39 protein-coding genes, 1 tRNA gene and 2 pseudogenes are annotated in these 45,338 nt (G+C 60.8%); 22 read left to right on the top strand and 20 right to left on the bottom strand.

Annotated features, from left to right (window positions below):
• The 7 genes from ACIQ17_RS05100 to ACIQ17_RS05130 all read right to left on the bottom strand — a co-directional run.
• Positions 1–1,095: Ig-like domain-containing protein (locus ACIQ17_RS05100; RefSeq protein ID WP_398466069.1), on the bottom strand; the 1,095-nt coding region annotated here is incomplete at its 3' end.
• Positions 1,096–1,139: 44 nt separating this feature from the next.
• The gene (locus ACIQ17_RS05105) at positions 1,140–2,381 is read right to left on the bottom strand and encodes an O-antigen ligase family protein (protein ID WP_398466071.1); all 1,242 of its coding nucleotides are present in this window, start codon (positions 2,379–2,381) and stop codon (positions 1,140–1,142) included.
• 184 nt (positions 2,382–2,565) lie between these two features.
• The gene (locus ACIQ17_RS05110; protein WP_398466073.1) at positions 2,566–3,486 is read right to left on the bottom strand and encodes a glycosyltransferase family 2 protein; all 921 of its coding nucleotides are present in this window, start codon (positions 3,484–3,486) and stop codon (positions 2,566–2,568) included.
• Between the two features lie 112 nt (positions 3,487–3,598).
• Positions 3,599–4,852: a lipopolysaccharide biosynthesis protein gene (locus tag ACIQ17_RS05115; RefSeq protein WP_398466075.1), complete on the bottom strand. Its 1,254-nt coding sequence runs from the start codon at positions 4,850–4,852 to the stop codon at positions 3,599–3,601.
• Between the two features lie 240 nt (positions 4,853–5,092).
• Positions 5,093–6,121 carry a glycosyltransferase family 2 protein gene (locus ACIQ17_RS05120; RefSeq protein WP_398466140.1) on the bottom strand — a complete coding sequence of 343 codons (1,029 nt, stop codon included), beginning with the start codon at positions 6,119–6,121 and terminating at the stop codon, positions 5,093–5,095.
• A gap of 359 nt (positions 6,122–6,480) precedes the next feature.
• Complete coding sequence (locus ACIQ17_RS05125) at positions 6,481–8,487, bottom strand: Ig-like domain-containing protein (RefSeq protein ID WP_398466077.1); 2,007 nt, start codon at positions 8,485–8,487, stop codon at positions 6,481–6,483.
• 470 nt (positions 8,488–8,957) lie between these two features.
• A complete protein-coding gene (locus ACIQ17_RS05130; protein WP_398466079.1) occupies positions 8,958–10,493 on the bottom strand; it encodes a hypothetical protein in 1,536 nt (511 codons plus the stop codon).
• 295 nt (positions 10,494–10,788) lie between these two features.
• Between ACIQ17_RS05130 and galE the strand changes: the two are divergent.
• The 5 genes and pseudogenes from galE to ACIQ17_RS05155 form a co-directional block, all read left to right on the top strand.
• A pseudogene (gene galE, locus ACIQ17_RS05135) lies at positions 10,789–11,793 on the top strand (UDP-glucose 4-epimerase GalE); the annotation flags it as partial.
• Between the two features lie 762 nt (positions 11,794–12,555).
• Entirely contained in the window at positions 12,556–13,035 is a 480-nt protein-coding gene (locus ACIQ17_RS05140) for a hypothetical protein (protein ID WP_398466081.1), read from the top strand.
• A gap of 68 nt (positions 13,036–13,103) precedes the next feature.
• Entirely contained in the window at positions 13,104–13,394 is a 291-nt protein-coding gene (locus ACIQ17_RS05145) for a hypothetical protein (protein ID WP_398466083.1), read from the top strand.
• Between the two features lie 303 nt (positions 13,395–13,697).
• A complete protein-coding gene (locus ACIQ17_RS05150) occupies positions 13,698–13,997 on the top strand; it encodes a hypothetical protein (protein ID WP_398466085.1) in 300 nt (99 codons plus the stop codon).
• A gap of 109 nt (positions 13,998–14,106) precedes the next feature.
• Positions 14,107–15,075: an NAD-dependent epimerase/dehydratase family protein gene (locus tag ACIQ17_RS05155; protein WP_398466087.1), complete on the top strand. Its 969-nt coding sequence runs from the start codon at positions 14,107–14,109 to the stop codon at positions 15,073–15,075.
• Between the two features lie 237 nt (positions 15,076–15,312).
• Here the strand turns inward: ACIQ17_RS05155 and ACIQ17_RS05160 are convergent, their stop codons facing one another.
• The 5 genes from ACIQ17_RS05160 to ACIQ17_RS05180 all read right to left on the bottom strand — a co-directional run bounded on the left by ACIQ17_RS05160 (position 15,313) and on the right by ACIQ17_RS05180 (position 20,531).
• Complete coding sequence (locus ACIQ17_RS05160) at positions 15,313–15,699, bottom strand: hypothetical protein (RefSeq protein ID WP_398466089.1); 387 nt, start codon at positions 15,697–15,699, stop codon at positions 15,313–15,315.
• Between the two features lie 658 nt (positions 15,700–16,357).
• Positions 16,358–16,447: transfer RNA gene (locus ACIQ17_RS05165), tRNA-Ser, on the bottom strand.
• A gap of 147 nt (positions 16,448–16,594) precedes the next feature.
• A complete protein-coding gene (locus ACIQ17_RS05170) occupies positions 16,595–18,070 on the bottom strand; it encodes a trehalose-6-phosphate synthase (protein WP_398466091.1) in 1,476 nt (491 codons plus the stop codon).
• Between the two features lie 159 nt (positions 18,071–18,229).
• Positions 18,230–19,054, bottom strand: coding sequence for a trehalose-phosphatase (gene otsB / locus ACIQ17_RS05175; RefSeq protein ID WP_398466093.1), 825 nt, complete (start codon positions 19,052–19,054; stop codon positions 18,230–18,232).
• Positions 19,055–19,058: 4 nt separating this feature from the next.
• Complete coding sequence (locus ACIQ17_RS05180; RefSeq protein ID WP_398466095.1) at positions 19,059–20,531, bottom strand: MFS transporter; 1,473 nt, start codon at positions 20,529–20,531, stop codon at positions 19,059–19,061.
• Between the two features lie 220 nt (positions 20,532–20,751).
• Here ACIQ17_RS05180 and ACIQ17_RS05185 point away from each other — a divergent pair, with 220 nt between their 5' ends.
• Complete coding sequence (locus ACIQ17_RS05185) at positions 20,752–21,111, top strand: DUF3175 domain-containing protein (protein WP_398466142.1); 360 nt, start codon at positions 20,752–20,754, stop codon at positions 21,109–21,111.
• A gap of 7 nt (positions 21,112–21,118) precedes the next feature.
• Here ACIQ17_RS05185 and hpxZ read toward each other — a convergent pair whose 3' ends face one another.
• Positions 21,119–21,517: an oxalurate catabolism protein HpxZ gene (gene hpxZ, locus ACIQ17_RS05190; protein ID WP_398466144.1), complete on the bottom strand. Its 399-nt coding sequence runs from the start codon at positions 21,515–21,517 to the stop codon at positions 21,119–21,121.
• Positions 21,518–21,685: 168 nt separating this feature from the next.
• Between hpxZ and ACIQ17_RS05195 the strand changes: the two genes are divergently transcribed.
• From ACIQ17_RS05195 to ACIQ17_RS05210, 4 genes are all read left to right on the top strand, one after another.
• Positions 21,686–23,761 (top strand): TonB-dependent receptor, encoded by a 2,076-nt coding sequence (locus ACIQ17_RS05195; RefSeq protein ID WP_398466097.1) that lies wholly within the window; start codon positions 21,686–21,688, stop codon positions 23,759–23,761.
• 142 nt (positions 23,762–23,903) lie between these two features.
• Positions 23,904–24,680: a tonB-system energizer ExbB gene (gene exbB, locus ACIQ17_RS05200; protein ID WP_398466099.1), complete on the top strand. Its 777-nt coding sequence runs from the start codon at positions 23,904–23,906 to the stop codon at positions 24,678–24,680.
• A 17-nt stretch (positions 24,681–24,697) separates the two neighbouring features.
• On the top strand, positions 24,698–25,135 hold the full coding sequence (gene exbD, locus ACIQ17_RS05205; RefSeq protein WP_398466101.1) for a TonB system transport protein ExbD: 438 nt from the start codon (positions 24,698–24,700) through the stop codon (positions 25,133–25,135).
• Positions 25,132–25,977, top strand: coding sequence for a cell envelope integrity protein TolA (locus ACIQ17_RS05210; RefSeq protein ID WP_398466103.1), 846 nt, complete (start codon positions 25,132–25,134; stop codon positions 25,975–25,977). Before exbD ends, ACIQ17_RS05210 begins: the two co-directional genes overlap by 4 nt.
• Positions 25,978–26,080: 103 nt before the next feature.
• Here ACIQ17_RS05210 and ugpB read toward each other — a convergent pair whose 3' ends face one another.
• Positions 26,081–27,403, bottom strand: coding sequence for a sn-glycerol-3-phosphate ABC transporter substrate-binding protein UgpB (ugpB, locus tag ACIQ17_RS05215; RefSeq protein WP_398466105.1), 1,323 nt, complete (start codon positions 27,401–27,403; stop codon positions 26,081–26,083).
• Positions 27,404–27,763: 360 nt separating this feature from the next.
• Between ugpB and ACIQ17_RS05220 the strand changes: the two genes are divergently transcribed.
• The 6 genes from ACIQ17_RS05220 to ACIQ17_RS05245 all read left to right on the top strand — a co-directional run bounded on the left by ACIQ17_RS05220 (position 27,764) and on the right by ACIQ17_RS05245 (position 34,908).
• The gene (locus tag ACIQ17_RS05220; protein WP_398466146.1) at positions 27,764–29,749 is read left to right on the top strand and encodes an ATP-binding protein; all 1,986 of its coding nucleotides are present in this window, start codon (positions 27,764–27,766) and stop codon (positions 29,747–29,749) included.
• Complete coding sequence (locus tag ACIQ17_RS05225) at positions 29,719–31,473, top strand: DUF3369 domain-containing protein (protein WP_398466108.1); 1,755 nt, start codon at positions 29,719–29,721, stop codon at positions 31,471–31,473. The genes ACIQ17_RS05220 and ACIQ17_RS05225 overlap by 31 nt, the downstream gene beginning before the upstream one ends.
• Positions 31,470–32,204, top strand: a complete 735-nt coding sequence (locus ACIQ17_RS05230) for a response regulator (RefSeq protein WP_398466110.1) — start codon at positions 31,470–31,472, stop codon at positions 32,202–32,204. The genes ACIQ17_RS05225 and ACIQ17_RS05230 overlap by 4 nt, the downstream gene beginning before the upstream one ends.
• 197 nt (positions 32,205–32,401) lie before the next feature.
• Positions 32,402–33,013 (top strand): sigma-70 family RNA polymerase sigma factor, encoded by a 612-nt coding sequence (locus tag ACIQ17_RS05235; protein WP_398466112.1) that lies wholly within the window; start codon positions 32,402–32,404, stop codon positions 33,011–33,013.
• Between the two features lie 185 nt (positions 33,014–33,198).
• Positions 33,199–33,801, top strand: a complete 603-nt coding sequence (locus tag ACIQ17_RS05240) for a L,D-transpeptidase (RefSeq protein WP_398466114.1) — start codon at positions 33,199–33,201, stop codon at positions 33,799–33,801.
• Positions 33,802–33,867: 66 nt separating this feature from the next.
• On the top strand, positions 33,868–34,908 hold the full coding sequence (locus ACIQ17_RS05245) for an amino acid ABC transporter substrate-binding protein (RefSeq protein ID WP_398466148.1): 1,041 nt from the start codon (positions 33,868–33,870) through the stop codon (positions 34,906–34,908).
• A gap of 134 nt (positions 34,909–35,042) precedes the next feature.
• On the opposite strand, the gene ACIQ17_RS05250 is transcribed toward ACIQ17_RS05245, so the two are convergent.
• Together ACIQ17_RS05250 and ACIQ17_RS05255 are read right to left on the bottom strand one after the other, a co-directional pair.
• Positions 35,043–36,179: an acyl-CoA dehydrogenase family protein gene (locus tag ACIQ17_RS05250; protein ID WP_398466116.1), complete on the bottom strand. Its 1,137-nt coding sequence runs from the start codon at positions 36,177–36,179 to the stop codon at positions 35,043–35,045.
• Between the two features lie 132 nt (positions 36,180–36,311).
• Entirely contained in the window at positions 36,312–37,496 is a 1,185-nt protein-coding gene (locus ACIQ17_RS05255) for an acyl-CoA dehydrogenase family protein (RefSeq protein WP_398466119.1), read from the bottom strand.
• 156 nt (positions 37,497–37,652) lie between these two features.
• On the opposite strand from ACIQ17_RS05255, the gene ACIQ17_RS05260 reads away from it, so the two are divergent.
• Positions 37,653–38,198 carry a carboxymuconolactone decarboxylase family protein gene (locus ACIQ17_RS05260; RefSeq protein ID WP_398466122.1) on the top strand — a complete coding sequence of 182 codons (546 nt, stop codon included), beginning with the start codon at positions 37,653–37,655 and terminating at the stop codon, positions 38,196–38,198.
• Positions 38,199–38,394: 196 nt separating this feature from the next.
• Positions 38,395–38,892: a VOC family protein gene (locus ACIQ17_RS05265; protein ID WP_398466124.1), complete on the top strand. Its 498-nt coding sequence runs from the start codon at positions 38,395–38,397 to the stop codon at positions 38,890–38,892.
• 90 nt (positions 38,893–38,982) lie between these two features.
• Here the strand turns inward: ACIQ17_RS05265 and ACIQ17_RS05270 are convergent, their stop codons facing one another.
• Positions 38,983–40,215: an MFS transporter gene (locus tag ACIQ17_RS05270; protein WP_398466126.1), complete on the bottom strand. Its 1,233-nt coding sequence runs from the start codon at positions 40,213–40,215 to the stop codon at positions 38,983–38,985.
• A gap of 219 nt (positions 40,216–40,434) precedes the next feature.
• On the opposite strand from ACIQ17_RS05270, the gene ACIQ17_RS05275 reads away from it, so the two are divergent.
• The gene (locus ACIQ17_RS05275) at positions 40,435–40,989 is read left to right on the top strand and encodes an ActR/PrrA/RegA family redox response regulator transcription factor (protein WP_398466128.1); all 555 of its coding nucleotides are present in this window, start codon (positions 40,435–40,437) and stop codon (positions 40,987–40,989) included.
• 11 nt (positions 40,990–41,000) lie between these two features.
• Here ACIQ17_RS05275 and ACIQ17_RS05280 read toward each other — a convergent pair whose 3' ends face one another.
• On the bottom strand, positions 41,001–41,495 hold the full coding sequence (locus ACIQ17_RS05280; RefSeq protein ID WP_398466130.1) for an MmcB family DNA repair protein: 495 nt from the start codon (positions 41,493–41,495) through the stop codon (positions 41,001–41,003).
• A gap of 170 nt (positions 41,496–41,665) precedes the next feature.
• Here ACIQ17_RS05280 and ACIQ17_RS05285 point away from each other — a divergent pair, with 170 nt between their 5' ends.
• Positions 41,666–42,793 carry a VWA domain-containing protein gene (locus ACIQ17_RS05285; RefSeq protein ID WP_398466132.1) on the top strand — a complete coding sequence of 376 codons (1,128 nt, stop codon included), beginning with the start codon at positions 41,666–41,668 and terminating at the stop codon, positions 42,791–42,793.
• 188 nt (positions 42,794–42,981) lie between these two features.
• Complete coding sequence (locus tag ACIQ17_RS05290; protein ID WP_398466134.1) at positions 42,982–43,647, top strand: MBL fold metallo-hydrolase; 666 nt, start codon at positions 42,982–42,984, stop codon at positions 43,645–43,647.
• A 6-nt stretch (positions 43,648–43,653) separates the two neighbouring features.
• On the opposite strand, the gene ACIQ17_RS05295 is transcribed toward ACIQ17_RS05290, so the two are convergent.
• Together ACIQ17_RS05295 and ACIQ17_RS05300 are read right to left on the bottom strand one after the other, a co-directional pair.
• Positions 43,654–43,941: a hypothetical protein gene (locus ACIQ17_RS05295; protein WP_398466136.1), complete on the bottom strand. Its 288-nt coding sequence runs from the start codon at positions 43,939–43,941 to the stop codon at positions 43,654–43,656.
• A gap of 126 nt (positions 43,942–44,067) precedes the next feature.
• The gene (locus ACIQ17_RS05300) at positions 44,068–44,487 is read right to left on the bottom strand and encodes a DUF1236 domain-containing protein (protein WP_398466138.1); all 420 of its coding nucleotides are present in this window, start codon (positions 44,485–44,487) and stop codon (positions 44,068–44,070) included.
• A 271-nt stretch (positions 44,488–44,758) separates the two neighbouring features.
• Here ACIQ17_RS05300 and ACIQ17_RS05305 point away from each other — a divergent pair.
• A pseudogene (locus tag ACIQ17_RS05305) lies at positions 44,759–45,338 on the top strand (helix-turn-helix transcriptional regulator); the annotation flags it as partial.

Below are 45,338 nucleotides of genomic sequence, written 5' to 3' on the forward strand. Positions count from 1 at the left end.
GGGATATGAGACGCCGTCAAAGCTTCCCTTCACCATGGAGGAACGTTCGGATAACGGCCGATGCGGACGGCTCACATCTATCTTGACGGGCATTGAGTTCGAGACGATGTCAGCGCTGTTGTGGAAGCCGTCCTGCTTCACGACAAAGCTGTGCTTTCCGAGCTTCAAGCGCCCCGTCGCGAAGCTCCACACGCCATTGTCATTCGCAGTCGCCGTTCCGATCTGCTTCTCGCCATCGAAGACTCTGATGGCGCTCCCGGGGAACGCACTTCCGTTCAGCGTCAACGCGTTCGCCGATGTGATGCCGTCACCAATCGCCCCCGTATCGGGCGCAAATGAAACGATCGCCGGCGTGGTCACCAGTGTCGCATCCCTAGACACGGTCAGCGGCGTATTGCGCGCCGATACGGCCAGCGGCGGCGGCGGATCGATATGAACCTTGGCAGACTGCGAGGAGTAGAAGCCAATGGTCGACCATTCCGTCGAGAGCTTGATCCAATTGCTGCTTCCGGCCCCCGGATTGTTGCTGTGGTCCTGGAGATAAGGCGCTTTCGCGTCGATCCACCAGTCGGCGCCGACCATGGCGATCAGATCAAGGCGCGCATCAGTGACCCGGATATCCATCTGTACATAGACAGCATCAACGGAACCAGCGACATATGTTCCGCGCGCGCCGAACCAGAAGTGATCATTGTGATCGAGGGTCGGTGGATTGAAGCTGACACGTCCACCTTCCTGTGTCGCCATCATCATGGGATGGCCGGCATTATTCAGGAAGCTAGGGACGAAGTGACCGCCGACCAGTTGTGTCTTCGACTGGTCTTGAACCAAGGTCCAGCCACCCGCTTTCGCGCGCACATATGTCTTCGCATTTGCGACTTCAACCTGTGCAGCGGGATTCGAATACGGGGCGGCGCCAATCCTCTGATAGACCTGCCCCCAGCCTTCGACCGCCGTGAAATGACCCGGCGGAATCTTCTTGCCATCGTTGTTCCACCCCTTGAACCAGTTGTAGCTCTGGGGCACGCCAACGGGAAAACCTTCGCTCTTTCCGACCGTGTTCTGCGTCACGACCTGAGGAAACGAAACATCCATCAAACACCTCGCGTCGATACCACGCTTCGCCTATTTGGATCTCATCACCCTCGAGCAACCGAATATAGATACGGCTTACGAACAACGGGTTTGGCCGTGGCGCGTCCCGCATAGGCGAAGAAAAGCGCCATCGATGTGAAATTATCGACCAGATTCTCGGAGATGAAATAGATCAATAGAACGGTGAACAGGATCCGCGGCGCCTGCTGTTTCAGCGACGCAAGGATGCTGGCAACGAAAACGACAAAGATCACAAAGCTGAACAGGCCATATTCCGCCAGGATACGCAGATAGTCGTTATGAGGCGGCATCGGTGCACTGGCGATGTAGCCGGTCTGCCCCGATCCATATCCAAACAGGATCACGCCGATACCCTGCGACGTGTACAGGTCCCAGATATTCGACCAGTGAATGACACGAAAGAAGGCTGACAGATCGGTTGTCCCTGTCATGATGACAAGTTGCTTATATGACGTCCGCGCGATCGTGCTCGGACCCAGATTCCAGATCAACGCGATGCTATCGAGCCCCGTGATCAAACGATCCAATGCACCAGCAGCAAAGGCACCGATCCCTCCAATTGCAATCACGATGAAGGCGAGAACAACTTCCTTGCGCAACGGAAACACCGACCACACACCGATGGAAACGATGGTTGCAAGTGCTGGACCTACCCGATTCATCAACAAGGCGTTCATGAACTGCAGAACGAGGACCTTGTTGCCAAGCCACGGCGACAGAGCAAAGAACAGAGCCGAAAAATAGAGCGCGGCCGTGTTTGAATTGGGAAAATAGGCGACCACGTCCGGATATTCACGGCCGACATAGATCTTTGTGCTTCCTGTGAGCATAAACAGGAGCGGAAGGATGCCGAGAAGGTAGATGCATCGTTTCTCGCCAACTCCAATGCGTCCGGGGGACGCCTGACCGGCGAGATAGAACGTAAAGATCGAGATGTATTTCAACGTGTCGGGCACACTTGCCACCGACATATTCGCGAGAAAACTCAAGCCGGCAAACGCACAAGCCAGCGCAGCGAGAATCTTGTGAAAATGATTGTCGGCATCGGAGGCAAAGATCACGACGATCGAGTAACCGATCAACAACAGGCTACACATGTTGCTGACGCCGTTCAGCACACCGGAGCCAGTAGCGTGATATCCGAATGTGAGCACGTTCATGGCGACGAGCCCAACACACGTTGCCAGGAAAAATCTGTCAGCCGCGGTCTTCGATGCAGGGATGCTGCCCGACGGAAACGGCGCATCAACCATCAATTTCTGCACAGCATCCGCTCCCTCGCCTTCACCAATTGTCTGCTTACTCGTAACCGGCAAAGGCCAACGCCGCCCGCAGATCCGTCATGGCGCAAGCATCCGAGACATATTGCATTGCCCACTGCCCGATTTGATCATCGTCAATTCAGCGCAGGGCGATGCCGCCGCACGGGACGGATGTTGCAATGTTACGTTACTGGGCGCGGCGCCACTTCAGGATCGGCGAGACGATCGACTTTCCCAGTGGCGTGCGCTGCAATCCAGTCTTCAAGAGATCGATGGCCGGCGACGGAAGCGAGGGCATCAATTCATTGCGTATGATGACGCTGCCATCTCCCGTATCTCGGTCGCACTCGGCCGCTTTTCTCACACGGTCATGCCAGTCCGCGCTTTCATGAGATACATTCTTGAAGTACTGGGCTGACCAGTCCTTTCGCGCGCTGGTCGGCACCGTCAACGACTTATTGGCTTCATGCTTGAACAGCATGGGCTGCGCCTGCCTGATCGCCAGACGTCGCATGATCTGTTCGGGCGAACGATACGGAAAGTGCTTGAGACGTATCCGTGAATGTGATGTCAGCCCACGATTGTCTGGCCAGATCAGACCGCCCCAGATCAGACCTTCCCGGTGACGCACGAAGCGCGGCTCGCTCCAGTTATTTTGATAGAATGTAAGCCTCTCGCTGACCGGGCGCGCCGACCACGCTTCCGGGTTCTGCTCATAGGCCGCAAGATCGATATCCGTAAAATAATAATTGCAAGTCGCCGAGTAGACGAAGCCCGACTTGCGCCACAGATTGCCGAGAAACTGGCGCGGCTCGTCGATATAGATTTCATCGCCATCGAGCCGGCACCACCAGTCTCCGCATGTGGCGACCGATCGATAGGCCTCGAATATCTCTCCGCGCAATTCATCGGTAAATTTTCGATCATCGCGGCCGACGACGACGATCTTCGCGCTCCGCCTGGCCAGCGCCTGGATGGTTTCCCACGTCCCGTCGGTGCTGCCGTTATCGAATATGAAGATATTATCGCTCCACTTCAACGCGTGCTCGAGCGTTTCACCGATGATGTCATTCTCATCCCGTACACAACAGATGCTGAATATCTTCATGCATATCTCCGCGGCCATGTGATCCGGGTAGTGCGCAGTCGAGATTTAAGTGCTTCCGCGCATATTCTTGCGCCCCTGTTTGCAGCCCGTTGACTGATCTTCGTCACGCTCCTCAGGCTCCCAATGATGCAGCCGTGTCTGGATTGGCGTCCGAACGGGATCGTGCTGCCGAACCGAAAAGCGACCAGTATCGCCAGACAAGAACCCCCGTCGACGTGAGAAGGATCGCCGCTCCTGCGCCGTGCAGGCCAGCGGTCGGCAGTAGCACCAATTGGGCGCACACCAGTGCAATCACCGAGACGACATTGGTGATCGTCATCAGCCGATCCTCATGAGACGAGAACAGCGCCATGGCACCGAAATCGGCCATGTATCGCACTGCCATCCCGGTCACGATCAGCCAGAGCACCGGCAAATGGCCTGAAAGTGCGGCCTGGCCCAACCACGGCAAGGCAACCTGAAAGGCGGAGGTGATCGCGACGCTCAACGCAAGCGTTGCGACAGCCGAGATTTGCATGAATCGCCACGCCAATTGACGGTGCGCAGGCAGGCCACCTCTGGCAAAGGCCTGGATCAGCAACGGACGCTGTTTCTGCTGAAGAACGAGCCCAAGGAAGGTGGTCGTCGCGTTCGCCACCGTCCAGAACAGAAAATAGATGCCGGCTGCCTTGATTCCAAGGAATAGCGTCACGAGGTAACGATCGATATACTGGCTCGCAACAAAGCTGAGATCGCTGACATAGAACAGATATGACTTCCGTACTGTATCGATGACGAAGGACATCCGGAAGCGACCCGCAAACGCCTTCCAGGGCCAGGACCGGCAGAGCCAGGCAAACAGCATCATCGATACGACGCCGCCCATCAGCCACGCGGCGAACAGGCACGACAAAGTTCGCATATCGGGGAACGCGATTGCCAGCGGCATGTATATAGCGATCCATGCCGCTCCCCGTACGAAGGCGATCAAGTTCGCGGCCAGATGATGCTGGCGATTGGACAGCAGATAGAACACGTCATTGCCGACATGCTCAAGGTAGATGACAGCTACCAGAAGGATCCAGATCGATGCGACGCCGAACACGACTGCCGATACAGCGGCGATCGCGAGAAGCAGGATGTAGATCGCCGACACGAATGACCAGTACTGCCACAGGCTGTGGACCAGGTCCTGCAGGCCGGCGTTGACGGCAGTCCGCATCAGGAGATGGTTCATCCCGATATTGACGGACACAGGCACGATGGCAATCGCCCCCGTAGCCAGACCGTAGACCCCCAGCGAAGACAGATCGAGATAGTGCGCGATGAAGATCGCGAGCGCGAATTTTGAGCCCATCACGGCGGCTCGCATCGACATCACCATCATCACGGCGACTGCATTGCTGAGCGATATCGACACTGCCGCGACGTCTTTCTCCTGTGGCAGGCCCTCGTGGCCCAGGGGCCGTGGCATTCTGCGCCCGATTGAATCTCGAACTGGGCCAATCCGCCCATGATGGCGACCCGGACCGTAGCAACTCTCCTGACAGCAATTTGACGACCGTCATGATTGCTGCAAATTGGCGCCGCAAACGAACATGAATGTCAGGCGCGTACTGACAACACCTCACGCAAGGCGTGCGGGTGCTCCCTGTCGCTGCCGCAATTGTGCGGCCAGGAAATCGGGACAAAGCAATTTCGCGATGAAACGAAGGACGGCCGCACCATCGACTCCGGCAAATTCGCGCCGGCAGCGCCATACCGCCCCCGACAACTCCATCAGAGTTCCGCCGCTTCCGCGATGGTCGGACAGGACAATCAATGCCCGACGAGCAAAGAAGCGCCGTGCCTGACGCACGATCGCTCTCTGGTCATCGTCCGCACTCATATGGATGGCAGCGTACTGCCTCACCAGATCGACGATCCGGCTGCCATCCACCAGTAGAGCATCGATCTCCAGACGAGCGGTTTCCGATCTCTGGTGAAATGTGAATGCTGCGCAGGCTTCATTAATGAAGCCGGCCTTCCCGAGAAACAGAAGCTGCACCCAGGCGGCGATGTCGGACATATGCGGCATGTCGAGCGGCAGTCCGCCATTCGCCTGAAACAGCTCTGTGCGCATGACCACGCTGCACATGGTGACCGTGATCCGATCTGCAAATAACTCTCGCAGCACATCGGTGCCTGGGACGATCCCCGTCGCCAGCGCGCCGCTGACACATGCCGGCTTCGTGCGACCGAGCGAGGCATTATGGATATCGCTCAGGGCGATCACAACTGGCAGGTCGGGGTCTTGCCTGATGAGGCCAGCACAGCGCTCAAGAAACCATGGAGCCATCCTGTCGTCGTCAGAAACAAACAGGATGTATTCGCCCCGAGCGTTGGCGAGACATGCATTCCAGTTCGGCGCCAGGCCGATATTGGTCGCCTGCCTGACGACCCGCAATCGACTGTCCGCAAATCCAGCCAACATGGCCTGGGTATCATCGATCGATGCATTGTCGGAGACAACAATCTCGAAATTTGCATAAGTTTGCGCAAGCGCGGCTTTGATGCAGCCTTCGAGAAGTGCGGATCGGTTGAAAGTCGGAATAGCGATCGTGAAAAATGGATCGCCTTCACGGGAAGAACCAAGACCGCTCAAATCCGAAACCATCACGAAGATCTCCGATCGTCGGCGGTCGATGCTCTGCCTGACCACACCAAGCCGCATGCTTTATGCGCAACGCATCAGGATACTGCGATTTCCAGCGACCACATGCGCGCAACAGGCGTTGCACTCATCCATCAGGAATATCTGCCCGGCATCGGGCATCCCGGCTTTACGCAACCGAAATGTCTCAGCTTGCACGACCGGCAAATTGACGGCCGTCAAATCGGCTACGGTGGTGTTTTGCGGCAGGAACCTGTGTGAAAATAACGACGCGCGGCAGAAACAGTCTGCCCTGCCGCTACAGGCTAGAGTGGCAGGGCAGATTCAAGCGACGATGTTACGCACGGATTTACAGCGAGCGGTTAAACGGTGGATCTGGCAAGCACCTGGGAGAGCGACGACGTCGCCTCAGACGAAGGCAAGACGCCGATCGGTGCAGAGTTTGGCGAAACCGTAGCGGAATATTGCATCATCAGATCGAGCGCGGCAGCATTTTGGCTCGCCGTCGCCAGACTGGCAGAGGAGGCCCCCTGTACCGTGAGCCGCACATTATCGTAGAGTGCGCCAAGCCCGTCGCCGCCTTGGCCGGCTACCTCGCGGAAAGTCAAACGGTCCAATCCGCCCGTACCAGTTACCGTGAAATTATAGGTGCTCCAAGAATTCCCCGGCGGAACGGTCGCGATCAGCTGGTCGTTCCAGAGGACTTCCATGGAGCAGGTCGCCCCGCTGAAGCCAGGACGGGATCGGGCATCGAATGCAAGATTGTAAGTCTGGCCGACCGCGGTATTGACGTCCTGATACAGCCCGTCGCGCGCGCCGACATAATCGAGTTCGCCAAAATTCATGCCGTCAGTGGCCGTCACATTGTTGAGGTTATTCCAGAGCTCGATCGTGCCGCCCGAAATGGCGGTCCAGCCGGGAATGGACGAAAAGCCGGCCCAACGCCCCGCCGATACTGCTGAGTCCTCGAACGACCCGTTGACCAACAAGTTATCGCCAACGACCGGCGGCTTCGGCGGCGGCGTCGATGTATCCGGTGGCACCGACGGCCTCGTGACCGTGACATTCATCACGGCCGATGAAGCCCCCGTATTCCCTGCCACGTCAGTCGCGGTCGCGGTGAAGTTGTGAGCACCATAGGACAATTCGGCTGTCGCAAAACTCCATGAGCCGCTGCTGTTGACCGTGGCCGTGCCGATTGAGGCACCGCTATCAAATATCCGCACCGTGCTGCCTGCTTCTGCCGATCCGGATAGGGTCAGACGGCGCGCGCCGGTCGCACCATCCCCGATCGTGCCCTCATCCGGGCTGAACGCCACGACTTTCGGTGCCTGCGGCGCGATCGTATCGACTTGTACATTCAGAGCTGCGGAGGCCACACTGACATTGCCGGCGGCATCCGTCGCGCGCGCCGTAAAAGCATGAGTCCCGTTCTGCAATTGCGGTGTTGACAGACTCCATGCGCCATTGCCGCCAGCTCGCACCGAGCCGATCTGCGTCGCCCCATCAAAGATCCTGACGGTGCTATTTGCCTCTGCCGTGCCGGACAAAGTCAGCACGCTCGCGGAGGTAATCCTGTCGCCAGCCACACCGGTGTCCTGCGCGAAGCCGACAAGCTTAGGTGCATCTGGTGCAACGGTATCCGGCGGCACGACGACGGGTGGATTGCCCCCGGCACCAAGCAGAGGGGGTGGCAGGTCCGCCTGAAATTCTGCGGTACTCAATGAGTAGTAGCCCAGTGTCGTCCACTCGGTCGACAGAACGGACCAGTTGCTACTGCCGACACCCGGATTGTTGCTGTGGTCCTGCAGATAGGGAGCGCTCGCATCGCGCCACCAGTCAGCGCCGACACTCGCGACCAGATTCAGCTTCGGGTCAGTGACCCTCATATCCATCTGTACGTAAACAGCATCGATCGCGCCGGCCGCATATGTTCCACGCGAGCCGTACCAGAAATGATCGTTGTAGCCGGAGGGCGGCGCCGCAAACGCGGCCGCGCCATTGGACTGCGAATTGACCTTCATGGCGTAGCCGGCATTTCCGGAGAAATCGGTTACGAAATGGCCACCGGCAATCTGGCTGCGGGACTGGTCCTGCACCAGAACCCACTCCCCCGTTGCCTTCAGGCGAACATAGGTTTTTGCATTGGCGACTTCCACGGACGCATTTGCATTCACATAGGTCGCGGCACCGACCTTCTGATAAACTTGTCCCCACCCCTCGACCGCCGTGAAATAGGAAGGCGGCGTCTTCATACCGTCGTCATTCCAGCCTTTGTACCAATTGTAGCTCTGCGGCACACCGAGCGGGAAACCTTCACTCTTGCCCAGCGTGTTCTGCGCGATGATATCTGAAATCGATATTGCCATTCAGCTGTCCCCGTTGTTTCCAGATTGCGCGACAGTTGCCCGGACCCGCGCCGATAAAACGTCAAAACATGCCACGCCCACAGCGAGCGAATCGCCTATGATGCTCGCAGCGTATTTTGTCGTGAATGTGATTTGATACTTGCTGACGTGCCATGCGCGGCAATCCGACGCGCGCATTCTTTCTTGTTCTTATGTTCTGGCTTGGCCTTTTTATGCAAGGCCGAAGGGCACCGACGATTGGTCTAGTTTGCAACTAGACCAATCGATTGATGTATTATGCGCAACACCGGCCGTGCGTCATACACGGGGGACAATGTCTGCGTTACACAACTAGCTATCTTTTCTAATCGCTCGCTGCACCCGATATCGCTCGCAACAGTATCAGGCGATCTATCTGCCTTGCAGTGCCGCGGGAGTGCAAGATCGCCCCTCCGCGGCATCATCAATTCGAGCTAGTCCGTTCGGACTGGTTACTCGGCCGCCTGCATCTCGCGCAAATGATTCCGAACGGAGCGCCGGACCGCCTCGTTGAATCTGACCACGTCGTCGTCGCCATGACCAGATACTTCCGCTTGCCGTTGCTGGCGACGCAGGGCGGCAAGTTCAAGCAGGATCGCCATCGCCGCCCCCAGCAGGATACCAGCGACGAGCGCAATCATCACGATATGCATCAAACGCGGAAACACAGGAGAAATCGGCCGCTCTCCCTGCTGGATCACGCGAACACTGGAAAGCTGGGTCTTCTTCGCAATATCGAGATTGATCTGCTCCTCGATCACCCGGCTTCCGTAATGATCTGCGGCCGCGGACGCGCGCGTCAGGACACGCTTCAAGCGGTCATACTCAGCTTCCTTAGACGACAGCAGCGCTAGTTCGGAATTGATCTTTTCCAGCTCGATCACGAGCAGCTTCTCAACCCTGAGCAGGCCGTTCAGGTCGGTATTCACCTTCAGGAGGTTCGCCATGGCATCCTGATAGACCTTGACCAACAGAAGTGGCGGGGCTTCCTCATTCTGAGCTACGCCCACCGAATTCTCGGTTTCCTTGTAATCGCGTCCACGCAGGTTGCTGACGATGCCCGTGACGGTACGCGACTGATAGACCGGCCGCAGAATCCCCAGCTGATCCAGAATCGCCTGTTTCTGTCCTTTGCGATCCTCGATCTGTCCGCGGCTCGTTGCGATCGACGTATTGAGATCGTCGGCCCGCTTGAGCAGCAGTGTTCGCTGGTCGGCGACCGAATAGATCGACGCGGCCACGGAGAAGTTTCGCAGGTCTGTTCCCGCCTTTTCTGCCTCGGCCTCCAAACGCTTGTTCTGCTGCTCAAAGAAGATGTCCGCTCCGGGGACTTGAACGAGGTCCGCCTGGGTCAGAACCAGAGAGTTCGCGAGCTCGTTGACGAATTCGGCGGCTATGATCGGGTCACGATATCGAAACGTGATCCGCAGCAAGTCAGACCTGCCTTCGGCCCTCGCTGAGATCCGGTCGCGCAGCGCACCAATCGTGGCCAGCTTTTGCGCTGCCTCGGGATCAAGTATCTCCTCTTCGCCGACTTTGGTTTCCGAGCCCGGCGTAGACGCCGGCCTGAGAAACGAAAGCTGCTTAGGAATGAGTTGGAGATAATCGTAGCTGGTGACAAAGTTGATGAAGCGCGCCATTGCGCCGGGCGCCTCAGGTTTCTGAGACAGGCGATCGAAACCGACCCTGGATGCTGCCTGCCGAATGACGTGATCTGTGGTCACAATTCGCGCCAGCGAATCCACACGGCTGGACAGGTCCATTCCTTCGCTGAACGCCGCATTGACCGTGGACGATTGCTTGTCCTTGATGCCCTGTCCCACTCTCAGCAGCGCGTAGGATTCATAGCGCTCGCCGACCGCACTATAGAACATGTATGCGAGCCCCGACATCAGCGCGATCGCCAGATACGTCATGCGCCGACGCCGCCAGAGAGCCGGAATCAGGTTCGTAACCGTGTGGGAATAGCTGTGATTGACTTGCGACACGATCGGACACTCCGAGTTCGATTCGACGTCTGGACCGACTGAGCGCGCCTGTTGGCGCCCGTCTTATCGTCCATCAACGCAATAGTCGGTCGGTCGCAGGTTCCTTATTTGACCGCCGTCAACTCCGCGCATGCTTGTCCAACAAGAATGAAATCACGTCGCCGTCAGAAGTCCCCGCGAGCCATTTGAGTCCAGCGCGCGAGAACTTTGCGCGCCGGAGGATGACATCGCGTCGACACGCCGGGGCAGCGGTCACGCAAATAATCGTGTGTATTCAGTCGGATGGGCGGTTGCGATGACGATCATGGTCACTGGGGGCGCCGGGTACATTGGATCTCACACCTGTGTAGAGTTGATCCAACGCGGATATGCAGTCGTCATCTACGACAACTTTTCCAACAGCCATCCGGAAGTAATAAATCGTATTGCCACGATTTCGGGTATCGCTCCCGCTGCAGTCCGCGGGGATATCCGTGACCAGGACGCGCTCCAGACCGCGTTGCGTTCGCATCGCTGCGAGTCGGTGATCCATTTTGCGGGCGTGAAATCTGTTTCCGAATCGGTTGCGGATCCGGTGATGTATTACGACATCAATGTCACCGGCACGCTGTCGCTCATCAAGGCAATGCAACGCGTGGGCGTCGTCGAACTCGTCTTTTCGTCATCGGCCACGGTCTACGGAGAGCCGGATACTTTACCACTGAAGGAAGATCATCCTCTTGCTCCGTTCAGCCCTTATGGCCGCACAAAAAAGGTCGTCGAGGAATTTCTGCACGATGTTGCCGCTTCCACATCGCCAATCAGAACGGCGATCCTGCGATACTTCAACCCGGTAGGAGCGCATGAAAGCGGCCTGATCGGCGAAGATCCGCACGGACCGCCGAACAATCTGATGCCATTCGTCTCTCAAGTCGCTGTCGGTCGCCGGCCATTTCTCAACGTCTTCGGCAATGACTACGCGACGGTGGATGGAACGGGCGTCCGGGACTATGTTCATGTGATGGATCTCGCCGCAGGCCATGTGTGTGCGCTCGAATGTCTCAAGACGGATGAATTCATCACGGCCAATCTCGGCACCGGCCGTGGAAGCAGCGTGCTGGAGCTTGTCGATGCCTTCGCGAGGGCGAGCGGCAAACAAATCCCCATGAGATTCGCACCCCGGCGCGATGGTGATATCGCGAGCTATTACGCATCCCCTGACTTTGCGCAACGCGTGCTCGGCTGGCAAGCCAGGAGAAGTCTGGAAGACATGTGCAGAGATGCCTGGCGCTGGCAAAAACAGAACCCAAACGGTTATCGAACCGAGCAAAACCGGAATTTGCCTCGGCAACTGATCGGGCCGGAGCTCACTGGATACGCTGACCCATCAAGTGCTCGTATACCCGCCCAACTGCCCTAGGTCGGCTGAGCTATTTCGATTGACAAATGCCAGACGGGAATGCCCCGTCTTCGTGGTTGATTGCCCTTGCCCTGCCCGCACATCAACGCTTAAGTATTTACGATCAATTCATTCATTTATTGGTTGCGCGCTGATATTGAACAAGAAATGGCCATTCGCTTTCAAGGCAGGCGACCGCATTCGGTTTAGCGAACTCGGGCGACAACGGAATCCGCGATTGCGTGATCGCGTAGGCTCTGTACTCGCCGTCGGCGGCAAGATCCGAAGCAGTGATAGCCTGCTCGTCTTGCTCGACAACAGCGCCTCACCCATCAGACTGCATCGAAGCTATATCGAACCACTGCCCGATCGCGGGCCTTGCGCTTAACTTCGACAGCGCGGCTGGCAAACGCACACCCCACCGTTTCTTTGGCCTCCTCGGAGTGCGGCACACCGAGCGCAAGGTCTTGAAATAGGAACAGGCCGGATGTGACACGTTCTAGAACGACAGCCTATTCTTCGAAGAAAAGAATCAAGAATACGACGACGGTCAATTACCGCGCATCATTTTGCGCGTAGATCTATCGGAAGCCTAGGCCATTCGGTCTCGATCATTCCGTGGTGTGCTTAGTATTTCCTATGACTGCAAGATTTTTGAGCGCGCGTCGATACGAATCAACCATCATGATCGTGTCAGACGCCAATCTCCTTGATCACAAAGAAAACGGCAGAGAAGCCATGCGTGTCTCTACAGCATTAGCACTAGCTTCGGTGTCTATCCTGGCGGCGGGATGCAGCGCTTCCAGCAATGTGAGTGAGTTCGCAGGCGTACCGGCCTATCAGCTTCCACCTGACCATATCCGCTATCGCCCCCAAACCACGGGACGACCTGTCCGAGAAGCGGTGACGACGGTACAGGAGACACTCGTCATTCTCACACCGCAGGAGGAGAACGCGCGATTCCTGGCATTTATGGAGGCCGAGAATGGCAGATTGGCCAAAGTGACGACCATCTGCCGACACTGCGAGGGTGCTCCAGCGCCATTGCCATCCTATGTCAGGAGCCAAAACATCGACCTCGCAAAGCCTAACCTCGATACAAAAGGCGACGAATCGCCGTCGACGCGCAGCGAACATGCGTCACGCGGGCAATCGACGAGGTAGTAGCGTGCATCCGCAGCCCGATCGCGTCTGTACCAGGGGTCGCACCGGCAAACATCTGTGAGATGCCGATGGCAGAACTGACTCAGGGGCAGCTCGCGCTTTTACGCATCGAAGTCATAGGCCCTGCACCAGGTTGGAATGCCGATCTGGAGGTGAGACTGTACAGCATGATCGTGACGGGAGCCGAAGCGGCCGATCTCCTTATGCGCGGGTTGCTGGAAGCCATTCCACTCCCTCCTCCCCATGATGAAGAGTTTGACCTAAGCTCGGGCTCAATCATTCTCGATCACATCTGGAGGCCCACCGAGGCCGGTCTATCTGCCTTGTCGGCCGCCCTCGCCGGTGATTTCGTAAAGTGATCCATTCGATCTGCAAAGCCGGTCGCACACAGACCGAGCACGCGCGCCTGCCCCGCGTCACTGCGATCCTTCAATCCAACAACTATTCGAATACCCGTGCGTTACTAGACGAAATTGCCAAGCTCTCATTGCGAGACTTGCGCTTCATCAACTCACCGCGCGCCGGAACGGCTACGAGAAAACAAGCCGGATCTGCAGTCGCAACAGCGCCGGTCAGACTCAGGGCTTGGTCCCCCGCCGAGCCCTGAGCCGACGAATTTGCCTCATTCGCGATCCATCGCGTCGACCATTGAGAGCTCCGGCATGGAACTGAAACGATTGCCCTCCCAACGCGTCGACGATAACGAGTTTCTGCTTTCGTCATCGGATCGCTATTTCGATACGTCCACAGGCACGCTAACGCTCATCGGCTTGTCGTATGACGAGACGCGGGAGTTCATCGCCCTGAACGTTTCGTTGTGTCAGGCCAGCGATGCCACCATGGACGAGAACCATGAACGCCACCTGGAGACAGGCTGTGAAATGCGATGGCATCAGCTCCATCAGAAACACGAATCCGCGAGACATGCATGGCTGCGCGAGCGGGCAACTCCGGTGTGGTAGATTGCCTGCCTTACCGCATTCGATACGCCACCACTCGATTAGCTGGTAGGAGCGAGGCTCCATTCGCCCCAGATCGATACGCCGCCTTCTTGCAAAGAGACCAATGACGATGGAAATCGATCTGGGCCAATTCCGCGACAAGACCATCCTTGTCATCGGAGCAACCGGTTTTATCGGACGACATCTCGTCGATTCGCTCATTGATCTCGGCGCGACCGTCGTCGGCGCATCGCGTCGCGAGGCTGCTGAGGGCGGACAGACATTCTGGCGACAGTGTGATGCCAGTGACCCTCGACAACTATCAACTCTGTTCGACGAGGTGTCTCCCGACATCGTCTATCAGTTGACCAGCGACAGCCAGGGTGGGCAGGAACTGTCACTCATCGCTGAAAGCATCCGCAATGATCTGGTTGCAACGGTCAACGTGCTAACGGAAGCAACCCAACGCGGCGTCGCCCGTGTCGTTGTGATCGGTTCGCTGGAGGAGCCCAAGGGAGACGCGTCGCAGGCCACTCCGTCTTCTCCTTATGCGGCAGCGAAATGGACGGCATGCGCTTATGCGCGCATGTTTTCAGAACTCTACGGGTTGCCGGTGACCGTGCTACGCCTGATGATGACATACGGCCCCGGGCAGAAGCCGTACAAGGTCATTCCATACACCATCCGGACTCTGCTGGCAGGTGAGCCCGCCGCCCTGACGAATGGCGAGCGCAAGCTCGACTGGATTTACATCGACGATGCAATCGACGCCATTCTGCGCTCCGGTCTTCTTCGAGAGCAGGATGCACAGTCGATCGACATTGGATCGGGCACACCGGTCTTGATGCAGGATCTATTGATCACGATTGGGGACATTATTGGCCGGCCGGAATTGCTCTCATTCGGAAGCCTTCCCAACCGTATGCGCGAACGGGAGGAGGTCGCGGACCTTACTCGCGCGACCAGCAAACTCGGGTGGGAAGCACGCACCTCTCTGAGAGATGGTCTTCGGAAAACGATCGCCTACTACCAGTCGACAGCGGCCATGACATATCTAACGACGTTTCCAGTGTTGCTGCCATTTCTCATGCAGCATTGATCGGCTCATCGTCAGGACGAGCCAAGCACTTGATCCATTGCCGCGCCTGTCATTTGCCGGTGGCGAGCAATACGTCGTTGCGTGCATGAGCGGGATTGCGCTGCAGTAACCAACATGATTTCGGCAGCCAGAAAAGTCTGGAAGCCTTGCTCGGCTGTTCGCCGCGGCCTGCAGGCCTCCGACAGCCCGCCCCACACATGGAAGTACACCGACGACCTCATCCGTCTGGCCAGCTTTTCAATCGATCTCGCAAACCCCGCTAGTTGGGCATCGCACCCATGGCCCGAGTTCTGAGTTCTGCGTAAATGGATAGAGTGTCCGCCTGTAGCACAGGCCCTCACCACCGGGTCCGCCCGCTTTCGGAAAGCTCGCCATCCCTATGGCATCATTCATTCGCATCGATCCAACCCAGACGATTCGATTGGAAGCGCACGACGCAGCATTGCCCTGCGAAATCTGCACGACCGGGACGAACTCCCAGAGCTTTTGAACAAACGCTATGTCACCGCGTGCCTGGGACGGCACCAACACAGCCAACGAAACGAGAATTGCCGCGCGCATGTCCTGTTCTCCCTCACCGAACAGGATTGGAAGAATGAGCAACATCAATTTGACGATGGTCAATTGCCCATGTCACGGGCGTGTTTCGTTGTTAGCCAAGGAGGGGCGCCGGCATCATGCGGCCCGCCTTGATCGGAAACGCGGGATGCAATGTAAGCAGCGCGACCAGCTCGCAAGCATTCAAAGCTCGTCTGGACTTTGCTTGCCACTGCTGAGGCGCTCGGCAGCGGCATCCAGGACTTTGCGCGACGCTCCATATCGCGCGATCAGTTTGCGCGCTTCGTCCAGAGTTATTCCATGCTTGAACGCCAGGAAGTCGGGAGTGTAGCCCCCGTCAAACTCATTGCTTGGATCAGAAGGCATGCGAAATCAGCAATTCGAATAAAATGGCACGGTAGACTGACGACCTAGAACCAATCCTGTCCGAAGATACGAGTACGCCTGTGCTTTTGACACCTTAAAATTGAGACACCTTGCACTTCGCAGGGTGTTGCGGCGCCGCGCATTCGTGCTCCGTAAAGGCGGCGATGCCAGCGCGCCAGACGAATGAGACCAAGACGAACCGCGAGGTCGTCCAAAGCTCGGCTTGGCCGCTCCAGACGGCGATACGATAAGCCAAATGGTAATTTGGAAGATAGCGCCTTGCCCTAGAGGCGGCGATCGGTCCCGGTATCAGATGGGAAACACGATTCTCTAGGGAACACAGAACGTTAGAAGCTACTGGCGGAGAGAGAGGGATTCGAACCCTCGAAACAGTTTCCCGTTTACACGCGTTCCAGGCGTGCGCCTTCAACCACTCGGCCACCTCCCCAGTGCGCCTCTCATGACGGCTGCACGACCGATTTGCAAGCGCGCGCCGGCATCGATCGACGCTTTTTCGCAATTATCTGGAAAATAAAAGGATTTTGCCGCCCACGGGCCGCCCTGACGGCCCGCGATCTCGATCTGGCACCCCGACCTAGTGCAGGCGGGACGTCGCCGCCACCGAAGCGACGGAATGGACGGGCCAGACCACCGGCGCGGCGCCCGGCACATTGTCATTTTGCGCGGTGTCGTTGAGCGCATGGGCATCCTGCAACGCACTCACGAAATCGCCGAACCATTCCTGGATCGTGCCGGCGCGCAGCTTGGCCATCATGGCTTCCCAACGCATCCGGCGCTCCATCAGCGGCATCGAGAATGCCGTCGCGATGGTGCGGGCCATGCCGTCGATATCGTGCGGATTCACCAGCAGGGCCGTATCCAGCTCATTGGCGGCGCCGGCGAATTTCGACAACACGAGCACGCCGGGATCGACCGGGTTCTGGGCGGCGACATATTCCTTCGCCACCAGATTCATGCCGTCATGCAGCGGCGTCACGACGCCGACCTGGGCGGCGCGATAAAGGCCGGCGAGGACGGTCTGGCTGAAACCCTTGTTGAGGTAGCGGATCGGCGTCCAGTCCACCTCGCCATGGCGGCCATTGACGTCGCTGACCAGCTTGGCGAGCTGGTTCTGCAAATCGCCGTAAGCCTCGATATTGCCGCGCGACAGCGTCGCGATCTGCAGCAGCGAGACGGAGCGTTTGAGCTGCGGCTGTGCGGTCAGCATGCGATCGAAAGCGTCGATGCGATTGACCAGGCCCTTCGAGTAATCGACACGGTCGACGCCGATGGCGAGCTTCTCGCCATTCAGGCTGCGGCGCAGACGCGACACATCCGGATGCGACGACGATTTTGCAGCGAAGGCTGCAAATTTCGCGGGATCGATGCCGATCGGGAACACGGCACAACGCGACGCGCCGTAGCGCGACTGCACGGTGCCGGCCGAAACCTCGAGACCGAGATCGCCTTCCACATAGGACAGGAAGTTGTCGCGATCGCCATCGGTCTGGAAACCGATGAGATCGTAAGCCAGCATCGCCTCGACCAGTTCACGATGATGCGGCACGCCGCTGAAAATATCGCGCGTCGGCCATGGCGTATGCAGGAAGAAGCCAAGCGGCTGCGTCACGCCGAGCGCACGCAATTCGGCGCCGAGCGCGAGGAAATGATAATCCTGGATCCAGAACGCGGTGTCAGGCTTGCGGAATTTGAGCAGCGCACGGGCGAAGAACGAGTTCACCTCGCGATAGGACTGGTAATTGTCCTGCGTGGTGCGGATCAGATCGGTGCGGGAATGCAATGCAGGCCACAGCGCAGAGTTGGCGAAGCCTTCGTAATAGCCCTCGTAGTGCGCGGCCGGCAGATCGAGCATCGCCAGCGCGCCCGCACCGAGCGCCTCAATTTCAGCAAACGGTTCTTTCTGCGCGCCTTCGCGCAAACGACCGGAGGAACCAACCCAAATCGCGCCGGACTTCTCAACCACGGGCAGCAATGCTGCCGCCAATCCTCCAGTCATCGGTTCATTTGCCGAGGCGCGGGAGACACGGTTTGAGACAACGACGAGATTCACAAGATTCCCTCCTGATGGCTGGTCGAGGATAAACGTCCGTTCATCAATATGGTTCCTGGTCATCATTCGACCCGATTGAAACCAAATTCGGGCACGCAACAGTGGAACCCGACTTTTTCGTGGAGTTCCACCGCTTCATACTGACGCGATGGGAGTCGCTTACGCGACCTTCGCATCATCAATCAGCAATCGCCCGAGCCACGCGCGCACGTCGCGCGGTTCGGCGAAATGGCCTGCAACACCCTGCGCGTGACGGCCAACGGAGAATGCCAAACCATTCATGCCGGGCATGATGGCAAATACACTTTCATCAGTGACATCGTCGCCGAGGAAAATCGGGCGTCGCCCCTTGAACGGCTCATGCGTCATCAATTCGATCACGCCGGTCGCCTTGGTGAATCCCGCCGGCTTGATCTCGCAGACGAATTTTCCGGGCAACACTTCAATTGGTGCATTGGGAAGATCGGCACGGATCGCCGACACCGCATCATAGATCGCCTTCTCCGCATGGGGCGCGAGGCGATAATGCAGCGCGAGCGAATAGCCCTTGTCTTCCAGCAGAATGCCGGGCGAGAGCTTCGCGATCGCAGCCAGCCGCCGCTTCAATTCCTTGTCCATCGGCGGCGCGCCTGCCGCGACGGATTCGACATCGCGCCCCAGCCGCATTTCCGCGCCATGACCTCCGACCGCGGGAAACTGCATCGGCGCGAAGATCAGGTCGATATCGTTGACGGACCGGCCGGAGACGAGCGCCATGGCGCCATTGGTCCGCTGCAGCAGCTTGCCCATATTGGTGGCGAGATCCGGCGGCACCCAGACTTCGCGCGGCGTCGGCGCCATGTCGAGCAGCGTGCCATCGATATCGAGCAGCAAGGCGCATTCGCTGAGTCGCGGCAGTTCGATATCGACATGATCGAAAATCGCCGATGCTGCAGGCGGCGCATCGTCCAGGGCAATTTCGATGATTTTCTGCGGTGAAGTCATGATGTCACTCCGTCGCGGCCAATGGCCGTGCAACTGATTCAAGCGGCTTGCGTTCCGCCGCGATGGCATAGCGCCAGCCGACGATCGCAGCCGCGATCATCAGGACGGCGCCGAGAAGGTAACCGGCGAACACGCTGCTGCGCGAGCCGGTATCGATGAGGACACCGAACAGCGCCGGGCCGGCGATGCCGCCGATGCCGGTGCCGATGGCGTAGAACAGCGCGATCGCCAATGCGCGGACCTCGATCGGGAAGGTCTCGCTCACCGTGAGATAGGCTGCACTGGCCGCGGGCGAGGCGAAGAAGAAGATCACCATCCAGGCGATCGTCTGGGTCTGCGCGCTCATCACGCCGATGGAAAACAGATAGCCCGAACCTGCCAGCAGGATTCCGGACATCCCATAGGTAAAGGCGATCATCGCGCGGCGACCGACGGTGTCGAACAGCCGGCCCAGCAGGAGCGGACCGAGAAAATTGCCGGCAGCGAAGGGCAGCAGGTACCAGCCCACATGGCTCGACGAGATACCATAGAAATCCGTCAGGATCAGCGCATAGGTGAAGAAGATCGCGTTGTAGAAGAAGGCCTGCGCCGCCATCAGCACCAGACCGACCAGCGAACGCTGACGGTATGAGACGAACAGCGTCTTCGCGACCTCCAACAGCGGCGTATGACTGCGCTGGGTCAGCTTGATCTTCGGCAGCGACGCGATGACGTCGGGCGATGCCTTCTGATGCGCGGATGTTTCGATGTCGCGCACGATCTCTTCGGCGCGCTCGGGCTGGCCGTGGATCATCAGCCAGCGCGGGCTTTCCGGAATCCACATGCGCATGAACAGCACCACGAGGCCGATCGCAGCGCCAGTGAAATAGGCGATGCGCCAGCCATAGGCTTGCGACACCACGGCGGGATCGAGCAGCACGATGGCGCAGACGGCGCCCATGGCCGCGCCGAGCCAGAAACTGCCATTGATCACCAGGTCGGTCCAGCCGCGATAGCGCGCCGGCACCAGTTCCTGGATGGTCGAGTTGATCGCCGTATATTCGCCGCCGATGCCCGCACCGGTGAGAAAGCGAAACAGCGCATAGCTCGCGAGATTCCAGGAGAACGCCGTGGCCGCCGCGGCGGAAAGATAGAGCGCAAGCGTGATGAAGAACAGTTTCTTGCGGCCAATGCGATCCGTCAGCCAGCCGAAGCCGAGCGCGCCGATGACGGCGCCGGCGAGATAGGCGCTGCTGGCAATGCCGATATCGAGATTGGAGAATTTGAGGACCGGATCGTCCTTCAGCGCGCCGGACAACGCGCCGGCGAGCGTGACTTCGAGCCCGTCGAGAATCCAGGTGATGCCGAGGGCGAGCACGACGCGGGTGTGGAAACCGCTCCAGCGCAGATTGTCGAGGCGTGAAGGAATGTCGGTCTCGATCACCCGCGCGCCCTGCGCGGGCAGGCCGTCCGGCGCGATCGCCTGCGCGCTGCTCATGTCGCCCTGCTCCGAAGCATCAATACTGGGCTCCTCGGGTTCAAGGGCAAGGCGACGGCACGAAAGCGGATACCACCCGATGCCGACCGGCATGGGTTGCTTTGGTCCTGACAATGAATTCCCACGGTTGGCTAACCGGTTGGCACTGCGAAAGTTCCCGAATAGCGGCCAGGAACGAGGCCGGATCGCCCGGGTTGGCGGGACGAAGGAGGACGCCCTCATGAGCCAACGCAGGAAGAAGGCGGCACGCAAGCGTGCTCCGGCAAAGACCGCGTCACATCAGCGACATGGCGGCGCGAAGAAAGCGTCCCGCAAACGCTGGTCGCAGCACGTCACCGACACCAGCGACGCACTCGACCTCAAACACGGAGTGTTCAAGCTGCACGATCCCCGCAGGATCGCGGCGTCCTTGAAACGTTCTGCCGAGCAGAGCGATCGCCGCAAGGCGAACCCTTACCGCTCGGCGCTGTCGATGCTGACGTTCTACATCAATCGCGCTGGCAAGAACCTGCCGAAGACACAGGTGACCCGGCTGCAACGCGCAAAAGACGAATTGAAGAAGCAGTTCGGCCGCCCGTGAGACATGCTCATTCCGCTTTCTTTTGCGGATCGTCGATGACACTGACCGAGGCGGCAACGATGCGCCAGCCTTCGGGAAAGCGTATCCAGGTCTGCATCTGCCGTCCCACTTTGCCCGGCGCATTGTCGCGATAGAACAGCGTCGAGGCCACGGCGGTATCGCGGCCATAGGACGTGATCACCGTCCTCTCGATCCGCCGCATCAGGCCCACCGGTGAACGCGCGCCGCGAAAGGCCTGGATCTCGTCATAGCCGTAGAGGTTTTCCCCCATGCCATAGCGGATGGTCCGCGGATCATTCCGGAACAGCTCACCCAGCACTGCCGTGTCATTGGTGGTGAGCGCCTTTTCATAGCGCGCGAAGGCGGCGCTCACTTCGGCGATGACGTCGGGCAGATTGATTTCCATGGACATTTCCTTTGCGTCGCCCGACGACCGGGCCGAACCGCTGTCATCATAGGTCAGCAGCGCTGCCATGACGATCTCTGCCCATCGCGGCTTGACAAGGTCGCGACTTCCCTCCCTTATTGCGACTAGTTCGCATTAGCATTCGCAGTTAGATGTAAGGGAAGCGGCGTGGCATTGGGGAATTGGGCATCGGTGGCGGCACTTTCCGGGGCAGCCTGCATCTACGGGGCGAGCGCCAGCCTGGTCCACGCGCAGGAGGCGTTGTCGGAGATTACCGTGACCGCCGAGCGCGAGAAGAAAGAGGCCGACGCCTTCCAGTCCACCACGCAGCTCTCCGGAGAGGCCCTGCAGCGCGCCGCCTCGTCATCCCTGGCCGATCTGCTGGCGACCCAGCCCGGCATCGCCGCCTCGACCTTTGCGCCGGGCGCGAGCCGGCCGAATATCCGCGGCCTCGACGACTATCGCGTCCGCATCCAGGAAAACGGCGTTGGCAGCCAGGACGTCTCGGATTTCAGCCAGGACCATCAGGTGCCGGTCGATCCGCTCACCGCCGACAAGGTGGAGGTGATCCGCGGTCCGGGCACGCTGCGCTATGGCAACCAGGCCATCGGCGGCGTGGTGAATGCGATCAACAACCGCATTCCCGAGGCGCTGGTGCCGAACGGCTTTGCCGCCAAGATCAAGGGCGGCGGCTCATCGGTGGACAGCAGCGTCGATGGCGCGGCGAGCATCGATGCGTCAGGCAACAATGTCGCCATCCATGTGGACGCATTCGCCCGCCGCGCCGGTGACTATCGCATTCCCGGAGGGGGCGTGCAGGCCAATACGCGCCAGCAATCCGAAGGCCAGGCCATCGGCGGCTCGTATATTTTCGACGGCGGCTATATCGGCACTGCGCTCCAGCACATCACCAGCCTCTACCACATCCCCGGTGTCGCGGAATCCGCGAGCCGCACGCGGATCGATCTCGAACAGACCAAATGGACGACGAAGGGTGAATGGCGCGCGCCGAACGACAAGATCGATGCCATCCGCTTCGCCGTCGGCGTCAGCGACTACAGGCACAAGGAATTCGCCATTGGCGGCGATGGCATCGACGGCCTGCAGAACACCATCACCAACAAGGAAATCGAGGGCCGCGTCGAACTCGATCATGCCGCGGTGGCAACGCCGCTTGGTGCGCTGACCGGAAGCTGGGGCATCCAGGCCAGCAACCGCAAGCTCGGCACATCAGGCGTGCTCGGCGGGTTGCTGGCGCCGACCAATACGGATGCCGTGGGCGGCTTCGCCTTCGAGCAGTTGCAGCTCAATGACACGCTGAAACTGCAGGCCGCCGGCCGTATCGAGACCCTCACCGTGTCGGGCATGGCGGCCACCTTCCCGGCCAATTTCCTGCCGCCGCCGGACACGTTCAGCGAAACAGCCGCGGTGCGAAACTTCACGCCCATGAGCTTCAGCTTCGGCGTGCTGCAATCGCTGCCCTGGGACATGGTGGTGTCGCTCAATGCCAGCCGCACCCAGCGCGCCCCAGCCGCCCCCGAACTGTTCTCGCGCGGCTCCGACGGCGCATCGGGCACTTTCGTGATCGGCAATCCCAATCTCAAGATCGAAACCGCCGAATCCGTCGAACTCGGCCTCAAGCGCAGCGCCGGCCAGTTCCGCTTCGAGGCCAGCATCTATTACACGCGCTATCTCGATTTCATCTACAAGCAACTCACCGGCAATTTCTGCACCGACGTCTTCGCGAGTTGCGGCGCAACAGGCCCGCTGATGCAGGTTGCCTATGGCCAGCGCGATGCCAATTTCCGCGGCGCCGAGTTCATGGCGCAACTCGATGTCGCCCCCGTCAACGACGGCATGCTCGGCCTGGACGGTCAGTTCGACGTGGTGCGCGCGACCTTTGCCGATGGCAGCAATGTGCCCCGCATTGCCCCCATGCGGGTCGGCGGCGGCATCTGGTGGCGCAGTGCGGAATGGTATGCCCGCCTCGGCCTGCTGCATGCCTTCACGCAGGACGACATCGCGGCCAATGAAACGCCGACCAGTGGCTACAATCTGCTGAAGGCCGAAGTCAGCTACACGCACACGTTCACAAAGGTCGATGGCGGCATGCGCGACATCACTTTTGGCGTTGTCGGCGACAATCTGCTCGACGAGCGCATTCGCAACCACATATCGTTCAAGAAGGCCGAGGTGTTGCAGCCCGGTCTCGGCGTCCGGTTGTTCACGACCATGCGATTTTGACCGCCATGACCCTTGAATTCAAGACCTTGGAATCGCTCCATTTTCGTTCGCAACATGCCGCCCTGAGGGCGACATCACCGGTGACGGGCGATATGGTCCGGCGCTCTTCGCACACAGCCTCGATCCACGGAATGCAGCTTCGATGACCGGCTCCCGCTCCACGTTCCTTCTTGCCGCCGCCCTCGCGACGCTCGCTGTTCAACCGGCTTTCGCTGCCGGCGCCGAGGCGCTGCTGCCGTCGAACCTGTCGCCCTGGGGCATGTTCCAGAACGCCGACATCGTGGTGAAGACCGTGATGGTCGGCCTCGCTTGCGCCTCGCTGGTGACCTGGACTGTATGGCTCGCCAAGACCATCGAACTGCGCCGCGAAACCAGCCGCGCCCATCAGCGCCTCGAAATGCTGGAGAGCGATACGTCGCTGCGCCAGGTCGCGCGCGACAGCGCCGAGGCGCGCGATGCGGTCGCCCAGCTCATCCACACCGCCGTCCGCGAAACCGAACTCTCCCACGGCATTTTCGACGACGGCTTCAAGGAGCGCATCGCGCTGCGGCTCGAGCGTGTCGAAGGCGCAATGGCGCGGCGCATCGCGCGCGGCACCGGCATCGTCGCCACCATCGGCTCGACCTCGCCCTTCATCGGCCTGTTCGGCACCGTCTGGGGCATCATGAATGCGTTTATCGGCATTGCCGAAACCAAGACCACCAATCTCGCCGTGGTCGCGCCCGGCATCGCCGAAGCGCTGCTGGCCACGGCACTCGGTCTCGTCGCCGCCATTCCGGCGGTCATGATCTACAATGCGCTGGTGCGCAGCATCACCGGCTATCGCGCGCTGCTCGGCGACGCGTCCGCGCAAGTGATGCTTCTCATCAGCCGCGACCACAGCCGCCGCGGCATGCCGCTGGCGCGCGCTGCAGAGTAAGAGCGCGGGAAAAAACAATGGGCTCACGACTGGGCGGACGTATCGGCGCGGCGGATGATCTCGAAGTCAATCACGAGATCAATGTCACGCCCTTCATCGACGTGATGCTGGTGCTCTTGATCATCTTCATGGTGGCAGCGCCGCTCGCGACCGTGGACATGGGCGTCGATCTGCCGGCCTCCACCGCCGAGCCGCAGCCGCGGCCGGACAAGCCGGTGTTCGTCACCGTCAAGCCGGACATGACGCTCGGCATCGGCGAGGACGTGATCCAGCGCGACGGGCTCGGCGAAGCCCTCGGCGCCGCCACGAAAAACAACAAGGACGAACGCATCTTCGTGCGCGCCGACAAGGCCGTCAGCTATGGCGACCTGATGGAGGTGATGAACATGCTGCGCAATGCCGGCTATCTGAAGATCGCGCTGGTCGGCCTCGACGGACGCGCCACGCTGCAATGAATGCCTTCGCGCTCCACCATCCCGGCGACAAGGCCGCGCTGCGCTGGACCGGTTCGGCGCTGGCGATCATTGCCATCCATGCCGCCTTGATCGCCGGCGGCATCGCGCTGTATCGCAACCATGCGCCGCCGGGGACCGCCGAAACCACCATCATGATCGACATGTCGCCGATGTCCGCGGCACCGGAAGCGCAGCCTCTCGACATCGCGCCGGGTCCGCAGATGCAGCAGGCCGAGGAACAGTCCGCGCCGCCCCCCGAACCGCAGCCGCAACAGCCGGTCGAGGAGCAGATTCCGCCGACACCGCTGATGGACAAGGCCGAGGTCGCAGCACCGCAGGAACAGAAGGTAGAGCCGGTGCCGACACCGCCGGAGCCGCCAAAGGTCATTCCCGAACCGCCGAAGCCCGTGCCTGAGAAGCCGAAACCTGTTCGGGCCGAGGTGAAGAAGAAGCCGAATGAGAGCAAGCCCGCACCGCGCACCACGGCGCCGCAGCGCGCCGAACACACCGCGCCGACGAACTCCGCGGCCATGGCCGGCGCCTCGCGCGCGGCCGTGGCCAGCTACAATCAGATCGTCCAGGCGCATGTGCAGCGCTACAAGCAGTATCCCTCCGGCGCGCGCAACGGACAGGCCGGCAAGATCCGCACCATGGTGGCCTTCACGCTGAGCCGTTCGGGCAGCGTGTTGTCGGTGCGCACGATCGGCTCGTCGGGCAATCCGGCCTTTGACGCAGAGACGGTCGCCACCGTGCGCCGCGCGCAGCCATTCCCGCCCTTCCCGGCGGAGATGGCGATGTCGACCCAGTCGTTCACGCTGCCGCTGTCGTATGATTTGCGGTGAGGGCTGAGGCCGTAGGGCGGATTAGCGAAGCGTAATCCGCCGCGGAGACTCAGCCATGCACTCGGCCGGCGGATTGCGCCTTCGGCTAATCCGCCCTACGGCATCACTGCGCCGGATTGGCTCGCTCGAATTGCCGCAACAGCTTGTTGCCGCGCTCGACGGCCGAATCCAGAGCCTGCTGTGCCGTCTTCTTCCCGGCAAAGGCCGCTTCCAGTTCGTCCTCGATGGCATCGCGGATCAGCGTGAATGATCCGAGCCGCAACCCCGTCGAATTCTCCGTCGGCGGTTTCAGCGTGATCTGCTCGATGGATTTTTCGGTGCCGGGATTGCGCTGATAGAAGCCCTGCGACTTGGTCAGCTCGTAGGCCGCACGCGTGCTCGGCAGGTAACCCGTGTTCTGGTGCCACGCCGCCTGGATGTCGGGCTGTGACAGGAACGCGAAGAACTTGGCGACGCCCTTGTATTCGTCGCGCGGCCGATCACGCAGTACCCATAGGGTGGCGCCGCCGATCATCGAATTCTGCGGCGCGCTGGCGACGTCCGGCCAGTAGGGCAACATGCCGTAGCCGACATCGAATTTCGCATTCTTGAGAATGTCCGCACGTGTGCCGGACGAACCGAGGAAGATGCCGCATTCGCCCTTCTGGAAACGCGGCTCGGCGGTGGTGGCGCGGCCGCTGTAGTCAAACAATTTGGTCTTCTGCCATTCGGTGAGCTGCGCGATGTGGCGCACCATGGCGGGATTGTTGATGGTCAGCGCGGCGTCGAGGCCGGCCAACCCATTCGATCGCGTGGCCATCGCAATGTTATGAAACGCCGAAAAATTCTCGACATTGATCCATGAGGGCCATGATGTGGTGAAGCCACAGGCCGAACCCGCGGCCCGCAAGCGCTTGGCCATGGCTCCGAGCTCCGGCCATGTTTTCGGCGGCTGCTCGGGGTCGAGGCCCGCGGCGCGGAACAGATCCTTGTTGTAGTACAGGATCGGCGTCGAGGCGTTGAACGGGAACGACAGCATATTCCCGTCCGTATCGGTGTAGTAGCCGGTGATCGCCGGCAGATAGGCCGATGGCGTGAATGTCTCGGCCTGGTCGCGCATCAGCTCATAGACCGGATAGGTGGCCCCCTTCGCCGCCATCATGGTTGCCGTGCCGATCTCGTTGACCTGCACGATGGCCGGCTGGCTGCGCGAGCGGAAGGCGAAGATCGCCGAGGTCACGGTCTCGGTGTAATTGCCCTTGTAGACCGGCACGATACGGAAGCCTGTCTGGGTGGCATTGAAGTCCATCGCCAGCTTTTCGACCTGCCGGCCCAGTTCGCCCGACATGGCATGCCACCACTGCACCTCGACCACAGCCCGCGCGGGGGCCATAGCCAGCAGGGTCGTCATGACGAGCGCGCAACATCCGAGCGCCAGTTTCCGCATCGTCCTATCCTGCCTTGTTGCAGTGCCGATCGAAGCCGGGTGCCATCAGCCTGCCACAGGAGGGTCTCACCTCCCGGCAACACATCAATATGACATTTCCGATAAGGTCTTAGATGGCCATCACGGGCCGTCCGCAAGCAGATTCATCATCAACCTGCCAAACTGTGTTAAATTCCAATGCCTTTCGGTTCAATCGCAAGTATAGCTGCAAGTCTTTAGATAGACTTTGTCCGCCAAGTGAACCTTTCCCAAAGGACGAATGACACACTCGTGGTGACACGACCGCACAGTGAAGTATCCGAGGGTCAGGAAGGACTGGCGGCGAAGGGCCGAACCGGCATTGTCGGGCTTGTGCGCGCGATTCCGATCCGCTGGCGCATTCTCTCCATTGCCGCGCTGAATTCCGCCGTCGTGCTCGTTCTCGCGGGCCTGATCTGGAGCGGCTCGCGGGTGCTGTCGTCTGCCTGGGAAGATGTTCGCCAGGTGCGACAATCAGACCAGGTGCTGGCGCTGCTGGAAAGCGAGACCGGCCGGCTGCAGAACCTGATCCATCGCTACATCAACCAGCCGAGCCCCGAACTCTTCGCCGAGATTTTGCTGCTGCGCGAGGCCGTGCTGGGCACGCTGAACACCCGCGCCTCCACCGATCCGATGATCTCCGGTTCGGTCGAGGAGCTGGAGCGCGTGACAGAACGCTTCCTCTCAGGCTTCGGCGAACTGCGCTCGCTGCAGACCACCATCGCCAAGACCTATGAGGACCAGGTGCTCGGCCCGGCCAAGGACATGGCGGGGCTGTATTCCATCATCGAAGGCGCCACCGGCCAGCGCGATGCGCTGATCTGGCCCGCGCTCGGCAAATCCCGCGAGGCCTTCACCGCCATGCTGGTGGCGGCGAATTCCTACTATCTCTCGCTGGCCTCGGCATCCGCCGAAGAAGCCCGGCGCAATGCCGAGACGATCGAGCGCACCATTCCGGTGATGACCGACCTTTCCGACAACGATCTGCAGCGCATCGCCCTGCAACGCCTGAAGGGACGCGCGGGGGCTTTGCGCGAGGGTCTCGCAAAACTGTCCGAACAGCTGTCCGGCCGCACCGATCTGCTGCGCAACGCCATCGATGCCAGCCAGGCAGAAACCATCGCCGCCATTGACGGCCTGTCGGTGAAGATGCGCCAGCGCGAACAAAGCGCGCAGACGACCTTCGCCCGGACGCTGGCCGCCATCTCGCGCAACGTGCTGGTGATTGCCGGCGCCTTTCTGGGCATCATTCTCACCGCCGGCATCATCATCACGCTCAGCATTCGCCTGCCGCTGCGGCAGATCATGACCTCGATGCGGGCGATCACCTCGGGCGATCTGGACCGTAAGGTCCAGGGCACGGCGGCCAGGGACGAAATCGCCGCCATGGCACGGGCCGTCGAGGTGTTTCGCCAGAATGCCATCGCCAAGCGCGACGCCGAATACGAGCTGCGCGCCGCCAAGGAAAAGGCCGAAAGCGCGCTGCTCGAACTCAATACGGCCCAGCAGAACCTGATCGATGCCGAACGACTGGCCGCGCTCGGCGGCCTCGTTGCCGGCGTCGCCCACGAGGTCAACAATCCGATCGGCATCAGCCTCACGGTGGCGTCGAGCTTCGCCCGCCGCGCCGAGATGTTCGACGCCGAGCTGCGTTCGAAGGCGCCGTTGAAGCGCTCGCAGCTCGAGGATTTCGTCAGGACATCGCAGGATGCCGCCCAGCAGCTGGTCGCCAACCTGCACCGCGCCGGCGATCTCATCCAGTCATTCAAGCAAGTGGCGGTCGACCGCTCCCATGCCGAGCGCCGCCAGTTCAGCCTCAGCGAGGCCACCGACCAGATCATCGCCAGCCTGCGGCCGGTGCTGAAGAAGGCGCCGATCAGCATCTCCGTGGACGTGCCGGACGGGCTGCTGGTGGACGGCTATCCCGGCTCCTATGGCCAGATCCTGACCAACCTGTTCCTCAACGCCGCCAATCACGCCTTCCCGGATGGCCAGCCCGGCGCCATTTCGGTCACCGCCAAGGCGCGCGGCACTGATGACATCGAGATCAGCTTTTCCGACAATGGCGTCGGCATGAGCCCTGACGTACAACGGCAAGCATTCGATCCATTCTTTACGACGCGCCGCAACGACGGCGGCACCGGCCTCGGCCTGCACATTGTTTACAACCTGGTCACCCAGCAACTGGGCGGCCGCATGATGCTGGAATCCCGTTTGGGACAAGGCACGACATTTCGCATTATCATGCCGCGGAGCGCCACCGGTGCCGCCGGCTCATTTGACGGGACGACGCAGCAATGGCCGACCAAGACGATGTCCTCTTCCTGATCGAAGACGACGGCGAGTTACTTCACGAGTCCCATGCCCGCAAATGGAAGATCGCGGTCATCGACGACGATCAGGCCGTGCATGAAGGCACGCGCTTTGCGCTGAGCGACTATGTGTTGAACGGCCAGTCGCTGGAGATCCTGTCGGCCTATTCCGCCGCCGAGGGCCGCGACTTGATGCGCCAGCATCCCGACATCGCGGCGGTGCTGCTCGACGTCATCATGGAAACCGACGATGCCGGCCTCGCCCTTGTCGAATTCATCCGCAACGAGCTGCATAACGAGACCGTCCGCATCATCCTGCGCACCGGCCAGCCAGGCCAGGCTCCCGAGCGCCGCATCATCGTCGATTACGACATCAACGACTACAAGGCGAAGACCGAACTCACCGCCGACAAGCTGTTCACCTCACTGACGGCGGCGCTGCGCAGCTATCAGCAGCTTGAGCGCATGGTGCAGACCCGGCGCGGCCTTGAAATCATTCTCGATGCCGCCTCCACGCTCTACGACTTCCGCTCGATGCAGCGGCTCGCCGAAGGCGTTCTGACCCAGATCGCATCGCTGCTCAATGTGGATTGCGCGGGCATTCTGGTGCTGCGCGACGGCGGCTCCGTGACCGAGGATTTTGCGGTGCTGGCCGGCTCCGGCTGCTACAGCCGCTTCACCGGATGCCCGACGCCGGACTCGCTCGATTCCGATTTGCGCCAGATGGTGGAAGACGCCTTCCGCCGCCGCAAGCATGAGTTCGACGACCATCGCACCGTGCTCTACATCCGCACCGGCTCGGGTCGCGAAGTCGTGGTGCTGCTGCAGGCCGAGCGCGAGTTGTCGGAGACCGACCGTTCGCTGGTGGAGCTGTTCGGCAGCCGCCTGTCCATCGCCTTCGACAATGTAATCCTTTATCAGCAGCTCCAGGCGGCCAATACACAGCTTGAGGACCGCGTCACCCAGCGCACCCGCGCGCTGATGCAGGCCAACCGTCGCCTCTCCGCGCAGTGGCTGCGGCTGCAGCGCGCCAATGGCTTCAAGAACGAGATCCTCGGCACCGTCGCCCATGACCTGAAGAACCCGCTCGGCGTCATTCTCGGCCGCACCGAGATGCTGACCGAGCTGATTGCCGCAGGCTCTGCAAAGGAAGGCATCGCCACCCAGATCGACCATATCCGCGATGCCACCAAGCGCCTGACATCGATGGTCGACCACCTGATCTCCGACGCCATGGCCGATGCGTTCGACATCACCATCCGCCGCGAGCCGGTCGATCTCTCCGCGCTGGTGAGCGAGGTGGCCGAGGCCAATCGCCCTTCCGCGGTCAACAAGCAGCAGCAGATCGCGGTGTCCACGCCGGGCCATTCCGACCTGACCATGTGCGACGCCGATCGCATCCGTGAGGCCATCGACAATCTCATCAGCAACGCCATCAAATACTCGCCGATCGGCGGCAAGATCGACATCCGGGTGGCCGGTGATGCAGATCAGGTCCGCATCAGCGTCAGCGACGAGGGGGCCGGACTCTCGCCGGAGGATCTCGACCGCCTGTTTGGTCGCTTCCAGCGGCTCTCCGCCAAACCCACCGGCGGCGAAAGCTCGACAGGTCTCGGCCTCTCCATCGTCAAGCGCATCATCGACATGCATGGCGGCGAAGTCACCGCGGACAGCGCCGGCCCCGGCCAGGGGGCGAGCTTCGTCATTCTGCTGCCGGTCACCACCGAGGCCCGGCCATGAGCACGAGCCCGCATATCATCGTCGTCGATGACGAGGCGCCCGCCCGCGAAATGGTTGGCGATTATCTGAAGATGCACGGCTTCACCGTGACGCTGTGCGACGGCGGCAAGAGCCTGCGCGGCGAGATCGAGACCAGGGTGCCCGATCTCGTGGTGCTTGATCTCAACATGCCGGAGGAAGACGGCCTCTCGATCATCCGCGACCTCAAGAGCCGCACCAACGTGCCGGTGATCATGCTCACGGCAACAGCGAGCCCGATCGATCGCGTGGTCGGCCTCGAACTCGGCGCGGATGACTACATCGCAAAACCCTGCGAACTCCGCGAGCTGATGGCGCGCATCCGCTCGGTGCTGCGCCGGAGCGTACCCGCCAAGGCGGCTGCCGAGGCTGCACCGGCCAAGAACGCCAGGGATCATCTCGTCCGCTTCGGCACCAAATGGCTCGATCTCGAAGCCCAGGCACTGCGCGACGAGGAAGGCAACGAGCATCCGCTGACGGCGTCCGAATTCGGCCTGCTCAAGGTCTTCGCCGCCAATCCGAAGCGCGTACTGTCGCGCGAACGGTTGCTGGAGCTCGCCAATGCCCGCGACGCCGAGGCGTTCGACCGGGCCGTCGACCTCCGCATCATGCGCATCCGCCGCAAGATCGAGCCCGACCCGACAAAGCCCGCCGTAATCCGTACAATTCGCGGTGGCGGCTATTTGTTCTCTCCCGCCGGAGAGAAGGCTTAGTCCGCCGTCCGGAATGCTATCTCATTAGAAACATTCGATTTTCATCCCCGAATGTTTCGTCGCAACGGCCCCGACGAAACAATTCTCCGCCGCCACGAAACCATTTTCCGCTTTTCAAGCCGCCGTCCTGAAACCTGCAAACCTTAACAACTGATCCCACGAAACGCCCATCACCGACGTTTCAACGGGAGCCAGTCATGTCGAACGTCATCGCCATCAACGCCGCCGGCCGCCAGGGAATCATCACTGCTCGCGCCACCACGGATGAGATGCTGCTGGAGCGGATCGCCACCGGCGACCGTTCCGCGATGCACACGCTCTATGCCCGTCACAATGTCCGGGTCTATCGCTTCGTGCTGCGCATGCTGCGCGATGTCACCGCGACGGAAGATCTGGTGAGCCAAGTGTTCCTCGATGTGTGGCGCACCGCCAGCCAGTTCGAGGGCCGCTCGCAGGTCTCCACCTGGCTGTTGTCGATCGCGCGCTTCAAGGCGCTGACCGCGCTGCGCCAGCGCAAATACGAGGACATCGACCAAGACGAGGTGATGGACGTCGCCGACAGCGCCGACACGCCGGAAGCCTCACTGGACCGCAGCCGCACCAGCGAAATCCTGCGCGCCTGCGTGGCCAAGCTCTCTCCTGCGCACCGCGAGATCGTCAATCTCGTCTACTATCACGAGAAGTCGGTCGACGAAGTCGCCGGGATTGTCGGCATCCCCGCCTCCACCGTGAAGACGCGCATGTTCTATGCCCGCAAGCAGCTCGCCGACCTGCTGAAAAATGCCGGCATCGACAGCCTTGCAGCGTAACGCCTTTTCTCTCCCGACCTCAAAACCTCCACCCGGACAGGACGCCACCCTGCTCCGGGTTTTTTGTCGCCTGCGCTTTTAATCAAATCGTCACCCGCGCGAACGACCATGCCGGCGAATTCGTGGTTTTCGTGCCGGTGCTGCGATGCTATGCACACCGGACCATCAAATCGGGAGATGCCGAAATGATCGACCTTCGCCGCCTGCTCGGGCTCACTCTCATCGCCGCAGCCGGCCTCGCATTGTCGATCACGCAAGCCAGCGCGCAATTGCAGCGCCCCGATGTCGGTGACGAGCCCGGCCTGATCGCTGATGACTCCATCGAATTGCCGCCGGAATTCCAGAAGCAGATGGTGCTCTACCGCACCACCGAGCCACCGGGCACCATCATCATCTCCACCAATGAGCGCTATCTCTATCTGGTGCAGGGCAATGGCCGCGCGATGCGCTATGGCATCGGCGTCGGCCGCGACGGTTTTCAGTGGCAGGGCCTGGTCAAGATCACCCGCAAGGCCGAATGGCCTGACTGGACCCCGCCCGCGGAAATGATCCAGCGCCAGCCCTATCTGCCGCGCTTCATGGCCGGCGGCCCCGGCAATCCCATGGGTGCCCGCGCGCTCTATCTCGGCGCCACCGTCTATCGCATCCACGGCACCAACCGGCCCGACACCATCGGCACCGCCGTGTCATCCGGCTGTTTCCGTCTCGTCAATGCCGACGTCACCGATCTCTACGAGCGCGTTCCCGTCGGCACCAAGGTCGTGATCCGGCAGAAGCCCGAAATCTGAGGTGGCGTTCGCCACCGCGACTCCTTGCATCACCACACGTTAATCAGGGGCTGACCACTCATGGCGATGAAGCGCACTTTCGTGACCGGACTGGCCATCGGCCTTGCGGTCGCCACCGCGATCGCAGCCGCCGCGATCACCTATGAACGCTACGACACCAAGACGCTGAAACGTACCATCAAGCGCGACGCGGTTCTGTGCGGCGTCAACCAGAGCCTGCCGGGCTTTTCGGCGCCGGATGCGCAGGGCAACTGGAGCGGTTTTGACGTCGATTTCTGCCGCGCTGTCGCCGCCGCCATCTTCGACGATCCGAAGAAGGTGAAATTCGTCGGCCTCGACGCCAATGAGCGCTTCAAGGAGCTGCAGAGCCGCAAGATCGACATCCTCGCGCGCAACACCACCTGGAGCATGTCGCGCGAGAGCAATCTGGCGCTCTATTTCCCGGCCGTGTCCTATTACGACGGCCAGAGCTTCATGATCCCGAAGTCGCGCAATATCGACTCGGCGCTCGAGCTCAATGACAGCAAGGTCTGCGTGCAGGACAACACCACCACCGTGCTGAATGCAGCGGATTACTTCCGCGCCAACAACATCAAATACACCGAAGTGAAATTCGCGAAGCTGGAGGATGTCCTCAAGGCCTATAATTCCGGCCAGTGCGACACTTTCACGGCGGATGCCTCACAGCTCTACGCCCTGCGCCTGACGCTGGCGAAGCCGGACGATCACGTGATCCTGCCCGATGTCATCTCGAAGGAGCCGCTGGCTCCGGTGGTCCGCCAGCGCGATGATGACTGGATGATGATCGTGAAATGGACGCTCTATGCGATGATCAATGCCGAAGAGCTCGGCATCACCTCGAAGAATATCGACGAGGCACTGAAGTCTAAGAAGCCGGACGTGATGCGCCTGGTCGGCACCGAGGGCGTCTATGGCGAGGATCTCGGCCTGTCGAAGGACTGGGCGGCGCGGATCATCCGCCACGTCGGCAATTACGGCGAGGTGTATGAGCGCAATGTGGGCGACGGCTCGAAGCTGAAGATCCCGCGCGGGTTGAACCAGACCTGGAATGCCGGCGGCATCCAATACGCACCGCCGATTCGCTAAACTCTCGGTGTCATCGCCCGGCTCGACCGGGCGATCCAGTAGACACGGACTTCTGAAATACGAACGCGGCGCCTGTGTTTACTGGATCACCCGCTTTCGCGGGTGATGACAGATGGAGCCGAGGCTTTCCTACCTCAATACTTCTTCATCTTCGCCAGCTGGTCCGCGTGAAAATTGCTGTCGCCCAGCAATTCCTGGCACACCCTCGCGCGCTTCATGAACAGGCCAACGTCGAACTGGTCGGTCATGCCCATGCCGCCATGCATCTGCACGCCCTCCTGCACCGCCAGCGTCGCCGTGGTGCCAGCCTTGGCTTTCGCCACAGCAACGGCCGCTGCCGCATTCGGCGCGTCGGCATCGAGCAATTGCAGCGCCTTCATCGCAGCAGCCCGCGTCACCTCGATTTCCGTATAGAGATGCGCCGCGCGGTGCTGCAGTGCCTGGAATTCGCCGATCAGTTTTCCAAACTGCTTGCGCTCCTTGAGATACGTCACTGTCCGCCCGAATACTTCGTCCGACAGTCCCACCATCTCGGCCGCCAAGGCACCCCGGCCGATACTCAGCACGCGATCAAGCAACGCGCCGCCCTGATCGACCTCGCCGAGCACGCTGTCGGCATCGACGGCGACATTGTCGAACACGATCCGCGCCGCATTATGCGCATCGACCATGACCGTGCGCTCAACGGCGATGCCCTTCGCCTTGGGATCGATGGCGAACAAGGTCAGCCCCTCGCGCTCGCCCACGCTGCCGCCGCTGCGCGCCGCCACGATCAGGAGATCGGCGGTGTGGCCATCGACCACGAAAGCCTTGTCGCCGCTGAGTTTGAAACCATTGCCGGAACGCTCGGCCTTCAGGGCAATGTGCAACGGACGATGTTTCGTCCCCTCATCGATCGCGAGAGCGGCGAGCAGCTTGCCCTCCGCGATATTCGGCAGATAAGCCGATTGCTGCGCCTCGCTGCCGCCGCGCAATGCGGTGACTGACAGTACTGATGTCGCAAAGAACGGCGACGGCATCAGCGTGCGACCGATCTCTTCCATGATGACGCCGGCCTCGACGGCTCCGAGCCCGCTGCCGCCATGGGCTTCCGGCACCAGGAGGCCGGCAAAACCCATTTCGGCAAAGGTCTTCCAGTGGTCGCGCGAAAAGCCCGTCGCGTCCTTGCTGTCACGGAGCTGCCGGAAATGAGCGATCGGCGCCTTGTCACCGATGAATCCCCGCGCGCTGTCGCGGAGCATGGTCTGTTCTTCGTTGAGGAGGAGAGGCATGGGATGATGTCCAATTCGCTGTCGATATCGTTTACACTCCGTCATGGCCGGGCTTGACCCGGTCATCCATCTTGCGACGCGCGGCGAAGATGGATCCCCGGGTCAAGCCCGGGGATGACAGCGGAGAAAGCCTCAAGCTCCCGGCAAATCCAGAATCCGTTTCGCGACGATTCCCAGCATCACTTCGCTGGTGCCGCCCTCGATGGAATTCGCCTTTGTCCGCAGCCAGGCACGCGGCTTCACACCTTCTTGCGAACGCGCGCTTTCCCATTCCAGCGCATCGCTGCCGCCCGCCGACATCAGGATTTCGTGGCGCCGCTTGTTGAGTTCGGTTCCGTAATATTTCATCGCCGACGAGAACGCCGGATGCCCCTGCCCGGCCTTGGCGAGATCGACCGCCCGTTCCGCTGCACAGGCCAGTGCCGCCTCGTCCACCTCGAATGTCGCGATCTGCCCGCGCAGCATCGCATCGTCGAGCCGGCCTTCGCCATCAACCCCGATCGTATCCGCCGCCACCTGACCGAGCGGACGGCCGACGCCGCGCTCGCCCATGCCGGAGATCATCGCCCGCTCATGCTGCAGCAGATATTTGGCGACGTCCCAACCGCGATTGACCGTGCCGACCACATGCGATTTCGGCACGCGCACATTGTCGAAGAAAGTCTCGCAGAACGGCGACTTTCCGGAGATCAAGAGGATCGGCTTCGTCGAGACGCCAGTAGACGCCATGTCGAACAGGATGAAGCTGATGCCGTCATGCTTCTTCGCCGCGCCGTCGGTGCGCACCAGGCAGAAAATCCAGTCGGCGTAATTGGCGTAGGACGTCCAGATCTTCGAGCCATTGATCACATAATGATCGCCATCGCTCTCCGCGCGCGTCTGCAGCGAGGCGAGGTCGGAGCCGGCATTCGGCTCGGAATAGCCCTGGCACCAGCGGATCAGACCCGCGGCGATCTTCGGCAGATGTTCTTTCTTCTGCGCGTCATTGCCGTATTTCAGCAGCGCCGGCCCGAGCATCCAGATGCCGAAGCTCGACAGCGGCGGACGCGCACCGATCTTCGCCATCTCCTCGCGCAGCACTTTCGCCTGGGCACCGTCGAGGCCGCCGCCGCCATATTCCTTTGGCCAGTCCGGCACGGTCCAGCCCTTGTCGCGCATGCGCTCGAACCAGAGGCGCTGCGGCTCCGACGCGAATTTCGTGTTGCGACCGCCCCAGAACACATCTTCATCGGCCGTGACAGGTTTGCGCATCTCCGGCGGGCAATTCTGCTCCAGCCAGGCGCGGGTATCGCTGCGGAATGTCTCGAGATCCGACATCGGGTGTTTCCTGTTGTTTGTGCGCAAGCGTGGGACGCCCGCATTGTTGTTGGCGCGAAGCTTACCCGGCAGATCGCGGAATTCAATGGCTTGTCGCGAGGTGCGAAGACCCGTTAGCTTCGCCCGATAACGAACAAGAACGAGACGAGGAACGAGATGCGCCTGAAGCTTCTTTCGCCTGGCGAAATGACCGCCGACCAGAAGGCGATCTATGATGAATCCATCGCCAGCAAGCGCGGCAAGCCGCCGGAGCCGATGATGGCCTGGCTCGCCAGCCCCGAAATGGCACGTCACGCTACGCGCCTCGGCGCGTTCCTGCGCTACGACACCTCGCTGTCAGATGCGCATGCCGAACTCGCGATCCTGGTCACCGCGCGGCACTGGACGGCGCATTTCGAATGGTATGCCCACAAACGGTTTGCGCTGAATGCGGGCCTCGATCCCGCCATCATCGAAGACATCAAGAACCGCCGCACGCCGACCTTCGGCGAGACGAGAGAGCGCGTGATCTATGACATCGCCAGGTCGCTGCACGAGGCGCAGGGCTTGTCGAAGCCGCTCTATGACGAAGCCAACGAGGTGCTCGGCACCAAGGCGCTGGCCGAGATCATCGGCCTGTGCGGCTATTACACGATGGTCTCGATGACGCTGAACACCTATGAATTCGGCCTGCCGGACGGACAGGTATCGGAATTGGCGTGACACGTAGGGCGGATGAGGCGAAGCCGTCATCCGCCGCGGAGTTTCAGCTATGAAATCGGCCGGCGGATTTCGCCTTCGGCTCATCCGCCCTACAAATCCACTTTCTGGAAACGATGGGTTTCGCGAAGGCGCTCTACCTACCCGCCAGCACTGTGACTAGATCGTCTGGAGCATCACACCACGCAGGAGCCTCGCTATGCCCGATACCAACCCGCCGATCCCCGCTGGCACTAGGATCGGCCATGTACATCTCAAGGTCGCCGATCTCGATCGCGCGCTCGGCTTCTATCGCGATGTGCTCGGCTTCCAGATCAAGGCACGCTACGGCGACCAGGCCGTGTTCATCGCCGCCGGCGACTATCATCATCATATCGGCCTCAACACCTGGGAGAGCAAAGGCGGCCAGCCGCCCGCGCCCGGCACCACCGGCCTCTTCCACACCGCCATCCTGTATCCGACCCGCGCCGACCTCGCCGACGCCTTGCACCGTGTGCTCGCCGCCGGAATCCAGCTCGACGGCGCCAGCGACCATGGCGTCAGCGAAGCGCTGTATCTGCGCGATCCCGACCAGAACGGGGTGGAGCTGTATTGGGACCGCCCGGAAAGCGAATGGCCACGCGATGCCAATGGCGAGATCGAGATGTTCACGAAACGGCTGGATGTCGAGGATTTATTGCGGGCACGGGAGGCGTAAAACGCCGACCCGTAGGATGGGTTGAGCGTCTTCGCGATACCCATCACCATCGGCGCAAGAAGTGATGGGTATCGCTGCGCTCAACCCATCCTACGACCGCGGTGTTTTAGCCGCTCCCCGCACCATGATCATCACCGCCGCGATCACCTGCAGCGCCATGCAGCTGTAGAACGGCACGCTATAGCTGCCCGAAATATCCTTGAGCCAGCCGACGATGCCCGGCCCGAAGGCATAGGTCACCTGTGTCACCGAGGTGATCAGGCTCACCAGCACCCCGAAGGCACGTGGATCAAATTCGCGTTGCACGATCAGCGCCGGCAGCGTGATCAGATTGCCCACCGAAAATCCGAACAGCGCGCAGGCCAGGAAGATCAGCGCATCACTGTGAAAATTGATGACGATGGCCAGCGCGACGGCCTGACTGAGAAACGAGAAGGCCGAAGCCAGCCGTTGATTGAGCCGGTCGATCACGGTCGAGAAAAGCACGCGCCCGACGACTGCCATGACCGTCAGCAGCGACACCGCGGCGGCGGCGCGCTCACGGCCGATCACCGGATCGAGAAACGAGATCAGGTGAACGATGAAGCCCACCTGCGCAAACAGTCCGAAGGCGAAAGCGATGGTCACCGACAGGAAAGCGATATCGCGGATCGCCTGGGCGCGGATGCGCGTCGAGGACGGCGCATTCGCCACAGCACTATTGCCGACAGCAGCGCGATGCGGAGGATGGCCGACAAAGATCAGGATCACCGGCAGCAGCAACAGCAGCATGGCGCCGACCGCCGCCATCGTGGCGCCGGCGAAGCCGAAGGCATTGCTCGCCGCGACCAGCAGCGGCACGCCAACAATACCACCGAAGCTGGCACCATTGAGCGCAAGGCTGATGGCCATGCCGCGCTTCTTGTCGAACCACATGCCGAGCGTGTTGGTGATGGCGCCGAGGCTGGTGCCGGCCCAGCCGAAGGCGAGCAGCACATTCACCGCATAGAGCTGCCACGGCGCCGTGATCTGGCCGAGCAGCACGGTGGCGATGCTGAGCATGCCGACGCCGGCCAGCAGCGTGTTGCGCGGGCCGAGCGCCCGCATCGCCTCGCTGACAAAGGCGACGAGCAATGCGCCGACGAGATAGAAGAAGGTGGTGGCCGTCGCGATGGTCGAGGCCGGCCAGCCATGGACGCGCTGGAGTTCCGCGAGATAGACGCTCTGTCCGTAGAAGCCGAGGGCCCATCCGAAGGTCGCAAGGACGAAGCAAACACCTACGATCCGCCAGCCTTCATAACGAATCGAAGCCTCGTTGGTCTGCCCCTGTGAAGTCGCGTCCATTCCGGATCTGCTTTCGTTGACTTTCCCCGATGCATGCTGCTCTGCGACATCACGCCGCGCAGATTTAGCATCGTTCCAGCCATTAACCACCCGATTTCCCCGGGAAAAAGCCTGCGTTTTTTAACTTCGCCTGCAAGCTATCCAAACGTTCACTTTCTTGGCAGATGAACTCTGGGGCACCATATGCTAGGGGTGATTGCATATGGAGGATTTGAAACCGTGAACGCTCTTGCCGAAGTGACTGAACAGACCGACCGCTCGCTCCTGATCGTTGAGGACGACAAGCCGTTTCTGGAACGCCTGTCACGCGCGATGGAGACCCGCGGTTTTACCGTCACCTCCTGCGATACCGTTTCTGACGGCCTTGCCCATATCGGCAAGTCGGCGCCGGCTTTTGCCGTGGTCGATCTTCGCCTCGGCGACGGCAACGGTCTGGACGTTGTCTCCGCACTGAAGCAGCAGCGCCCGGAAGCCCGCGCCATCGTGCTGACCGGCTACGGCAACATCGCCACCGCCGTGACCGCGGTGAAGATGGGCGCCGTCGACTATCTGTCGAAGCCGGCCGATGCCGATGACGTCGTCAATGCGTTGCTCGCGATCGACAGCGACAAGTCGGAATTGCCGAACAATCCGATGTCGGCCGACCGCGTGCGCTGGGAGCACATCCAGCGCATCTACGAGATGTGCAACCGCAACGTCTCGGAAACCGCGCGCCGCCTCAACATGCACCGCCGCACGCTGCAGCGCATCCTCGCCAAGCGCGCGCCAAGATAAGCGTTCAGCTATCAGAACTCATTCGGCCAGGCTGCATGACCTTGAGGGTCGTGCAGCCTGTTCAGTCTGTGCGCTGCCGTCATCGCAAAGCGCAGCATCATTGATTTGCGCGTCGCTGCCGGCAGCTTGTGCTCCGGCGCCTCGCACTGCACATGCGCCCCATAGGCATCCGCAACGATCAGCCCGGTCTCACCGGGGAAAATCTCGCATGGCAGATCCTGCGTGAAGGCGAAGAACAGCCGGTCGCAATGGGCGCGGTAGTCCGGCCATTTCTGGTCGGCGCGCAGATCCTCCACCGATGACTTGATCTCGACGATCCAGATCTCGCCCTTCTCATTCATCGCCACCAGATCCGCCCGCCGTCCCGACGGCAGCGATAGCTCGGCCACGCATGAAAATCCGAGCGAGCGCAACAGGCGCACGGTTCCGCGCGCGATCGCCAACGCCGTTTCGGACTGGCGGCGGTCGAAAATCAGCGTCGGGGTTTGAACGGCGGTCGATTCCATGGCGACGAACTTAGCCGATTTCAGTTGGAGCGCCCAATACGCACGACGGGGACCGGCCGCTGGAACGCCGCTGCGCTGCCTCCGTGCTGCCGCACGCGTCAAAACCGGCGTCACCACCGACAAAGCTCACTCACCCGCGCGTGATCAAGCGAAAGAACCGGAGACATTCCATGAGTTTAGCCCGTATCGGCCGCATCGCCTTGATCGTCGCTGCCGCAAGTTTGCCGCAAGTCCTGCTGGCGTCATCTGCGCTCGCAAAACCTACCGTGGAAGTCGCTTTTGTGCTCGACACGACTGGTTCCATGGCCGGCCTGATCGAAGGCGCCAAGCGCAAGATCTGGTCGATCGCGACCTCGATCCTCGACCAGAATCCCGATGCGGAAATCCGCATGGGCCTCGTCGCCTATCGCGATATCGGCGACGACTATGTGACGAAGAAATTCGATCTCACCACCGACATCCAGGACCTTTACGCCAACCTCCTGCAGGTGCGCGCGCAAGGTGGCGGCGACTGGCCGGAAAGCGTCAATGAGGCGCTGGATGTGGCGGTCAACAAGCTGCAATGGACCAAGGGCAGCGATGCCCGCCGCATCGTCTTCCTGGTCGGCGACGCCCCACCGCACATGGATTATGCGCAGGACACCAAATACGAGGTCACGATGAAGGTGGCGCAGCAGAAGGACATCATCGTCAATGCGGTGCTGACCGGTGGCGCACGTGACACCGAGCGCGTCTGGCGCGACGTCGCCCAGCGCGGCGACGGCCGCTTCATGGCGATCCCGCAGGATGGCGGACAGGTGGTGATCATCGAGACGCCGTATGATGAGGAGATCATCATCCTGCAGAACGAGATCAACAAGACGGTGATTCCGTATGGTCCCCGCGCGCTGCAGAAGCGCACGGAGGAAAAGACCCGGCAGCTGTCGGAAGTCGCCCGCGCCGCGCCGGCTTCGGCGTCGGACATGGCGAGCTATATCAACAAGAAAGCCAAAGTGTCGTCGGAGGCGGTGACCGGCGGCGGCGATCTGGTGGCCGATGTGGCATCGGGCGGCAAGAAGCTTGATGGCGTCAAGGATGACGAACTGCCGGATTCGCTTCGGAAAATGTCGATGCAGGATCGTACGGCCGAGCTCGACAAGCAGATGGCGGTGCGCAAGGAGCTGAATGCCAAGCTCGCCGCATTGGTCGCCAAGCGCGACGCCTATGTGGCTGCCCAGCGCGACAAGACGGCGGCCCCGAAGGCGTCGTCCTTCGACCGCGAGGTGGAGGCGACATTGAAGCTGCAGTTGAAGAAGTGATCCGCTGACTTGTCATCCCCGCCTAGCGCATCGAAGATGCGCGCTGAGCGGGGATCCAGTAAACTCCGGCCTTGCCTTTCCATCGCGAACGCTGGTGTTTACCGGGTCGCCCGGTCAAGCCGGGCGATGACAGATGAGCGTCACGAATGTCCTCTTCCATCGCCCTCAAAAATCGGCATTGTGGCGCCATGACAGAGAGCGCACCCAAGGCCCAGGCGGGCGGCACCATCATTCCGGTCACGCTGTTCCAGCAGAACTGCATGCTGCTATGGGATGAAGCCACGCGGCAGGCTGTTGTGATCGATCCCGGCGGCGATGTGCCGCTGATCCAGGAGGCGATTGCCAAGGCCAATGTGAAGGTCGAGCAGATCTGGCTTACCCATGGCCATATCGACCATGTAGGCGGAGCCGCCGAACTCCGAGATGCACTGAAGGTCGAGATCATCGGCCCGCACAAGGCCGACGACTACCTGCTCGATAATGTCGAATCCTCCGGCGCCAATTACGGCATCACCGGCGTCCGCAATTTCCGGCCCGACCGCTGGCTCGAAGAAGGCGACAAGGTCAGCGTCGGCGGCCTCTCCTTCGACATCCTGCACTGCCCCGGCCATTCGCCGGGCAGCGTCGTGTTCTACAGCCAGGCAATGAAGTTCGCCCATGTGGGCGACGTGCTGTTCGCCGGCTCGGTCGGCCGCACGGATCTGCCGGGCGGCAGCCACGAGACACTGATCAATTCCATCACGACCAAGCTGATCCCGCTTGGTGACGATGTCGGCTTCATCTGCGGCCACGGGCCGGGCTCAAGCATCGGCCAGGAGCGGATGACCAACCCCTTCCTCACCGGAATGGCCTGATTTCGATCAACTGGCGTGGTCGAAATCGATCCAGTTATCGATCTGCGAGGCGGCAATCGTCCGCTTCGGCTGAACGGGGTTCAAGGTCCCGGCAGTAGCCGTCCAGCCCTTTGCCACAATCTCGCGGGCAAAGACCTTGGCATCGACTTCGGACTTGAAAGTTTTGGTGGTGCGCGCCGGCCCCGTGGCGCGGGTATCGGACTTGATCGTCCGGTCAGGGCCAAAAGCAACATACCAAGTATCGGGTTTCGTCATCATGGCTGTCATAACGCCAATTGTGACGAAAAGTTGCATGAGTTGTGGCACTTCGCGGATTTGTCGCAGGTGCCGAGCACACCCTCTCAACAAGGCAGGCCGCCCGACCGGGGCGACCTGCAGTTTGGGAGACACTAGGTTCTCGCTAAGTCAGGTAACCGACTCTCAGTCGATGACTTCCACAATGCGATGGGTGCCGGGTTCGACCAGAACCGTGCGGCCATTGACCACCGTGTAGCGATACTGGCGCGCAGCGCTGTATTCGGCCGGCACCTCATAGTAGGTTACGCCGCTGGCGGGCAGCACGGTGCCGACACGAACTTCACGCTCATAAGTGTAGGACGGGCGGCGCTGATCGACCACGTAGCTGCGGAAGCGCGGCCGGTCATCGACGCCCAGCACGCCCGCGACGCCACCGACCACACCACCAATGGTGCCACCAACAATGGCGCCGACAGGACCAGCAGCGCGTTCACCTTCGGCCGCGCCACGCTCGATACCCCCGGGAACGCCCTGGGCTTGAGCGACGGCCGGAAGTGCCATCACGGCAACGACGGCGGCAGTTCCAAGAAGACGGCGGATCATGATGATCTCCATTTTGCGATTGCACATATTGCGGCGATACAAGTGCGCCACCGTGCAATGGTTCCGGAGCCAAGAACGTGGAATGATCCTTGTCGAAAGCATTTTTTCGATGTCAGCCGGGAACCACGACGTTAGTTAGTACCGTTTGATAGTACCAATCGGACTTGAGTGCTTTCCAATTCCGGGATTCAGCCATGCATCTGTTTTCGTAACAGCCCTCTGTCCAGCTCACCGTCATTCTGTATCGTTGAGTTTTTGAGGAAGTTGTTCTGTGTCGAAAATGATTGTTAGTTCTCCAGATGACGAAGCATTTCTGAAGGCAGTCGAGCTCATTTATGATGCGGCTGCCGATCCCGGCGTATGGCCGGCCGCCCTCCATGCGATCTCGGCTCGCTTCAACGCCGCCGGCGCCATCCTGATCTGGCAACGCGACGACGGAAAGTTTGGCACGGTCGCGTCCGAAGGCATCGCCGAAGCACAAAAAGACTATGTGGAAAGCGGCTGGCTTGGTCGCGACATCCGGGCCATCCGCGGCCTCGAACGTGGCTACTTCTTCAACGGCGAACCATTCAGCGACAGCCACATCTGTACGCCCGAAGAACTCGCGACCAATCCATTCTACACCGAGTTTCTGACCCGCCACGACCTCAAATGGTTCGGCGCCGTTGCCGTTTCGCCAGATCCTCATCTCGCTGTCGGATTGAGTGTCCAGCGTCGGCCTGATTCTGCGCCGTTCGATGCGGAGGAATTGAAGGTCATCGCCCATTTCGGGCGCTATGTCGAAAAATCCCTCCGGCTCTCGATCCAGCTGATCGATGCGGAAGTGTCCAAGATCGGCCTAGCCGAAGCGC

The organism is Tardiphaga sp. (assembly GCF_044340795.1).
GTDB lineage: Bacteria > Pseudomonadota > Alphaproteobacteria > Rhizobiales > Xanthobacteraceae > Tardiphaga.

Excerpts from the sequence above, each read along its gene's own strand:
- ACIQ17_RS05235 (WP_398466112.1), top strand. The coding sequence starts at position 32,402 with ATGTCGAACGTCATCGCCATCAACGCCGCCGGCCGCCAGGGAATCATC.
- otsB (WP_398466093.1), bottom strand. The coding sequence starts at position 19,054 with ATGACTTCACCGCAGAAAATCATCGAAATTGCCCTGGACGATGCGCCG.
- ACIQ17_RS05295 (WP_398466136.1), bottom strand. The coding sequence starts at position 43,941 with ATGCAACTTTTCGTCACAATTGGCGTTATGACAGCCATGATGACGAAA.
- ACIQ17_RS05300 (WP_398466138.1), bottom strand. The coding sequence starts at position 44,487 with ATGATCCGCCGTCTTCTTGGAACTGCCGCCGTCGTTGCCGTGATGGCA.
- ACIQ17_RS05145 (WP_398466083.1), top strand. The coding sequence starts at position 13,104 with ATGGCAGAACTGACTCAGGGGCAGCTCGCGCTTTTACGCATCGAAGTC.
- hpxZ (WP_398466144.1), bottom strand. The coding sequence starts at position 21,517 with ATGGAAATCAATCTGCCCGACGTCATCGCCGAAGTGAGCGCCGCCTTC.
- ACIQ17_RS05225 (WP_398466108.1), top strand. The coding sequence starts at position 29,719 with ATGGCCGACCAAGACGATGTCCTCTTCCTGATCGAAGACGACGGCGAG.
- ACIQ17_RS05255 (WP_398466119.1), bottom strand. The coding sequence starts at position 37,496 with ATGTCGGATCTCGAGACATTCCGCAGCGATACCCGCGCCTGGCTGGAG.
- ACIQ17_RS05185 (WP_398466142.1), top strand. The coding sequence starts at position 20,752 with ATGAGCCAACGCAGGAAGAAGGCGGCACGCAAGCGTGCTCCGGCAAAG.
- ACIQ17_RS05110 (WP_398466073.1), bottom strand. The coding sequence starts at position 3,486 with ATGAAGATATTCAGCATCTGTTGTGTACGGGATGAGAATGACATCATC.
- ACIQ17_RS05115 (WP_398466075.1), bottom strand. The coding sequence starts at position 4,852 with ATGATGGTGATGTCGATGCGAGCCGCCGTGATGGGCTCAAAATTCGCG.
- ACIQ17_RS05240 (WP_398466114.1), top strand. The coding sequence starts at position 33,199 with ATGATCGACCTTCGCCGCCTGCTCGGGCTCACTCTCATCGCCGCAGCC.
- ACIQ17_RS05180 (WP_398466095.1), bottom strand. The coding sequence starts at position 20,531 with ATGAGCAGCGCGCAGGCGATCGCGCCGGACGGCCTGCCCGCGCAGGGC.
- ACIQ17_RS05210 (WP_398466103.1), top strand. The coding sequence starts at position 25,132 with ATGAATGCCTTCGCGCTCCACCATCCCGGCGACAAGGCCGCGCTGCGC.
- ACIQ17_RS05140 (WP_398466081.1), top strand. The coding sequence starts at position 12,556 with ATGATCGTGTCAGACGCCAATCTCCTTGATCACAAAGAAAACGGCAGA.
- ACIQ17_RS05250 (WP_398466116.1), bottom strand. The coding sequence starts at position 36,179 with ATGCCTCTCCTCCTCAACGAAGAACAGACCATGCTCCGCGACAGCGCG.
- exbB (WP_398466099.1), top strand. The coding sequence starts at position 23,904 with ATGACCGGCTCCCGCTCCACGTTCCTTCTTGCCGCCGCCCTCGCGACG.
- ACIQ17_RS05230 (WP_398466110.1), top strand. The coding sequence starts at position 31,470 with ATGAGCACGAGCCCGCATATCATCGTCGTCGATGACGAGGCGCCCGCC.
- ACIQ17_RS05245 (WP_398466148.1), top strand. The coding sequence starts at position 33,868 with ATGAAGCGCACTTTCGTGACCGGACTGGCCATCGGCCTTGCGGTCGCC.
- ACIQ17_RS05150 (WP_398466085.1), top strand. The coding sequence starts at position 13,698 with ATGGAACTGAAACGATTGCCCTCCCAACGCGTCGACGATAACGAGTTT.
- ACIQ17_RS05290 (WP_398466134.1), top strand. The coding sequence starts at position 42,982 with ATGACAGAGAGCGCACCCAAGGCCCAGGCGGGCGGCACCATCATTCCG.
- ACIQ17_RS05120 (WP_398466140.1), bottom strand. The coding sequence starts at position 6,121 with ATGGTTTCGGATTTGAGCGGTCTTGGTTCTTCCCGTGAAGGCGATCCA.
- ACIQ17_RS05260 (WP_398466122.1), top strand. The coding sequence starts at position 37,653 with ATGCGCCTGAAGCTTCTTTCGCCTGGCGAAATGACCGCCGACCAGAAG.
- ACIQ17_RS05285 (WP_398466132.1), top strand. The coding sequence starts at position 41,666 with ATGAGTTTAGCCCGTATCGGCCGCATCGCCTTGATCGTCGCTGCCGCA.
- ACIQ17_RS05270 (WP_398466126.1), bottom strand. The coding sequence starts at position 40,215 with ATGGACGCGACTTCACAGGGGCAGACCAACGAGGCTTCGATTCGTTAT.
- ugpB (WP_398466105.1), bottom strand. The coding sequence starts at position 27,403 with ATGCGGAAACTGGCGCTCGGATGTTGCGCGCTCGTCATGACGACCCTG.
- exbD (WP_398466101.1), top strand. The coding sequence starts at position 24,698 with ATGGGCTCACGACTGGGCGGACGTATCGGCGCGGCGGATGATCTCGAA.
- ACIQ17_RS05155 (WP_398466087.1), top strand. The coding sequence starts at position 14,107 with ATGGAAATCGATCTGGGCCAATTCCGCGACAAGACCATCCTTGTCATC.
- ACIQ17_RS05125 (WP_398466077.1), bottom strand. The coding sequence starts at position 8,487 with ATGGCAATATCGATTTCAGATATCATCGCGCAGAACACGCTGGGCAAG.
- ACIQ17_RS05265 (WP_398466124.1), top strand. The coding sequence starts at position 38,395 with ATGCCCGATACCAACCCGCCGATCCCCGCTGGCACTAGGATCGGCCAT.
- ACIQ17_RS05280 (WP_398466130.1), bottom strand. The coding sequence starts at position 41,495 with ATGGAATCGACCGCCGTTCAAACCCCGACGCTGATTTTCGACCGCCGC.